Source organism: Actinomyces dentalis DSM 19115 (assembly GCF_000429225.1).
Taxonomy (GTDB): Bacteria; Actinomycetota; Actinomycetes; order Actinomycetales; family Actinomycetaceae; genus Actinomyces; species Actinomyces dentalis.
Genome location: NZ_AUBL01000010.1, coordinates 22279 through 77899, shown reverse-complemented (window position 1 = coordinate 77899; position 55621 = coordinate 22279). Strand labels below are relative to the sequence as shown.

Here is a 55621-nt window from a genome sequence, read left to right as displayed (position 1 = left end):
GTCGCAGTGCGAGAAGAACGGTGGGCTCCGGCCGCGATCTGAGGTAGAACCCAGTCACCGGGCCCGCCGACCCCTGCGCGGCCGGACGCCGAGACTGGGAGGAACGTTGACATGATGGGGCACTCGCACGTCGTCTCCGGGGTAGCAGCCGGAATGGCCCTCTTCGGCACCGCGGCGCTGAGCATCCCCCCGCTCAGCGCCGGGGGGACCGTGACCACCGTCCCGCTGGGCGCCGGGCTCGGGGACCTGCCCCTGACCCACGTCGTCGCGGCGTCGCTCATCATGGGCGTCACGGCCCTCCTGCCGGACATCGACTCGCCCTCCTCCTCGGCCGCCACCGCGCTGCCCGGCGTCACCAGGCCCGTCAGCCGCATCATCGCCAAGGGAGGGCACCGGACCTGGACCCACAGCCTCGTGGGCTTCGCCATCGCGGCCTTCCTCACCTACGACCTCACCTTCTGGACCGTCACGGTCAACGGCGTCGACGTGCGCCCCGGCAACGGCGTCGTCCTGGGCCTGCTCCTGGCCATCGCCGCCCGCGGGCTCGGCGTGCCCCGCAATCGGGAGGGGACGCTGTGGGCCCTGTTCCTCATCGGCTTCGTCGTGGGGACGTGGGCGCTGGGGGAGAGCGCCCTGTGGTTCATGCCCGCGCTCGTCGCCGCCGGCATGTGGGTGCACCGCATCGGCGACGACATGACCACCCAGTCGGTGCACGGCCTCCTCTACCCGCTGTTCAAGACCCACCTGGCCGACCTGCCGGCCCTGCTGGGCGACGCCGGCAGCGGCCGGGAGCGCGTCCTGAGAGGCGTGATGTACGTCTACTGCCTGTACTGCTTCATCTACATGGTCGTCACCGGGCGCTGAGCACCGGGGCGGACGGCGGCCGACGCCGGAGCCCCGGCCCGCCCGTATCCGCCGGGCGGAGCACCGGGGCGGGCGGTAGCGCCCGGGGCCCGGTGGGGGCCGACGACGCCGGAGCCCCGGCCCGCCGGGATCGGCCGGGCGACGGTGCGAGGGCCGGCCATTGCATGCCGCGCCGCCGCCACAACAGGGGAGCCGTGAACCCCGCGGAGCGGGAATGATCCCGCCGCCGGGGAGCCGGTACCATCCTCAGCGCCGGCAGACCCGGCTTCGCGACACAGCCACGACAGGACCGCCATGACCGTTCAGATCCGCACCACCCACGTCGGCTCCCTGCCGCGCACCGACGACCTCCTGAAGGCCAACGCCGCCCACGCCGAGGGCCGCCTGGACGACGCCGGCCTGGCCGCCGTCGTGAGGGCCCAGACCGACGCCGTCGTCGCCCGGCAGACGGACATCGGCCTGAGCATCGTCAACGACGGCGAGTACGGTCACGCCATGACCCAGAAGGTCGACTACGGCGCCTGGTGGTTCTACACCTTCGAGCGCTTCAGCGGCCTGGAGGTCATCGACCCCGAGCGGGCCGCCGCCAGGCGCCCCGCCCCCGAGGGCAGACTCGAGCTCGACGCCATGACATCCCGGCGCGACTGGGTCGCCTACGCCGACGCCTACTCCGACCCCACCAGCGGCATCCACCTGGCCGGCGCCCCGGCGCCCGTCATCCCGGCGGTCACCGGCGAGCTGGCCTACACGGGCCGGCGGATCGTCGAGCGCGACGTCGCCGCCCTCAAGGCGGCGCTGGAACGGGCCGGCCGGCCCGTCGAGGAGGGCTTCCTCGCCTCTATCAGCCCCGCGGCCGCCGCCCGCATCGGCAACTACCACTACGAGGACGACGAGGCCGCCGTGTGGGCGTGGGCCGAGGCCCTGCGCGAGGAGTACCTGGCGATCACCGGCGCCGGGCTCGCCGTCCAGATCGACGCCCCCGACCTGGCCGAGTCCTGGGACCAGTTCGAGGTCGCCCCCGACCTGGAGGACTACCGCCGCTTCTCCGCCGTGCGCATCGAGGCCCTCAACCACGCCCTGAGGGGCATCGACCCCGCCCGGGTGCGCTACCACGTGTGCTGGGGCTCGTGGCACGGCCCGCACTCCACCGACCTCGGCTTCGACAAGATCGTCGACCTGGCCCTGAGCGTGAACGCCGACGGGCTGAGCTTCGAGGCGGCTAACGTCCGCCACGAGCACGAGTGGAGGATCTGGAGGGACGTGGCCCTGCCCGAGGGCAAGTACCTCATCCCCGGCGTCGTCTCCCACGCCACCAACGTGCTGGAGCACCCCGAGCTCGTGGCCGACCGCATCGAACGCTTCGCGTCCCTGGTCGGCCCCGAGCGGGTCGTGGCCTCCACCGACTGCGGCCTGGGCGGGCGCGTCCACTCCCACATCGCCTGGTCCAAGCTGGAGTCCCTGGTCCAGGGCGCCCGCCTGGCCTCGCAGCGCTTCTGAGGCGCCCGGCCCCGCCGTCGTCAGGCGCCGATGGCGACCCGTTGCGGCCACCACTGGCCCGTCGGCGGCGGCGGTCCGGCCGGGTCCCAGATGCCGGGGACGTGGCGGCCGCACCGCGGGCAGGCGCCGTCGGGCGTGATCCGGTAGTCGGCGACCCGGTAGCCGACGCGGTCCACCAGGAGATCCCCGCAGCCGGCGCAGCGGGTGGTGGCGCCGTCGCGGGTGCGCACGTTGCCCAGGTAGACGTGGGCGATCCCGGCGTCGCGGGCGATGGCGCGGGCCCGCTCCAGGGTGGAGGCCGGCGTGCGCGGGGCATCCAGCATCCGGTGCGCCGGGTGGAAGGCCGAGAAGTGCACGGGCACCTCCTGCCCGAGCTCGGACACGATCCAGGCGCACTCGGCGGCGATCTCGTCGTCGGAGTCATTGCGCCCGGGGATGAGCAGGGTGGTGATCTCCAGCCAGGTGCCCAGCCCCCTCACCCTCACGAGGGTGTCGAGCACGTCGTTCAGGCGCCCGCCGGTCACGCGCCGGTAGAAGTCGTCGGTGAAGCCCTTGAGGTCGATATTGGCGGCGTCGACGGCGCCGAAGAGCTCGTCGCACGGTCCGGGGCTGATCCATCCCGCGGAGACGGCCACGGCCAGCAGCCCCGCCTCGTGGCAGGCGACGGCGGTGTCGATGGCGTACTCGGCGAAGACGATCGGGTCGTTGTAGGTGAAGGCCACGCCCGCCGCGCCCACGTCGGCCGCGGCGGCGGCCAGGGCCCGGGGCGCGGCCGGGGCGGCCAGGGTCTCGAACTGCCGGGAGGTGGAGATCTCCCAGTTCTGGCAGTACTTGCACGCCAGGTTGCAGCCCGCCGTCCCGAAGGACAGGATCGTCGAGCCGGGCAGCACGTGCGCCAGGGGCTTCTTCTCAATGGGGTCCAGGACGAAGCCGGAGGAGCGCCCGTAGGTGGTCAGCACAATGGCGTCCCCGACGCGGGCCCGCACGAAGCAGAACCCGCGCTGGCCGTCGCGCAGGGTGCACCGGCGCGGGCACAGCTCGCAGCGCAGCCGCCCGTCCGGCATGGCCCGCCACCACCGGGCCACGTGGCGGGGCCCGTCGGCGCGCTCGTCAGCGGGCGGCGCCCCGGCGGCGGGCGCCCTCATGGTCGTCGCCCCCGCGTCCCGTCCGGGACGACGCCGGGCGCGGCCTCCTGCCAGGCGGTCACCGTGTAGGTCTCGACGACGACGTCGCGCCCCCAGTAGTCGGCGGGCAGACCGGCCTTGCGGCGCAGGCGGGCCAGGAAGTCGGCCGGGTCGGGCAGCTGCTCCCACACCTGGGGCAGGAAGGTCGCGCGGCGGCCGCAGGCCGACAGGACGACGCCGTCGACGCCGGGGCGCAGGCGGGCCAGGAGCTCGGCCTCGTCGGCCGCCGGCAGGGCAGCCGGGACGGACAGGACGGAGACCTCCACGACGGTGTCGTCCAGCTCGCGCGCGGTCAGGGGCGCGAAGCGGGGGTCGTGCAGGGCGGCGGCGACGGCGTTGGCCTCCACGTCCGCGCGCAGCGGGCGGCGGGCCTCGAGGCTGCCGATGCAGCCGCGCAGGGCCCCGCCCGGGGCGCGCCCCGAGGTCAGGGTCACGAAGCTCGCCCCGGGCGCGTCCAGCCAGGCGGCGTGCGCGGCGACTCCCGGGGCGGCGTGCGCCGCGGCCCCCGGGGCGGTCCGCCGGGCGGCGGGGCCGGCCGGGTCGGGGCGGGCGGCGTCCGGGGTGGAGGGGCCGGTCGGGCCGGCCGGGTCGAGGCGGGCGGCGATGGCGCCGCGGGCCAGGGGCAGGAGGACCAGGCCGGCGTCGGCGGGCGGGACGGGGGCGGACGCGGCGTCGGCGGGCGGGGTCATGGCGGGCATCTCTACTCCTCGTAAAAGGCGACGGCGGCGTAGCCCACCACCCGGGCGGGGTCGCCGATGGTGTCGGCGGAGGTGGCCGCCCCGAGCAGGCGCGGGCGCAGGCCCCTCTGGCCGGCGGCCAGCAGGAGGGCGTTCACGCCGGTGGCGCCGCAGGCCTCCTCGTGGTCGATGTCGGCGCGCAGCGCCAGAATGCGCTCAATGGTCGCGTCGTCCACCCGCCGGGCCTCGGTCTGGGGCAGGTAGTGGGACAGGTCCGAGCTGACCACCACCAGGGTGTCCGGGCTCCCCAGGAAGGGGAGGATCGCCTCGGCGGCCCGGTCGGGGGCGACCCAGCCCACGGCCAGGGGCACCACGTCCGCCCCGGGCAGGACGGTGGCCAGGAAGGGGAGCTGGACCTCCAGGGAGTGCTCGGCGGCGTGGACGTCGGGGCGGGTGACCACCAGCCCGGTGACGGCCAGCGCCTCGATCTGCGGGGGAACCTCCACCGTCACGGGGCCCAGCGGGGTGTCCATGGCCCGGCAGCCGGGCAGGGCCAGGGCGCGCACGCCCACCCGGTGGGTGGGCCCCAGCATGACGACCCTGCGGACCCGCCCGCGCAGGGCCCCGGCCCGCGCCCAGGCCAGGGCGGCGGTGGGGCCGGAGTAGACGTAGCCGGCGTGGGGGACGATGAGCGCCGCGGGGGCGGGGGCGCCGTCGCCGGCCGCGGGGCGCGCCGCCTCCAGCATGGCCTCGACGTCGGCCCGCAGGCGGGCGGGCTCGGCGGGGTAGAACAGGCCCGCCACCGCCGGCGGACGCACCTGCTGGGACTGTGGTGGTTGACTCATGAGGATCGCGCTCCCTGGATCGCCCGGCGCCTCCAGGCTACCCGCACGGCCCGCCCCGCGGGGCCGATAGCGCGGGGCGGAGCGGCGCCGGCGGGCGCCGAGGAGCGCCCCGGGGCGCCCGCGACGGCGGCGACGGCGGGCGCGGGCGGGTCCCGAAATGGCATCGTTCACGGTTGAGCTGCACGGGCGGGTCCCGGCGGGCGGGGCGGGGCGCGGGAGGGGACCGTAGACTCCCGTGCGTGAGCACTCTTCCCCTGCGCCCCGGCCTCGAGGGCGAGGAGCCCTACGGGGCGCCCGAGCTCGACGTGCCCGTGCGGCTCAACGTCAATGAGAACCCCTACGCGCCCTCCCCGGCCGTCGTCGAGTCCATCGCCCGGGCCGCCGCCGGCGCCGCCGGCCGCCTCAACCGCTACCCCGACCGCGACTTCCCCGCCCTGCGCCGGGCCCTGGCCGACTACCTCGCCGTCGAGTCCGGGGTGAGGCCCGACTGGGAGGGCGTCTGGGCGGCCAACGGCTCCAACGAGGTCATGCTCCACGTGCTCCAGGCCTTCGGCGGCCCCGGCCGGGCCTGCCTGTCATTCACCCCCACGTACTCCATGTACCCCGAGTACGCGCGCGACACCCTCACCGACTACGTCACCGGGCCGCGCCGGGCGGACTTCACCCTCGATGCGGCCGCCGTCGCCGCCGCCATCGAGCGCGTGCGCCCCGCCGTCGTCCTGCTGGCCAGCCCCAATAACCCCACCGGCACCGTCCTGCCCCTGGACGACGTGCGCGCCGTCCTGGAGGCCGCCCGCGGCCGCGGGCCCGCGGGCGCGGACGGCGCCGCCGACGCCGTCGTCGTCATCGACGAGGCCTACGGCGAGTTCCGCCGCCCCGGCGTGCCCAGCGCCCTGGAGCTGCTCGCCGAGTCCGACGCCGCCGGGCCCCGCCACCCGCACCTGGCGGTGGCCCGCACCATGAGCAAGGCCTTCGGCATGGCCGGGCTGCGTCTGGGCTACCTCGCCGCGTCCCGCGAGCTGGTCGACGCCCTGCGCGTCGTGCGCCTGCCCTACCACCTGTCCGCCCTCACGCAGGCGGCGGCCCTGGCGGCCCTGGACCACCGCGAGGAGCTCATGGGCCAGGTCGCCTCGCTGCGCTCCGAGCGCGACGCCCTGGTGGCCTGGCTGCGCGGCCGGGGGTGCACCGCCCACGAGTCCGACGCCAACTTCGTGCTCTTCGGGCCCTTCGAGGACCGAGACGCCGTCTTCGCCGCCCTGCTCGAGCGCGGCGTCCTCATCCGCGTCGTCGGCCCGGAGGGGTACCTTCGGGTCAGTATCGGCACGCCCGACGAGATGGAGGCCTTCCGCTCCGCCCTCGACGGCGTCCTGGCGGGCACCCGCCCCCCGGGCGCCGCGCGCGGCCGCGGAACGGCCGTGAAAGAGCCGCGCAAGGGCACGAGGGAGAGGAACCCATGAGCCGCACCGCCCGCATCGAACGCACCACCAGCGAATCGTCCGTCCTCGTCGAGCTCGACCTGGACGGCACCGGCCGCACGGACGTGTCCACCACGGTCCCCTTCTGGGACCACATGCTCACGGCGCTGGGCAAGCACTCGCTGATCGACCTGAGGGTGCGCGCCACCGGCGACACCGACATCGACGTCCACCACACCGTGGAGGACACCGCCATCTGCATCGGCGAGGCGCTGCGCGTCGCCCTGGGCGACAAGCGCGGCATCACCCGCTTCGGCGACGCCCTCGTGCCGCTGGACGAGGCCCTGGCCCAGGCCGTCGTCGACGTGTCGGGACGGCCCTACCTCGTCCACGACGGCGAGTCCGAGGCCTTCGTCCACCACCTCATCGGCGGCCACTTCACCGGGTCGATGGTCCGCCACGTCCTGGAGGCCATCGCCCACCACGCCGGGATCTGCCTGCACGTGCGCGTCATCTGCGGGCGGGACCCCCACCACATCGCCGAGGCCGAGTTCAAGGCCCTCGCCCGCGCCCTGCGCGCCGCCGTCCAACCCGATCCCCGCGTGGACGGAATCCCCTCGACCAAGGGAGCCCTGTAATGCACGACGACAAGCACGACGACCGCGACCCGCTCGACGGCCCCCGCGACGGCGACGACATCGACGCCGCCTTCGCCGCCCTCGTCGAGGGCCTGGACTTATCCGCGGACGAGGGGGTCGGGCCCGCCGAGCCCGGTGTCGTCGAGCCCGACGCCCCCCGGCCCGGGCCCGCCGGCCCCGGCCCCTCCGGCGCCGGCGGGCGCAACGCCACGGGCGGCGTCGTCCACGCGCCCACCTCCGACGAGGTGCCCCACAACTCCTACTCGGCGCCCGGGCCCGCCGAGGCGGCGCCCGAGGCGCCCAAGGCGATCAAGATCGCCGTCGTCCTGACCCCCCTGGCCAGCGCCAGCGCGCTGGCGGCCCTGTGCGCCATGAGCGACCTCGACTGCACCATCGTGCCGGCCCGCTCGGGCGCGATCGCCGTCAAGGAGTTCGTCTCCGCCCACGCCGAGTGGGACGTGGCCGAGCTCCTCGGCGGCGTCGAGACCGAGCCCGCCGAGGCGGCCGAGCTCGCCAAGGCCCTGTCTCGCCTGTCCCGCGGCGGCGTCGTCCTCATGACGGCGGACCTGGCCACCGACGTCGGCATCGAGTCGGGCCTGTCGGGCACGATCACGGCGCGCCGCTACGAGGACGGCTCCGCCGGCGAGGAGGCCAGCTCGGGCCTGCTGCTGTCCGCCGTCGACCAGGTCGTCGAGGACATCCTGCTGGGCATCGTCAAGGCCGACGCCGTCGACGGCGCCCTGCGCGCCGGCGAGGTCACCCCCGGCCGGGCCATGCGCTGGTTCGGGCGGGGCCTGCGCGGCCGGCGCGACGGGAGGGACTGAGCCCCGCGCGGGCGGGCGCGCTCACGAGGCGGCCAGGGCGTCGGAGAGGGTGAGGAAGACAGTGCCCTCCGCCAGCATCGCCGGGACGGCCGCCCGGTAGCCGGCGCCCGTGCCGGCGTCGGGCTGATTCATGTGGGAGATGACCACGTCGCCCGGCCCGGCCCGGCCGACCTCCGCCTCGACGGTGTCGGCGGGGAAGGTGGCGCCGCCGTCGCCGTTGATGGAGAAGCCCGCGGCCCTCAGTCCCAGCCGGGCGGCGATGGCCAGGGCGACGTCGTCCCAGTGCGCGGTGCCGGGCCGGAAGAAGCGCGGCGCCCGGCCGGTGCGCTCGGTCAGGGCGGCCTGGTTGCCCATGATCTCGTCCCACACCTCTCCCGCGTCGGCCGTGCCCGGGATGCCGTAGGCGGACGCCCCGGTCACCGACAGCGGCAGGTGCGAGGTGCCGTGGTTGGCGATCTCCACCGTCGGGCAGGCGGCGAGCCGGTCGGTCAGGTCCGGGTTCGCCTCGACCCACCGGGAGTTGAGGAAGGCGGTGAAGGGGACCTGCCGGGAGATGAGCATGTCGACCAGGTCGATGTCGACCCCGGAGCCCCCGGGGCCTCCGCAGGCGTCCAGCGTCAGGCACACGCCCCCGGCCGCGGTGCCCGACACGATGCCCTCGCCGACCATGTCGAACCAGGCGGGCCGCCGGTCGGCGAACTCGGCGACGATCTCCTCGCGCGAGGGGACGCCCGGCGTCGGGGAGGCCGACGGCGTCGGAGCCGGGGAGTCCGCGGGTGCGACGGGGGAGGGGGAGTCCGCGGCCGTCGGGTCGGCGGGGGCGGCGGATGCGGGGGCCGTCGGGGCCGCGGCGCGGGAGGCGGCGGGGCCGGAGGCGCACGCGCCCAGTCCGGCCAGCGCCGCGGTGGTCAACAGGCCCCGGACGACGGTGCGGCGCCGGGGCGGTGGTGCGGGGAGCATGGGGCCGATCCTGCCACCTCCCGCCCGCCGGGGCGCACGGCGCCGGGGCCCGGCGCCCCGGGGGGCCCGCCCCGCCGGGCGCCGCGGGCCCCGCGCCCGGTAGGGTGGGCGCATGAGCCAGCCCCGGGTCGTCGTCCTGTCCTACGGCAGCGGTAATGTGCGATCCGCCGTGCGCGCCCTGGAGCGCGTGGGGGCGGACGTCGAACTGACCGCCGACCCGGACGACGTCGCCGGCGCCGACGGCCTCGTGGTCCCCGGCGTGGGCGCCTTCGCCTCCGTCATGGACCAGCTGCGCGCCGTCGGCGCCCCCCGGCTCATCGACCGCCGACTGGCGGGCGGACGCCCCGTGCTGGGGATCTGCGTGGGGATGCAGGTGATGTTCGACTCCTCGACCGAGCACGCCGGCCCCGGGCGGAGCTCGCAGGGCCTGGGGCAGTGGCCCGGCACCGTTGAACGGCTCCGGGCCGAGGTCGTCCCGCACATGGGATGGTCGCTCGTGCGCCCGCCCGCCGGAACCGTCCTGTTCGACGGCGTGGAGGACGAGCGCTTCTACTTCGTCCACTCCTACGCCGCCAAGACGGACCCCGCCGTCCTCCTGGGCCCGGGACCCTCCCGCCCGCCGCTGACCACCTGGGCCACCCACGGAGAGGACTTCGTGGCCGCCGTCGAGAACGGGGCCCTGACCGCCACCCAGTTCCACCCCGAGAAGTCCGGCGACGCCGGAGCCCGGCTCCTGCGCAACTGGCTCACCACTCTCTGACCCGTCGCGGGCGCGCAGGCGCCCGCCGCCGACCCGAAGGACTCGCCGCCATGCTCACGCTCCTGCCCGCCGTTGACGTCGCCAACGGCAAGGCCGTCAGACTGCTCAAGGGACAGGCCGGAACCGAGACCGACTACGGCGACCCCCTGGACGCGGCCCGCCACTGGGCCGAGGCCGGCGCCCGGTGGATCCACCTGGTCGACCTCGACGCGGCCTTCGGCCGCGGCTCCAACGCCGAGCTCCTCGCCCGCATCGTCGGCGAGGTCGGCGTCAAGGTCGAGCTGTCCGGCGGCATCCGCGACGACGCCTCCCTGACCCGGGCCTTGGAGGCCGGCGCCGCCCGCATCAACCTCGGCACCGCTGCCCTGGAGGACCCCGAGTGGACCGAGCGCGTCATCTCCGACCACGGCGGCCTCATCGCCGTGGGCCTGGACGTGCGCGGCTCGACGCTGGCCGCCCGCGGCTGGACCAAGGAGGGCGGCAACCTGTGGGAGACCCTGGAGCGCCTCAACGCCGCGGGCTGCTCGCGCTACGTCGTCACCGACGTCACACGCGACGGGACCCTGACGGGCCCCAACCTCGAGCTGCTGCGCGCCGTCGCCTCGTTCAGCCCCGCCCCCGTCGTCGCCTCCGGGGGTATCGCCGGCCTGGAGGACATCGCCGCCCTGGCCGCCCTGGTCCCCCAGGGCGTCGACTCCGCCATTATCGGCAAGGCCCTGTACAACGGCGACTTCACCCTCCAGCAGGCCCTGGCCGTCGCCGACGGCGCCCGGGTCGAGGACGTGCGCCCGTGAGCGGATCCGCCGCCGACCCCGCTCACCCGGCGCGGGATCGGGCCGGGGCCGGGGGCGGGGGCGCGCCCGGCGGTCGTGAGGCGGGCGCAGCCGGCGGCCGCGAGCCCCTGCCCCTGGCCGCCACCGACGCCCAGGTGCGGGCGGCCCTGGCGGCGCGGGCCAAGATGGAGCGGCTCCTGGCCGCCCCCACGCCCTTCGCCTCCGACGACGGCTCCGCCGACCCGGCGGTCACGGCCGCCCTGGAGGACACCGAGTCGGAGCGCCACCTCCGCCTCGACCGCCTCTGGGCGGCGCTAACGGCCGGCCGCCTCATCGTCCCCGTCGCCGCCCACGCCCGCCCGGGCCGCGGCGCAGCCGGCCGGGCCGACGATTCCGGCCGGGCGGGCGCGCCCGAGTCCGGGACCCGCGCCGAGGACCCCGCCCGGGACGCCGCCGCCCTCGCCGTCGACCTCCCCGACGGGCGCACCGCCCTGCCCGTGTTCACCAGCGCGGCCGCCATGACCGCCTGGCGCCCCGACGTGCGGCCGGTGCCGGTCGACCCGCGCCGCGCCGCCCGGCTGGCCGTCCTGGAGACCGACCGGCTGTGGATCCTCGACCCCGGCACCCGCGACCTGCGCCTGCCGCGCCCCGCCGTCGTCGCCCTGGCCGACGGGCGGGACTGGGCGCCGTCCTGGCGCAACGAGCCGGTCCAGCGGGAGATCGCCGCCCGGCTCGGCGCCGTGGAGGGCGTGGCCGGCGTCGCCTTCGAGCCCGGCGCCGCCGTCGAGCTGCGGATCTTCATCCGCGTCGAGGTCTCCGGCGGCGCGTCCGCCGTCGCCGCGACCATGGAGGCCTGCCGGCGCGCCATGGCCGACCCGGCCTGGGCCGATCTCGTCGACGCCGTCGAGCTGTGCCCGCTGCCCGGCTGAGGCGCCCCGCGGGCGTCCCGCGACGAGCCTGAGCCGCGCTCGCGGAACCGGGCGTGCTATGAGGCTCCCCGGGGTAGTCTGTGAGTGCCGTTACTCGTCTTCCGCACAGGGGCCGCCCGCCATGACATCCCGCTTCCCCAAGGCCCTGGCCGTCGTCGTGCTCGTGCTGGCGACGGCTCTGAGCGGCTGCGGCCCGTCCCCCGGCTCCGCCGAGTCCACATCCGCGCCCGGCGCGACTGCGGCGGCGGGCCTCGACCCGCGCTACGAGGAGGGGGCCTTCGGCGCCTGGAGCGCCTCCCTTCACACCGACGCGGGGGATGCGCGGGCGCTGTCGGAAAAAGATGTGTCCTCCGACGGGGGAGTCCGGGCGTGGGTCGATGATGACGGGGGGACGGCGGTCTTCGCCCTCTCGTACGGGTCCTACGTCTCGACCCTCACGGCCGTGGACATGCGGGACGGCTCGACCCGCTGGACCGTCGACCTCAAGGACCACCGCCGCGCCTCGGAGAGCGTCGAGGCTCCGCTGATACTGGGCGACTTCGGTTTCGGCGACGAGTACTGCCTGCCCATGACCGTGCAGAACCACGTCGTGTGCGACAACGTCGGCCTGATCGATATGCGCGACGGCGCGGTCGCCGAGATCCCCGAGACCACCGACTTCATGGGGATCGGATCGGGCGAGGCGCAGGACGTCGTCGTCGGCAACCTCGGCGGGAACGCCGTACCGGTGGGCGTGGCCGCGTGGAGCGTCGCGGGCGAGGAGCTGTGGCGCCGCGACGATCTGATCCTGGACCTCTCCTCGGTGGGGAGCACCTGGGCGGTGGCCCGGCGCTCCGGGAGCCGGACCTCCTACGAGGTCGTCTCGCTGACCGACGGCGCCACCCTGTCGAGCTTCGAGCTGCCCGACGGCGGATTCGGCGCCAACCTGGCGATGGCCACCACCGAGGGCGTGCTCACCTTCGGATTCCTCTTCAACAACGGCCCGCAGGCCCAGTACAAGGTCGAGCTGTTCGACGCCGGCGGCGGCTCCCTGCGGGTCCTCGCCCCGGCCGCGCAGATCGAGAACCGTCAGCTCTCCATCTCGGCGTGGCCGGAGGAGGTGCTCGAGCACATCCCGACGCCGGAGACGGCCCTGGCCGGGATCGAGGGCCCCGGCCGCATCCGGTCGCGCGACGACGACTGGTACCGGGGCGACTCGAACACCGAGACCGTGACCCGGGTGGACGCCCCCGACGTCCCCCTCCCGGGCATTGACGAGTTCGGCCCGGTCGGCGACGCCGTCCTCACCTTCGACACCGACAGCCTCAACGCCTACGCGGCCGCGGACGCCCGCCCCCTCTGGGAGCTGGACCTGGGCGCGCCGGACGCGATCAACTCGCACAGGCGCGTCAAAAGAGCCGGGCGCTTCGGGTTCCTCATCGGGCGGCAGACCGACGGCGGCGCGACGACGGCCACCCTGCTCGCCCCCGGCCGCCCGGGGAGCGCGGGGGCCGGCGGGTCGGGGGACCTCACCTGGGAGGCCTCGACCGCATCGGGCGCGCCGGGGATCAGCCGCAGCGCCTCGGACTCGGGCGCGGCGCCCGGATCTCCGTCCGCGCCGTCGACGGCGCCCGCACCCGCGCCGAGCGCCAGTATGCCCCCCATCACCGTGTCGCCGCCGTCGGGGGGCGGGGCGGTCAGCGGACTGCAGGCCTTCTCCGACGATCTGGCCGCCGCCAACTTCGACGGGATCCGCCAGGCCTGCTGGACGGTCGCGGACTCGACCATGGACCGGCAGTACTTCTCGGCGTCGTCGCGCGCGGGCATCCTCGACGCCATCGCGGGGCCGGGCGAGACGACCCCCGACGGGGCGCGCTGGAAGGGGACGGCGGGCACCGTCGTCGTCTCCTCCGAGGAACTGAGTTCGCCCTACGCGTGCCCCTCCTACCAGCCGGGCGGGACGGCCGAGGAGCTGACGGCCGACGACGCCCGCCTGCTCCTGACGAGGATCGTCGGGATCGCCGAGGGGAGCCCGGTGCGCAGCGGCGACAACGGGCACTACGACCTCTTCTGCCAGGACTGGCGCACCTTCACGACGCCCGCCATGACGGCGTCGCTGCACATGATGCTGGAGGGGGAGATCACCGTGACCCTCTCCTCCTCGGACGCCTCCTCCCGCCGTTACACGGTGACGAGCACCAGCAATCCCTCCTCCCCGACCCTGGTGCAGAACACGACGAACGCCTCCGTGTGCATGGACGGTTAGGACGTGCCCGGGCCGCGGCCGCGCGAGTCGGCCGGACGGCGCCGTCGTCGGCCTGTGAGAATCGGGACGGACCTGGTACAGTCTCCCTGACCGGCCGGAGTCCGTCTCCGGCACGCAAGCGGAGCAATCCCACCTGGGTCCCCCGCGGGGACCGGGTCATGCGAGGTGGATCCTCGCGGTCGCAGGCGCTTGGGCGCCAGTGCGGCCGTGCTCGCAGGGGCACATGAAGGGCCTTCGCTCGCGTTCCGCGGCGAGGGCCCTCTTCGTCGCGGTGATCGTCACCATCAGGAGTGAGGAACAACCATCAGCGAGCCCCGTATCAATGAACGGATCCGCGTCCCCGAGGTGCGCCTCGTCGGTCCCAGCGGCGAGCAGGTCGGCGTCGTCCGCGTCGAGGACGCGCTGCGACTGGCGGAGGAGGCCGATCTCGATCTGGTCGAGGTCGCGCCCGACGCACGTCCTCCCGTGTGCAAGCTCATGGACTACGGCAAGTTCAAGTACGAGTCGGCCATGAAGGCGCGTGACGCCCGGCGCAACCAGGCCAATACGCAACTCAAGGAGATCCAGTTCCGCCCCAAGATCGACGAGCACGACTACGCCACCAAGATGGGGCACGTCAAGCGCTTCCTCGAGGGCGGGGACAAGGTCAAGTGCATCGTCCGCTTCCGCGGGCGCGAGCAGTCCCGCCCCGAGCTGGGCATCCGCCTGCTCCAGCGCGTGGCCGAGGAGACCGAGGATCTGGGGAACATCGAGTCCCACCCCCGCCAGGACGGCCGGAACATGGTCATGGTCCTGGCTCCCACGCGCAAGAAGGCCGAGGTCAAGTCCGATCAGCGTCGTCGCCGCGAGGAGGCGCGCGCCCACCGCCGCGCCGAGAAGCACGCGGCCAAGGGGGCCCGGAGGGGCTCCCGGGGCTCCCGCCCCGCCGACGCCTCATAAGACCAGGGCCGCGCGGCGCGGCCATCACCGCCCCACCGGCAGACCGCGTGGGGTCCGCAGCCCCGGGCATCCGCCCGGCGGCCGAGAAGAGGAATCCAGAAATGCCGAAGAACAAGACGCACTCCGGTGCCAAGAAGCGCTTCCGGGTCACCGGCAGCGGCAAGCTCATGCGCGAGCAGGCGGGCAAGCGCCACCTGCTCGAGGTCAAGTCCTCGCGCCGCAAGCGCAAGCTGTCCAGGGACCAGCCGGTCGCGGGATCCGACCTGCGCCAGGTCAAGAAGCTGCTCGGTCGCTGACCGGTCCACCACCTCAAGGAGTCATCACATGGCACGTGTGAAGCGGGCTGTCAACGCCCACAAGAAGCGTCGTTCTGTTCTCGAGAAGGCCTCGGGCTACCGCGGCCAGCGCTCCCGCCTCTACCGCAAGGCCAAGGAGCAGGTCACCCACTCCGGCGTCTACGCCTTCCGCGACCGCCGCGCCCGCAAACGCGACTTCCGCCGCCTGTGGATCCAGCGCATCAACGCCGCCGTCCGCGCCGAGGGCATGACCTACAACCGGTTCATCCAGGGCCTGGGCCTGGCCGGCGTCGAGGTCGACCGGCGCATGCTCGCCGAGCTCGCCGTCAACGAGCCGACCGCCTTCACGGCCCTCGTCGAGGTCGCCAGGAAGGCCCTGCCCGCCGACGTCAACGCCCCCAGGGCCTGACGCGACTGACGGACGCGCGACGCGTCACTCGCCGGGTCGATGGCCCGGCGCCCGCCGTCCGACGGCGCCGCCTGCACGGGCGGCGCCGTCGCGTCCTCTAGGCTCGGGGCCGTGAGCAACCGACGCGATTCGACCACCTGGCGGCCCGGCGTGGCCCTTCCCCGACCCGAGGGCGCCCGCGCACCCCGCCCCGACATCCTGGACAACCCGGACTCGGCGAGGGTGGCGCGCGTGGCCGGGCTCGCCCGGCGCCATGCGCGCGACAAGTACGAGCGGTTCCTCGTCGAGGGCCCGCGGGGGGTGGGCGAGGCCGTCCGCCACGCCGCGGCGCACGTCCACGACCTCTACCTCACGCCCGAGGCCGCCGACCGCCACGCCGACATCCTCGCCCGCGCCCGCGCGGCCGGCCTGTACACGCACACGGTCACGCCGCGGGTCATGGCCGCCATGAGCGCGGACGCGCAGGGCGTCCTCGCCGTCGTGGCGACGACGGCGCTGGCTGCGGGCCCGCAGCCGCAGGAGGACGGCGCCGGGGCGGGGGAGGGCCTGGCGGAACGGCTCGCCGGGGCCCGACTCGTCGCCGTACTCGCCGAGGCCCAGGACCCCGGCAACGCCGGCACCATTATCCGGACCGCCGACGCCGCCGGGGCCGACGCCGTCGTCCTCGTGCGCGGCAGCGTCGACGCCACCAACCCCAAGGTGGTACGGTCCACAGCAGGCAGCCTCTTCCACCTGCCTGTGCTGACGGGGGCGGGTCTGGGGGAGGTCCTGGAGGCGCTCGACGGCGCCGGGCTCGCGGTCCTGGCCGCGGACGGGAGCGGGCCGGTCGGCCTGTTCGACGCCGATGAGCTCCTGGCCCGGCCCTGCGCCTGGCTGTTCGGCAACGAGGCCCGCGGACTGGCCCCCGAGGCCCTGGAGCGCGCGGAGGCCGTCGTCTCCGTCCCCGTGCTCGGGGCCGCTGAGTCCCTCAATGTCGCCGCTGCCGCGGCCGTGTGCCTGTACGCCTCGGTGCGGGCGCAGCGCTGAGCCGGGCGCTGGGCCGGGTGCCGGACCTCGCGGTGCGCTGGGGCGGTATTCGCGGTGCGCCGAGGCGGTCAGTTGTCCCGAGAGTCCCGATTTTGGCGCTCTGGGAGGATCGTTCGGGTCGGCACCTCAAAGAGGCTCAAAGATTTCCGCGTGATTCTGCGGTTCTCATGAAGCGATCATCGGGTGCGGGGCGGAACGATCCTCCCGGAGCGCCATTTCTCGCCCCGGGCGGGCTCCGCGGGGACGGGAATCTGAGACGAGGCGGTCATCCGGGAGGCGGAGGCGCTGCGCAGGCTCCGCGGATGCGGGGGTCTGAGTCTGGTGAGACGCGTGGGACGTGTGGGACTCGTGGCCGGAACGAACGGCGCCGGGGCGACGCCCGGGGCCGTGCACCGCTGCTCGCGAGATCGCCGGGTAACCCGCGAGCACGTCACTTAACCCGCGAGATCGTCACTTAACCCGCGAGCACGTACCTCTAGCAGACGTTCTCGCGGGTTAAGTGACGATCTCGTCACCGACGCTAAGGGACTCGCCCGTTCCACACGAACACGTCGCGACTCATTCGGGCGCACCGCTCGAGAGCACTCCGAGTGTCAGCTCCGAGGCGCGCCGGGGCGTCACCAGCCGCTCGTCCCTGGCCCGGGCGCAGGCCATGATCCATGCGCGGGGCAGGCCGGGGGCTCGGAGGTCCTCCTCCGGCCTGGCACCCACGACCCGGTAGAAGTCGTCGTCGACAGGATTCAGGTACACGTCCGCCCGTTTCAGATCGATGCCCGCTTGCTCGGCGGTGGCGATCAGGAGCGACCAGGAGACGCGATAGTTCGCCGCCATCGCGATGAGCTCGTCCCTGGAGGGATTGTGCAGCCGCTCCACGACGGCCCGGGGGAGAAGCAGCTCGGCGGCGAAGGCGTCGATCCTCCCCTCCGCCTCGCGCGGGGCCGCATAGTGGCCCGAGGCCTCGTAGGCGTCCCCGGCGACGTGATGCCCGATCTCATGGGCCGCGGCGGCGCGGCGCCGGCCCGGCTCCAGGGCCTCTCCGATCACGGCCACACCCAGCCCGGGCTGTGGGGTCAGGGACAGGCCGTCGATCCGGGCCGCCGTCGTACGGCACCACAGCCCGAGCCCGGCGGCCACATCCGCCATAGCCCCCAGGGGGTCGTCCCCGACGCCGAGGAATCCCCGGACCTCACGGGCCAGGGCCCGCGACTGCTCGGGGGAGCCGATGCCCTCGCCGCCCATGCCCAGGTCGACCGGTTCCAGCAGTCCGTCATCGCGGAGCCGGCACAGGTCCCGCCATGCGCGGTCGAGATCGAGGCCGGCCCTGAAGCTCTCGCGCTCCTCGGGCCTGGAGTTCTCGTCCACGGGGGGCCGGGCGGCGCGCACGTCCGCGAGCGGGAGCAGGACGAGATCGCTCAGGGTGACCTAGAGGACCTCGGCGATCCTCGCGAGCTCCAGGGCGGAGACCTTCCGCTCGCCCGACTCGATGCGCGAGAGCGCGGTCCGCTCCAGGCGGCAGCGCTGGGCCAGTCCGGTCTGGTCGAGCCCGGTTCCCAGCCGCACCTGTCGGATCCGCGCACCGAGCTCGCCAAAGTCCTTGACCGTATCCATGTGTGCGATTTTCGCACATGCTGTGGTGTCCGGAGACTCCTGCCGCCGTCCGTCGCGTGCGGCCGGGAGCGGGCGCCGGCGTCTCAGTACTCGGGCACCTCGTGGGCGCTGGCCGCGCCGCGATGCTAAGGTCCCATGGCAGCGGTGAGGATCGTCTCCCGCGCAGGATCGACTCAGGAGGAATGCAGTGCGCATGTGGATGTGTTGCTGTCGGTGCCGCTGAGACGCCGCCCTGCCCATCCCCCTTCACGACCGAGACGAGGTCCTCGTGTCCACTGCCGATTCCTCCCCCATCCCCGCCGACGCCGCCCCCGCCGACCGGCCGCTGGTGCGCGTGAGCCACGTGAGCAAGTTCTACGGCGACTTCCAGGCGCTCGACGACGTGTCCCTGGACATCCACCGCGGTGAGGTCGTCGCCGTCATCGGGGCCTCCGGGTCGGGCAAGTCCACGCTGTGCCGCACCATCAACCGCCTGGAGACCATCCAGGAGGGGACCATCGAGATCGACGGCGAGCTCCTGCCCGAGGAGGGCCGCGAGCTGACCCGCCTGCGGGCCGAGGTCGGCATGGTCTTCCAGTCCTTCAACCTCTTCCCGCACCGCACGGTCCTGGACAACATCACCCTGGCGCCCGTGCGCGTGCGCCACCGGCCGCGCGCCCAGGCGCAGGAGCGCGCCCGCGAGCTCCTGGAGCGCGTGGGCCTGGCCGACCAGGCCTTCAAGCGCCCGCCCCAGCTCTCCGGCGGCCAGCAGCAGCGGGTCGCCATCGCCCGGGCCCTGGCCATGGACCCCAAGATCATGCTCTTCGACGAGCCCACCTCCGCCCTGGACCCCGAGATGATCAACGAGGTCCTCGACGTCATGAAGAGCCTCGCCGCCGAGGGCATGACCATGCTCGTGGTCACCCATGAGATGGGCTTCGCCCGCTCGGTGGCGGACCGGGTCGTCTTCATGGACGCCGGCCAGATCGTCGAGGAGGCCCCACCCGCGCAGTTCTTCTCCGCCCCCGACTCCGAGCGCGCCCGCGACTTCCTGTCCAAGATCCTCAGCCACTGACCGCCCTTCCCCCGCGGCGCCGCCCGCCGGCGGCCCCGCCCCGCCACCACGAAAGGACACGCCCATGGCGACTCCCAACCGACGTCTGTTCCTCAGCGCCGCAGGTGCGGCCTCCCTCGCCGCCGTCCTGGCCGCCTGCGCCGACACGGGTGCCGACGGCCGGGCCGTCTCCTCCTCCTCTTCCTCCTCTGCCAGTGCGGGCGCCGTCGACTACAACACGGTCATCAACTCCGGCCCCGTGGCCGCCGACGACGTCGTCGCCTCCTCCGCCTGGGCCTCGGCCGTCAAGGAGGCGGGCGTGCTCAAGACCGGCGGGACGAAGACCGCGCCGGTCTTCTCCCTGGAGGACGCGACCACCGGCGAGGTCTCCGGCTTCGACACCGCCATCGGCCAGGTCCTGGCCCGCTACATCATCGGCGGCAACAATGACGCCCGCACCCTGCTGGACATCACCCAGGTCACCTCGGACACCCGCGAGGTCGTGCTCGGCAACGGCAGCGTGCAGGCCGTCATCGCCACCTACACGATCACCCCCGAGCGCGCCAAGAAGATCGACTTCGCCGGGCCCTACTACTCCTCCGGCCAGGCGGTGCTCGTGCGGGCCGACGAGAGCAAGATCACCGGCGTGAGCGACCTGGCGGGCGTCAAGGTCGCCGTCCAGTCCGGCTCCTCCTCCATCAAGGCGCTCCAGGAGGCGGCGCCCAAGGCCGAGCAGACCCCGTTCAACGACCACAACACCTGCCTGTCCGCCCTGGAGACCAGGCAGGTCGACGCCTACGTCGTCGACGAGTCGCTCCTGCTCAGCGCCATGCAGGGCAGCGACGCCTTCAAGATCGTGGGCGAGCCCTTCACGCAGGACCCCTACGGCATCGGCCTGCCCCAGGGTTCGGACGCCAAGGCCTTCGTCAACGCCTTCCTCAAGAAGATCTACGACGACGGCACCTGGGAGAAGATCTGGCAGGCGACCATCGGCGTCATCACGGGCGGCGAGGCGCCCAAGCCGCCGGCCATCGGCTCCGTGCCCGGTTCCGAGACCGACGGCGCCACCGCGTCCCCCGCCCCGAGCGCCACACCTTCCGCCGAGCCGAGCGGGGCCGCCTCGGCGCCCGCACACAACGCCCCGGCGCCCGGCGACAGCCCCTCGGCGCCCCCTGTCAATGACGCCCCGGAGCCCGGCAACGGCGGCGCCGAGACGGGCGAGACCCCCACGCCCGACGCCTGACGGGCCCGGTTCCGCGCCCCCGCGCCCCGGGCCCATCGGCACGACCACGCAAGGAGACGGCTATGAGGATGATCACCGACAATCTCGGCATGATCGGGGCCGGCCTGGCCATGACGCTGGGCATCGCCCTGCTCGCCTACGCCGGCGCGCTCGTCGTCGGCACGCTCATCGCCGTGTGCCGGGTGAGCCCGGTGCCCCCGCTGCGGGCGCTGGGCGCCGTGTGGGTGACGATCGCCTGCAATATCCCGACCCTGTGCCTCATGCTCCTGCTGGCCTTCGTCGCCCCGCGGGTGGGCGTGCCGATCTCCCTGTTCTCCGCGGCGGTGGGCGCGATCCTCTTCGCGGGCTCGGGGTACGTGTGCGAGGCGGTGCGCTCGGGCATCAACTCCGTCGCCAAGGGGCAGATCGAGGCCGCCCGCGCCCTGGGGATGCCCTTCGGGCTCATCATCCGCGAGGTCGTGCTGCCCCAGGCGCTGGCGCGCACCGTCCAGCCGCTGGTCAACGTCTTCATCTCCTGCCTCATCGGCTCCGCCCTGGCGGCGGCCATCGGGGTGCACGAGCTGACCTACGCGACCCAGCAGCTCAACCTGCACTACGCGGAGGCCGTCTTCACGTTCCTGCTGTCGGGCCTGACCTACCTCGCGCTCGCCTTCGGCGCCACGAGGCTCGGCGGGCTGCTCGAACGCCGTCTGACCGGGGGACGGGAGGTGCGGGCATGAGCTCCCCTCCCACGGCCCGGCGCCCCCGCCCCGCGGCGGACGCCGGCCTCCTCTTCGACGAGCCGGGCCCCAGGGGCAGGCGCCGGATCGCCGTCGTCTCCGTCGTGGTCACCGTCGTCGTGCTCGGCCTGCTGGCCGCGGCGCTCCACCAGCTCGCCGTCCAGGGCCAGCTCGCCTACCCCAAGTGGCGCTACTTCCTGGGCCAGTCGGTCGTCAGGTACCTGGGCGCCGCCCTGGACTCGACACTGCTGGTCACCGTCGTCTCGGCGGCCCTGTCCTTCCCCCTGGGCGTCGCCCTGGGCTGGGCGAGGCTGGGCGCCGGCCGCTGCGGGCGGGCGGTCGTGGGGGCGTGGATCGACGCCATGCGGGCCGTGCCCATGCTCCTGCTCATCTACTTCTTCCTGCTGGCCGTGCCCAACTTCGGGCCGACGCTGCCGCCCTTCTGGATGCTCGTCATCCCCATCGTCATGTGCACCTCGGCGACGACGGCGGAGGTCTTCCGCTCCGGGGTGCTGGCGCTGGACCGGGGGCAGTCCGAGGCGGCCACGGCCCTGGGGCTGAGCCGGGGCCAGACCATGCGGCTGATCCTCGCGCCGCAGGCCCTGCGGCTCATGCTGCCGACCCTCGTCACCCAGCTCGTGACGATCCTCAAGGACTCCTCGCTGGGCTACGTCGTGTCCTACGCCGAGCTCATGTACGCCGGGAACGTCCTGATCTCCAGCACCCGGCAGAACCAGCATCTGGACATCTACCTGCCCGCCTACGTCATCATCGCGGCGCTCTACGTCGTGATCAACTGGGGCCTGGGGGCGCTCGCGCGCGTCGTCGAGGCCCGCACCCGCTGAAAGCGCCCCGCGCCGTCGTCCCCGCCTCTGCTCCGGCCCTCGCCCTCACCCGGCGGCCGGCTCCGGGCGCAGGCAGTCCGAGGCCGCCCACAGGCCGAGCGCCGCGAGGGTCGTCCCCAGCGCCAGCAGGCTCACGCCCCAGAACGAGGGGAGGGCCGCCAGCAGCGGGCCGCCGATGACGCCCGCCAGGGTCGAGCCGGCGTACATGAGGACGCTGGCGAGCGCCGAGACCGTTCCGCGCGCCGACGTCGTCAGCGACTGGAGCAGGTTCATCATGACGGGGAAGAGCACGCCGCCGACCGTGAAGGCGACGGCGAGCAGCCCGACGCCCGCCCAGCGGGCCGGAGCGGCCGCGACCACCGCGTAGACGAGGACGTAGCAGACCGAGCCGGCGAGCAGCGTGCGCCCCTGGCCCGCCCGCCTCACGATCCGGGGCCCCACCAGGGCGCCGACGGTGTTGCCCGCACCGAGCACGATCATCGCCGCGGCGATGCCGGTCTGGTCGAGGTGGAAGTCCCGCGCGAACCAGCTCGCGGCGAAGGACAGGACGGCGAAATTGCCCACCTGGAACACGAAGTAGGCCCCGAAGCGCCCCGCGGCGCGCGGTGTGCGGGCCAGGTCCGCGTACTGGGAGCCCAGGCCCGGGCGGGCGCCGCCCGGGGAGCTCGGGGGCACCGCCGGGAACCACCGCCAGAGCGCGGCAGTGACCAGGGCGGCGCCGGTCCCGACGACGACGAACGGGTCGGAGGTCGAGCGCACCGCCAGCAGGCTCCCGGCCGGCACGCCCAGGAGTTGGGCGATCGTCAGGCCCGCCGTCGCCGTCGCCATGGCCGGCACGATGCGCCGCCCCGGCATGACCTGGGCGATCGCCGCCCAGATCTGCGGGGCGGCGACCGCCGCGGCGACGCCGGTCGCCAGGCGCAGCGCCAGCATGGAGGCGAAGGACCGCGCCAGCCCCGTCGCGGCGGTGGTCGCGCAGAACGCCGCCATTCCGGCGAGGAGGACGCGGCGCCGGTCGAGCCGGTCGGACAGCGGGCCCGCGACCAGGGCCGTCAGGCAGTACCCGATCGCGTACGCCGAGACCATCCAGCCGGCGCGCGCGGGCGGGACGCCGAAGCGCGCCGACAGGGCCGGCAGCAGCGGGGCCACCAGGAATGTGTCCGTCCCCACCAGGAGCATGACGGCGAAGGACAGTGCGGGAACGCGTCTCATAAGGGCCTTTCCGCCGGGCCGTTCGGCCCGTGCGCAAGGACGCTAAACTTTGACACCAGTGTCAAGGTCAAGGCCGGGGGAGGGGCGCCATGAGGATCGGCGACTTCGCGGCCCGCGCCGGTCTGACGGCGCGCCAGGTCCGCCACTACACCGACACCGGGCTCGTGCCCGCGATCCGGCTGAGCAACGGTTACCGCGACTACGACCCGGCCGACGTCGAGCGGGCCCGCCGCGTGCACGCCCTCATCGGGGTGGGGCTCAGCTGCGAGCAGGTGCGTCCGCTCGTCGGCTGCCTCGGCGGCGAGGAGACCGCCGTCTGCCCGGCGGCGAGGCGGGCCCTGGCCGCCAGGCTCGCCGTCGTCGAGGAGCGGATCGAGAGCCTCCGGGCCATCCGCCGGCTCCTGCGCGACAGGCTCGCCGCCACCGAGCCCCGCCGCCACTGATCCCGGTCCTGCGCCGCCACCACTGATCCCGGCGCCGCGGTGCGGCGAGGCGATGGGCCGACCCGGTGGTCAGGCCTTGGCCAGGGCCATGTCGCCCGGGCCGATCCAGCCCCGGCGGCGCATGAGCTCGCTGATGCCGAGGGTGAGCAGGGCCGGGGCGATGAAGTGGAGGCCGACGATGGCGGCGAGCGTCCGCCCGCCTCCCCACACCGGCTCCATGACCTGCCACGTCATGATCTGGCCGACGAGCCCGGAGGTGCCCATGCCGGAGCCGACGGCGTTGGACTCGATGTGCAGCACGACTGTGGCGATCGGGCCCAGGATCGCCGAGGCGAGCGTCGGCGGCACCCAGATGAGGGGGTGTCGCACGATATTGGGCACCTGGAGCATGGACGTGCCCACGCCCTGGGCGAGGAGGCCGGACCAGCGGTTCTCCCGGAACGAGGCGACGGCAAAGCCCACCATCTGCGTGGCGCAGCCGACCGTCGCGGCTCCGGCGGCGATGCCCGACAGGTCCAGGATGATGCCCAAGGCCGCCGAGGAGATCGGCAGCGTGAGGACCATGCCCATGATGACGGCGACGATGACGCCCATGAGCATGGGCTGGCGCTCGGTGCCCCAGTTGACGAGACCGCCCAGGGCCGCCATGGCCGAGGAGATGGGCGGTCCCAGGATGAGGCCGACGACGCCGCCGGTGACAATGGTGGTCAGGGGGGTGACGAGGATGTCGACGGGGGTGCGCCCGGAGACGCGTCGGCCCGCCTCGATGGCGGCGTAGGCGGCGAGGAAGGCGCCGAGGGGCTCGCCGGGACCGCGGAGCATGAGGCCGGTGCCGACCGTGTCGGTGACGATCGCCGTGCCGGACAGGAGCCCGCTCGCCTGGGCGCCGAGCTGGCCGGCCACGGCGGCGGAGATGACGACGAAGGTGTCCGCCTTGAGCCGGTGGGCCACGCCCAGTCCGATGCCTGCGCCCGTGATGGCCGCGGCGACGCGGCCCAGGATGACGGCGACGTCGCCGGCGGCGCCGGGCAGGAAGGCGCCCGCCTGGCTGAGGATCGTGCCGATGATGAGGGTGGCGAACAGGCCGTGGGCCATGCCGGTGAGGCCCTCGATGAAGAAGCGGTGGGACAGGTCGCGCAGCGCCGTCGCCGGGCGGGAAGCGCTGCGGGTGGCGGCGGACGGCGTGGGGACTTCAGATGGCATGGGGGACTCCAAGAGTGGAAAGGGCGGGGAGCGAGCGATGGGACCCGCCCCTGAGTGTCATGACACCTGGAGGGTAGCGTGCCGGGCGGCGGGCCAGGCATTGACCTTGGTCACGCCGGGGCGGACCGAGGTGTCGCGGGCCTCGGCGACCGCCCGGCCGCCGACAGCGGCCCCCGCCGGCGCAACCCGGGGCGTCGCCGGGTCCGCGCGGGGATGATCTCCGGCTGAGACGCCTCGCTGTCGCTGTCCCGGGGCGTCGCCGGGTCCGCGCGGGGATGATCTCCGGCTGAGACGCCTCGCCGTCGCTGTCCCGGGGCGTCGGCGATGCGGAAAAAGGTGGCTGGCGCATATCTTTCGGGGGTGCGACGGCTCCTGCGCTCATGGGGAATGGCGTCATTGCGCCACTTCGGGACGGAAGGGGTGAGGTGCGGAGGGTGAAAGATATGCGCCGGCCACCTTTTTGAGCCGCCGGGTCGCCCGTCCACCGGCTCGCCCGCGTCTGCGGCAGGACGGACTCGGCCCGCGTCGCGAGGTCGTCAGGGCGATCGGGCCCGCCCGCGCCCACGATGGGATGGGTGACCCTGGCCGCCGACGGCGACGACGTCGTCCGGTCCGCCCGCACCCACGATGGGACGGGTGGGACGAACGGGACAGATGTGGCGACAATCCCGTGCGCAGCGTCGTCCACGAGCCCGCTCGCGTCCACGGCGGAGGACTCGCACGGAAGTCGCCACCACGCTAAGAGACGCACCCTTCGAGCCGGCGCGGACCCGGCCGGCGGAACCCGGGCCGGGGCCGGCTTACGTAAATCCAGGTCCGCTCAACGAGATCCCGGGCCCGGAGCCGGTGCGGGCCGGGGCCGGCTTGCGCAATGCGAGCCCAGTGCGACGCGGTCCACCCCACCTCGCGCTGCGCGAGCTCAGCGCGACATAATCCGCCTGCGCTGGATACGCGCGAGCCCACCTCGCACAATGCGACCCGAGGTGACATCACCGAATCAACACCCCCGGGGGCGGGGACGCGTCTCCGGTGAGAGCGGGCAGGACGCTCTTGAGCGCCGACTCCCCTGGGGGCGGGGACGCGTCCCGCAGAAACTCAGTGGCGTGAAGGGGCTGGCCGACTCCCACCCCGGGGCGGGGGCGCGCAGGGCGGTGATCACATCGAATCGCGTGTCTTCTCCGCCGGTTTCGATCAAGCGAGGCGGGAGACGATGAGCCGCGCCGCGCGCACGGCCCCGGACGAGCCCCCGCGGGCGGCCAGGGCGGTCACGTTCGGCAGCTCGACGGCGACGCCCGCGGCCCGCACCTCGGCCAGCAGCTCCAGCACGGTCTCCAGGACGCCCGACGTCGCGGCGGGCAGCCTCTCGGCGCCGGCGAGCTCCTCGGCGATGGCCGTCAGCAGCGGCCAGACCAGGGCCAGTCCCCCGGCCCGGGCCACCATGTCCAGCGTGGCGACGGCCCCGGCGGTCGAGTGCGTCCGCGGCTTGAGCCCGTGGCCCCAGTCGGCGTCCCACCACGGGCTCCGCCACGCCGCCAGGAGGTCCGACGGCGTCAGGCGCTCCTCGTCCCAGGCCGTCAGAAGCATCTCGGCGACCGCCTCGCGGTGCTGGGCGGGCGCGCCGCAGGCCAGGACGAGCAGGCCGAAGGTGAGGGCCGGGCCCAGGGGGCGCGCCACGGCGGTCAGCTGCCCGGCGTGGGCGATCGCCTCGACGGTCTCGGCGTGGAGGAACTCCCCGAGGAAGACGGCGGCGGGGCGCGTGGGGTGCTCGGGCAGCAGGAGCCTGGTCGACTCCCACTCGGGGGCGACGATCAGGTCCCCGCCCCGGGGCGGCCAGAAGGCCCCGCTCAGATCGGCCAGCTCGTGCCGGGCGAAGACGCTGCGCACGTGGTAGGGCAGCGACCAGGCGTTGCGCAGCCCGAGAAGGTCGAAGACGACGGGCTCGTCCCCCTCGGCGATGAGCCGCTGATCGGCGGGCGGGGTCGACCACCCGGCCGCATTGCGCCTCGACGGCATGAGCTCCAGCTCGCCCCGCCGGGCCGGGTGGTTCCGCCAGTGCTCCAGAACCCGCTCCAGGGTGACCGCGCGGCCGTATATGGGCTGGGCGAAGTCGGTGAGGTCGGAGGGCGTGCGACGCCGGTCCAGGCGGGCCAGCGCAATGGCGACATCGGTCGGCATGAGCGCGACGCCCTCCCGCCGGTAGCGGCGGGCACGTTGGGCGAAGGCCTCCCAGGACACGGACCAGTCCGCGTGGCTCGGGGTGGACAGGAGGCACGGGATCGTGCCGAGCAGCCCGATCACGTCCCGGATCCGCTGGGCCGTGAGGAAGGACAGGGGGCCGGTGTCGGTGGTCGCGGGCCGGGGCTCCGTCCCCGGTTCGATGCGGCCCTCGACGAAGTCCCGCAGCGACCGGGCCAGGAGCTCGCGCGAGTGGCAGGGCCTCGTCCCGGCCAGGATCCGGCGCAGCTCCTGCGGGCCCTCCCTGCGCGCCACCGTCACCAGGGCCGCCAGGCACTGCTCCAGAACCATGGCGTTGACGCCCCAGCCCCGCCCGGCCCGCTCCAGCAGGCCGATGAGCCCCGGCTCGCCGCAGACCAGGGCCGCGTCGTCGAGCTCCGTGAGCGGTTCCGGGACAATGCCCTCGGGCTCGCGCCACAGGCCCGGGGCCCCGGTGCGCGGGCCCGCGGCCGGCGCGCCGGGGCCCCAGTGGATCAGGATCACCTGCGCCAGCGCCGCCGTCATCGTGTCCGTGCCCGCCGCCAGGACCCGGAGCACGTCCGTCAGTTCGGGGGAGGGGGGCGTGTCGGCCCGCCTCAGGGCCTCCAGGACGGCCCGCTTGGGCCCCCTCTCCTTGCGGGGGAGCACCTCCAGGGCCAGGGCGGTCAGCTCGGCGCCCGTCAGGGGCTCGCCGTCGGGCCCGCCCGCCAGGAGCGAGTCGACGGCGAGCTCGACGACGGATCCGCTCGCCCCGGGCAGTGCGGCGAACAGGCGGGCGCGTTCGGTCCACAGGTGCTTCGTCAGTCCCAGGAGCCTGAACCAGATGAGGGCCCCCCTCTGCGCGCCGGGGCGGTCGCCGCGCTCGAAGACGCGCAGGAGGGCCCGCAGGAGCGCGACGTCGTCCAGACCGCCCCGGGCGCGCACGCGCGCCAGGGCGCTGGAGGCGGTCTCGGCGTAGCAGCGCGCATCGGCGGTGGGGATCGCCGCGAACGCGCCGGGGGCGGCGCAGGCGGCCAGGAAGCTCTCGGTCCACCGCGGGGAGTCGACGTGCTGGGCCTCCAGCCTCACCCAGCCCGTCCAGTACTCGCAGTGCTCCGGCAGGGGCAGGTCGTGGGCCGCCAGCAGGGGGTGGAGCACGGGGGCGAGGGCCTCGATCCGCCGGTCGCGCCGGGACAGCAGGTGCGAGGCGAGCCGCTCGCACCACTGCGGCCCGCGGGCGATGAGCGAGGCCGTCACGGCGTCGAGGGCCTCGCGGTTGCGCGACAGCTCCGAGCAGGCGAACAGGTCCAGGACGGAGGCGACCTGGACGGGCGTGGTCTCCAGTGCGGCCACGAGCATCGTCAGGTGGACCTTGGGGGCGCCGACGCCGGCCCTCCGGCTGAGCGTGCTCAGGAAGTCCTTGAGGGCGTGCAGCATGCGGGCGCACTGCTCCGCCGTGCGGGTCGCCAGTTGGCGGGCCAGCTGCTCGGTGCTGGTGGAGTCCAGGACGAGGGAGAGAAGATCCTCCTGATCCGCCGTCGGCGCCGCGGCGGTCATGAGCTCCCCTCCGGCCGGGGCGCCGGGCCGGGGGCTGGTTCGGGGGGCGGACCGGCGTCGTCGAGTGGCGGCGCTCCGATGAAGGACCTCATGGAGCGATGCTAGAAGGATCGGCGGCGGCGCGCCGCGCGGTCCGCAGTTCGGGTCCGCCCTCCAAGACGCGCCCGGGCCGCCCCGCCCCGTGTGCCATGCTTCGTCGCGCCGGTGCGCGGGACGGGCCCGCCCCGACCGGGAACGACGAAGGGAGCGGGCATGCCGACCTCCACCATCCTCATCGTCTGCGATGTGATCGCCACCGCCATGATTGCGGGCTTCCTCACCATGTACTGCCTCACGATCGGCGGCTACTTCACATTCATGGCGCGCACCGGCCGGATCGGCGAGCTCCAGGGCTCCTACCCCCTTTTCCGACGCCGCACCCGCCTGAAGCGGGTCTACGCCCTGGCGATGCTCCTGCAATTCCTCATCGCCCTCGTCGCGCTGGCGGCCGGCTGGGGCTCCGGGCCCCTCGGCCTGGTCCCGGCCGCCTGCTCGCTGCCGTTCCTGCTCGTGGTGCACGCGCTCACGGGCTTCACCGGTCCCGAGGAGAAGCTGGTCAGCGGTCAGGACCTGACCGACGCGGAGCTCGCCCGCTACCTGCGCCTGAACCTGCCCCTGCACGTGATCTACGCCTGCGTGTACGCGGCGTCGGCCCTCGTCGCGCTGGTGGCGGCGCTCGCCTGAGGCCGGTGGGGGCGGGGGACGGGTCATGGGGCCCATGGACGACGGCGGGAGCGCCCCGGGGCCCGGGGGGACGGGCACGACGACGGCGCGTGCGCGCCGCCCCGGCCGGCACGGGCTCTCGGCGGCGCGGGTGCGGGAGGCCCTGACCGGCTACGCCCTGGTCGCCCCCGGCCTGATCGGCGTCCTGCTGTTCGTGATCGTCCCGGCGGGGGCCCTCGTCTGGCTGAGCGCCCGCAAGTGGGGACTGCTGTCCGACCCCGAGTTCGTCGGCCCGTCCCAGGCGGGCCGGGTGCTCGCCGACCCCGAGTTCCTCACCTCGCTCAGGGTCACGCTCCTGCTGGCCCTCCTCGTCGTCCCCGCCCAGATCGCGCTCGGCCTCCTCCTGGCCGTCCTGCTCGCCAAGGGGGTGCGGGGCGCCGGCCTCCTCCGCGCGCTCGTCATCATCCCCTGGGCCGCCTCCCCGCTCGCCCTGGGCGTGGTGTGGTCCTGGATGCTCGCGCCCGCCCACGGGTCGCCGGCCGGGCCGCCCGGTGCGTCCACCGGGGTCCTGGCCTCGCCGACCTGGGCGCTGCCGGCCGTGGCCCTCGTCGTCATCTGGACCGGCGCCGGCCACACCGCGCTGCTCCTCGCCGCGGGGTTGGCGTCGATCCCGCACGAGCTCGTCGAGGCCGCCCGTCTCGACGGCGCCACCGCCCGCCAGATCTTCTGGAGCATCAAGGCGCCCCTGCTGCGCCCGACCCTCCTCCTCGTCTCGACGGCCGCGCTCATCGCGGTCCTCAACACCTTCGACCAGGTCTACGCGCTGACCCGCGGCGGCCCGTCCAGGGCCACCGGGGTGCTCGCGTACACGATCTACGAACGGGCCTTCGTCAACTGGAATATGGGCGAGGCCGCCGTCATGGCGCTGGCCATGACGGCCATGCTGCTGCTCGTCACGGGGGTCCAGCGCCTCTGCCTGCGCGGGATGTCGGCCCATGACGGCTGAGGCGCCCGCGGGCCCGGGCGGCGGGCGGGCGCGGCGGCGCGTCCGGGCCCGCCGCTCCCCACTCGCCGCCCTCGGCATCCGCCTGGGGCTCGTCGCGGCGGCGGCGATCGCGCTGTTGCCCTTCGCATTCAGCCTCATGACCGCCCTCGCCCGGGACCCGGATCGCCGCTCCCCGCTCGTCCCGCCCGATCCCCGGCCCCCGGACCCCTTCGGCGCCGTGCCGGGGGACTCGGCCGACCTCGCGGGCGCGATCCGCGCCACGCTGGCCGCGGTGGCCGTCGTGACCTGCGCGCAGGTGGTCTCCTCGGTCCTGGCGGCCTACGCCTTCGCGCAGCTGAGGTTCCCCGGGCGCGAGCCGCTCTTCCGGCTCTTCCTGGTCGCCATGACGATCCCGACGGCGGCGCTCGTCGTCCCGCTCTACCTCATGGCCGCCGGGGCGGGGCTGAGGAACACGTTCTGGGGCGTCGTCGTCCCCTTCATGCTGGCCTCGCCCGGCGCCGTCCTCCTGCTGCGCGAGAGCTTCCGGTCCGTGCCCCGCGAGCTCATCGACGCGGCGAGGATCGACGGGGCGGGCCATATGCGCATCCTCACGCGGATCGTCCTCCCGGCCTCGAAACCGACCCTGGCCGCCCTGACCCTCATCACCGCCGTCAATCAGTGGAACTCCTTCATGTGGCCGCGCATTATCGCCAATCAGCGGCCCAGGGTCGTCACCGTGGCCGCCGCCGCCCTGCAATTCCACCACAATGCGGGTCGGACCCACATGATGGCGGCCGCCGCCGTCGTCCTGATCCCGGTCGTCGTCCTCCTCCTCGCCGCGCGCAGGCGGGTCGACGCCGTCGCCGCCCTGACCGGCGCCGGGAGGATCGGCGCCGCCCCGACCGGCGCCGACCGGGGAACCGGCGCCGGCCGGGGTCGGGCGGTCAGGCCCCCAGGTCCCGCCGCCGGTAGGCGAGCAGTCCGACGACGGCGCCCGCCAGACCCACCGCTCCCTGCACCGCCAGGGGCTTCCAGTCCACCGGGCCGGTCACGTCGAGGTAGTGGCCGATGACGCTCGTGTCCCGCGCCCAGTCGGGCAGCTCGACGAGCCCGCCGAGGAACTGGGCGAAGGCGCTCCAGGCCACCACCGCCCACACCAGCGGCCATCGCCGCGGCGCCAGGCCCACCAGGGCCAGGGCCAGGCCGATCGCCGCGAGCGCCCCGGGCAGCTGGCTGACCGTGTAGATCAGGGCGCGCGCCACCGCGTGGTCCTCGGTGGTCTGCCCCGCCGTCGCCGCCGCGAGCACGCCGCCCGAGACGAGCAGGAGGATCGCCGCCTCGATCACCGCGGCCCCGGCCTGCACGACGAACAGCCGGGTCCGGGAGACCCCCGCCGCGGCCTCGGCCTCCACCAGCCCCCGGCGCTCGTCGCCGGCCAGCGCCCCCGCCCGGCCGACCGCTGCCACCACGACGAGCAGGACGGTGAAGACGGTGAGCAGGCCCATGAATTGGGACACCGGGCTGCCGTCCGCCATCTTGTCCACCATCTGGGCCGTGGGCGACCCCGGCTCGAGCAGGTCCGTGATGCTGCCGGCCATCGTCCCGAACAGCGCCGAGACGCCCGCCGCCGCCACCGCCCAGACGGCCAGGGGCCGCCGGACCAGGCGCGCCAGCAGGTCGGCGTAACCGCGCACCCGCCAGCGCCGTCGGCTCGCCGAGCGGTCCGGGAGGTAGCCGTCCAGGTACTCCCGGTGCGCGTACAGCGCCCCGGCCGCCGCCGCCAGCGCCAGGCAGACGACGACGGCGACCACCAGGGGCGCGGGGCGGTCGGCGGTGTAGGGCTCGACCAGGTCGCGCCACGCAATGGGGCTGAGCCACCGCAGCCAGGAGGCGTCGGCGTCGTCGGCCGCGGCCCGCAGGGCGAAGGCGACCCCCAGCGCGCCCAGGGACGCGCCCCGCGCGCTCCCCGCGTCGCGGGCCAGCTGGCACGCCACCGCGGATACCCCCATCAGGGCCCAGCCGACCGCCGCCACGACGCCCGCCAGGGCCCAGGCGCCCGGGACCGTCAGCTCCTCCACACTCCTGGTCAGGGCCGTCATGATCACGCCGATCCCGGCCGCGTGCAGCGCCACGATCCCGGCCACGACGCCCAGGGGGGCGAGCAGGGGCGTCCACCGTCCGGCGCCCGCTCCGCGCAGCAGCTCCACCAGGCCCTCGTCCTCGTCGGCCCGCAGTGTCCGGCAGGTCAGGAGCACGGCCATGAGACCGGTGCACACCACCAGGTAGGTGCCGATCTCCCACTGGGCGAGCTGGCCGATAGTCCCGGGCAGCGGCAGGACGCCGTAGAGCAGGCGCGTGCCGGCGTTGGTGCGCATGGCCTCGATGAGCATGGTCCGCGCCTCCAGCGAGGGGTAGACGGACTCGTAGCTCGGCGTCGCCGCCGCCAGCGCCCACAGGGGCAGCACCCAGGCGGGGGCCTGGACGCGCAGCCGCCGCAGCGTCAGGCCCGCGGCCCGGCCCAGCCCGCCCGCGGCCCGGGACAGCGCCGCGCTCATCGGGCGTCCTCGTAGTGGCGCAGGAACAGGTCCTCCAGGCTCGCCGGCTCGCAGCGCACATCGACGATCCGCTGCTCGGCCACCGCCCCCAGGACCTCGGGCACCCGCTGCGAGCCGACCTGCAGGACCAGCCGGTCCCCGTCGCGCTCGGGAACGGCGCCCAGGGGCGCCAGCGCGGCTTCCAGCGCCGCCAGCCGTTCGGGGTCGGCGCGCAGCTCGATGCGGGTGGCCGCCAGGGACTGCAGGTGCTCCAGGCCGCCGTCCTCGACGACCCGCCCGTCCTTGATAATGGTCACGGCGCTGCACAGGCGCTGCACCTCGGCCAGGATGTGACTGGAGAGCAGGACGGTGCGCCCCGCGGCCGCGGCCGCGGCGACCTCCTCGGTGAACACCCGCTCCATGAGCGGGTCGAGCCCGCTGGTCGGCTCGTCGAGGATGAGCAGGCGGGTGGGCGCGGCCAGGGCGGCCACGAGCGCCACCTTCTGCCGGTTGCCCTTGGAGTAGGTGCGCACCTTCTTGCTCGGGTCCACGTCGAAGCGCTCGATGAGGTCGTTCTCCCGGGCGCGGTCGCGCGCCCCGCGCAGGCCGGCCAGGGCGTCGAGGACCTGACCGCCGGTCAGGTTCGGCCACAGGGCCACGTCGCCGGGCACGTAGGAGACCTGCCGGTTGATGGCCGAGGCCTCGCGGGCCGGGTCCCGGCCGAGCACGCGCACCTCGCCGTCGTCGGGCCGGTACAGGCCCAGCAGCACCCGGATGGTGGTGGACTTGCCGGCGCCGTTGGGGCCGAGGAAGCCGTGGACGCAGCCGGGCGCGACGGTCAGGTCGAGCCCGTCCAGGGCGGTCAGGCGCCCGAAGCGCTTGACCAGGCCGCGCACGCGGATGGGGGCGCCGGCGGCGCCGGGCGCCTTCGCGTCGGGCGCGGCGGCGCGCGGGGTCGGCGCGGGAGCGGCCGACGTGGTCGTGGCGGTCATAGCACAAGGTCCTTCCCCGCCGTGCGGCGGATCGTGGTGGCGAAATCGGGGTCGGCGAGCAGGAGCTCGAGCAGACGGGCGGCGAAGGCCCGTTGGGCCGGGTGCGGGTAGCCGGTGACGGACAGCACGTGGGTCAGGCGCCACATGGCGCGCCCCATCGCCCCGCCCGGCAGGTCGTCGAGGACCGTCAGGGCGAGTTCCTTGTGGCAGTCGGCCAGCTCGGCGGTGCGCTCGGCCAGGGCGCGCGCGGCCGCGACGCCCTCCTCGCCGCGCAGCCGCGTCAGGCGGGAGAAGCCGATGATCTGCTGCGCGCACATATCGATCTCGGCGTCGTCGAAGGCCTCGACGAAGGGCACGACGCTGGCGGGCATCATGCCCAGCGAGCCCAGGATCTGCATCATCTGACGCTCCGTGCGCAGGGTGCGCAGATCCCCGCCCAGCGCCCGGACCCGGGCCTCGATCGCGTCGTAGAAGCGGGTCAGGGCCGCCGGCACCGGGGCCAGGGCCTCCCCGGCCTCCACGCGGGCGATGAGCTCATCGACGCGCTGCACCTGCTCGTCCAGGCTGCGGCGCCGGGCCTCGATCGTGCCCCGGGCGGCGCGCAGGTCGCGCAGCACCTCCTGCCGGTGCGCGTCATTGGCCGAGCCTTCCGGGCCGGACGGGTTGGCCGAACCGGTTGAGCCGGACGGACCGGTCGAGTCGGGCAGGCCGCCGACCGAATCGGCGGGCTCGACCGGGGCGGGATCGGAGGCGAGGATCTCGGCGACCTGGCGCAGCGACAGGCCGCAGTCGGCCAGCCACCGGATGCGCAGGAGCCGGGCCAGGTGCTCCACACCGTACTCGCGCCTGCCGCGCACGGTCGGCGGAACCTCGAGCAGGCCCAGGCGGTGGTAGTGGCGCACGGCCCGCGGCGTGGTGCCGGCCAGGTCGGCGATCTGGGTGACTCGCATGGGCTCATCCCAGCAGGTGACGCAACGTCACCGTCAAGCCGGCATCCGCGCACGGCGAGTCGCCCGTCGGGCGGGCGCCGGGCGTGCCCGGCGGGTCCGCGCGCATCGCGGCCCTGCCCCGCGGGCGCCGGCCGGACACCGGGCCACCCGGGTTCATGACGGGAGGGGCGCACCCCGGGACGCCGAGCACCGGCGGGGCTGGTGGGAATCGTCCGACGCCGTTATAGTCGGTGACATGCAGGCCGCACTGGATCCGTATACCCCTGGCTCTGGAAAGCCTCCGCAGGCCCTCATCGGTCGTGATAATGATATCGACGCCCTCGATACCCTTATCGTTCGGGCCGCTCGCGGGCTCGGCCCCGCCCGTCCGCTTCTGCTCACCGGTCTGAGGGGGGTCGGGAAAACCGTCCTGCTCAATGCGATGATGGATAGGGTGACGGAGGCTGATTGGTTCGCAGTCAAGATCGAGGCTTCTTCGGGGAGGGCCGGGGCGGTTCGCGCCAGGCGCGCAATCGCCGCCGGACTCGTCCGGGCCTCCATGGCGTACAAGGCCCGAAGCGCGCTCGCGGCCGTGGGACGGATGCTGTCGACCGTGTCCTCCTTCTCCGTCTCGCTCGGAATCGACTCGTTCTCACTGGGGGTCGAGCGGGATCCGGTCCGAGCCTCGACGGGGAACCTGGATCTCGACTTTCAGGACGTGGTGGCCGATGTTTCCAGAGTCCTGGGGGAGGAGCGCGTCGCCTTCGCGATTCTCGTCGACGAAATGCAGGATCTCGATGGAGAGCTGCTGGCCGCGCTCATAACGACGCAGCACGAGGCGAGTCAGCGGAACTGGAATTTCTATGTGATCGGGGCGGGGCTTCCGAGTCTTCCGGGAAGACTCGCGACGGCGAAGTCGTACGCCGAGCGCATGTTCCTGGTCCGCCAAATCGGTCGTCTGAGCGACGCCGAGTCGAGACGGGTCCTGGTTGAGCCGGCGGAGCGCATGGGCGCCCGCTTCGAGGAGGAGGCGCTGACCCATCTGGTGAGGATCTCCGGCCGGTATCCGTATTTCCTGCAAGAATTCGGGTCGGCGATCTGGAGGACCTCGCCCCGATCCCCCTTCACCGGTGCGGACGCGCGCCGGGCCGAGGCCGTCGGGCTGGCGCAGCTCGATGCGATGTTCTTCTCTTCGCGGTGGGAGCGCATCACGCCTGCCGAACGCGAATATCTCGGCGCTATGGCGGAGGAGGCCGGCGAGTCGACGGCGAGCGCCGCCATAGCGGTCAGACTCAACAGGTCGGTCCAGTCCCTGGGACCCGCGCGCGCGAACCTCATCAGCAAGGGTCTGATCTACGTTCCGCAGCGGGGCAGAATCGCCTTCACGGTTCCCGGATTCGGCCAGTACATCGCCCGGGAGATGGCGCGGGAACGGGGCTGAAGCCCCCACCCGCCCGGCCCGTCGCCGGGGCCGGCCGCGGTCCGCCCGCCCGGCCCCGCGATTTCGGGCGCGGGCGGGCGCGGACTACCCTGGGCGCGGACACCGACCACCGCCCCGATCATCGGAAGGCCCCCGGATGACTGACACTGCCGACGCGCTGTCGCCGCTGGACGAAGCGGGCGTCAGCGCCCTCGTCGAGGAGGCGCTGGCCGCCATCGCCGGCGCCGCCGACCTGCCCGCCCTCAAGGAGGTGCGCCTGGCCTACACCGGGGACGCCTCCGCCCTGACCCGCGCCGGCCGCGGCATCGGGGCGCTCGACAAGGCGGACAGGCCCGCCGCCGGCAAGATCCTCGGCGCCGCCCGCGGCCGGCTCAATGCGGCCCTGGCCGAGCGCCGCGGCGTCCTGGAGGTCGAGGCCGAGGCCGCCATGCTGGCCACCGAGGCCGTCGACGTCACCATTCCCACGGCGCGCACGGCCGCCGGCGCCCGCCACCCCCTCGATGTGCTGATCGACGAGGTCACTGACCTGTTCGTCGCCATGGGCTGGTCCATCGCCGAGGGCCCCGAGCTCGAGCACGAGTGGTTCGACTTCGACGCCCTCAACTTCGACGCCGACCACCCGGCGCGGCAGATGCAGGACACCTTCTACGTCGACGGCGCCTCGGTGGGCGGCGAGCCGGGCGCGACGGTCAACCTCGTGCTGCGCACCCACACCTCCCCGGTGCAGGCCCGCGCCATGCTCGCCGCCCCCCCGCCGCTGTACGTCGCCTGCCCCGGCAAGGTCTTCCGCTCCGACGAGCTCGACCAGACCCACACGCCGGTCTTCCACCAGGTCGAGGGCCTGGCCGTGGACAAGGGCCTGACCATGGCCCACCTCAAGGGCACCCTGGACCACGTCGCCAAGGCGATGTTCGGCCCCGAGGCGCGCACCCGCCTGCGCCCCTCCTTCTTCCCCTTCACCGAGCCGAGCGCCGAGATGGACCTGTGGTTCCCTCAGAAGAAGGGCGGCCCGGGCTGGATCGAGTGGTGCGGCTGCGGCATGGTCAACCCCAATGTGCTCATCGCCTGCGGCATCGACCCGGAGGTCCACACCGGCTTCGCCTTCGGCATGGGTCTGGAGCGCACCCTCATGCTGCGCCACGGCATCGCCGACATGTACGACATCGTCGAGGGCGATATCCGCTTCTCCCAGCAGTTCGGCACCACCGGAAGGGGAATCTGACATGCCCTACGTCCCGATCGAGTGGCTCCGCGAGCACGTCGACGTCCCCGCCGGCACCACGGCCGCCCGGCTCGCCGCCGACCTGGTGCGGGTGGGCCTGGAGGAGGAGCGCGTCGTCCCGCCCCCCGTCACCGGCCCCCTCGTCGTCGGGCGGGTCCTGACCCGCCGGGCCAAGGAGCAGACCAACGGCAAGGTCATCAACTACTGCCGCGTCGACGTCGGCCCCGAGCACAACGACGTCCCCGGCACCGGCAAGGAGCCCTCCGAGCTGCCCAGCCGCGGCATCGTGTGCGGCGCCCACAATTTCGACGTCGGCGACAGCGTTGTCGTGAGCCTGCCCGGCGCCGTCCTGCCCGGCGGCTTCGCCATCTCCGCCCGCAAGACCTACGGGCACGTCTCGGACGGCATGATCTGCTCCGAGCGCGAACTGGGCATCGGCGAGGACCACTCGGGCATCATCGTGCTGGACCGCTGGCTGGCCGCCCACGGCCGGGGCGACGAGGAGCCGCCCGCCCCCGGCGCCAGCGCCATCGCGCTGCTCGGCCTGGGCGAGGAGGTCCTGGAGATCAACATCACCCCCGACCGGGGCTACTGCTTCTCCATGCGCGGCATCGCCCGCGAGTACTCCCACTCCACCGGGGCGCGCTTCACCGACCCGGCCGACGCCGCCAACGCGGACCTGTACCCCCGCGGCGTCGCGGAGGCCGGGGAGGGCGGCTTCGACGTCGTCGTCCCCGAGGACCCCCGCCCCATCCACGGGCGCCCCGGATGCGACCGCTACGTCGCCCGCATCGTGCGGGGCGTCGACCCGGCGGCGCCGTCGCCCGCCTGGATGCGCGAGCGGCTCACGGCCGCCGGCATGCGGCCCATCTCCCTGGCCGTGGACGTGACCAACTACGTCATGCTCGACCTGGGCCAGCCGCTGCACGCCTTCGACCTGGCCAAGCTGCACGGGCCGATCGTGGTGCGCCGCGCGCGGGCGGGGGAGTCCCTCGCCTTCCTCGACGGCGTCACGCGCGCCCTGGACGTGGAGGACCTGGTCATCTCCGACTCGCCCGGCTCCGAGGGCTCGCGCGCCCTGGTGCTGGCCGGCGTCTTCGGCGGGGCCGACACCGAGGTCGACGAGCGCACCACCGACGTCCTCATCGAGGCCGCCCACTTCGACCCCGTCTCCATCGCCCGCTCCTCCCGGCGCCACAGGCTGCCCACCGAGTCCTCCCGGCGCAACGAGCGCGGTGTGGACACGGCGCTCGCCCCGGTCGCCGCGCAGCGGGCCGTCGACCTGCTCGTGCAGTACGGCGGCGGCACCGCGGACCCCGTCGCCACCGACGTGGACCGCACGCGCCCGCCCGAGCCGATCGTCATCCGCGCCGACGCCGCCCAGCGCCTGACGGGCGTGGCCTACGGCGCCGACCGGGTGCGCGAGCTGCTGGAGGCCATCGGCTGCGCCGTGGAGCCCGCCGGCGTCGATGAGGCCGACGGCGGCGAGCTGCTCGCCGTCACCCCGCCCACCTGGCGGCCCGACCTGGTCGGCGCCGCCCACTTCGTCGAGGAGATCGCCCGCCTCGACGGCTATGACGCGATCCCCGCGGTCGTGCCCGCCGCGCCGGCCGGGAGGGGGCTGACGCCGCGCCAGCGCGCCCGCCGCGACGTGGTGCGCGCTCTGGCCGACGCCGGCCTCACCCAGGTGCTGTCCTACCCCTTCATCGGCGACGTGCACGACGTGTTCGAGATCCCCGCCGGCGACCCGCGCCGCGACGCGGTGCGCCTGGCCAACCCCCTGGCGGAGGACGCGCCGTACCTGCGCACGTCCGTGCTCGACTCCCTCGTGGAGGCCGCCCGCCGCAATGTCTCGCGCGGTCTGGACGACGTCGCCGTCTACGAGATCGGCGCCGTGACCCTCCCGGCGGGCACCGTCCCCGCCGCCATCCCCGGCGTCGACCGCCGGCCCAGTGAGGAGGAGATCGCCGCCCTCGAGGCGGGCATCCCCGCCCAGCCGACCCACGTGGGCGCCGTCCTGGCCGGGGAGCGCGAGCGCGCCGGGGTGCTCGGCCCGGCGCGGCCGTGGACCTGGTCGGACGCCGTCGAGGTCGTGCGGATCGCGGCCCGCGCCCTGGGCGTGGCCGTCGAGGTGGCGGCCCCCGCCGAGCCCCGTGCGCCCTGGCACCCCGGGCGCACCGCCGAGGTGCGCCTGCCGGGCGCGCGCCGGGGCCGGGACGTCGTCCCCGGGGCCGTCGTCGGCCACGCGGGCGAGCTCCACCCGCGCGTCGTCCGCGCGCTCGGGCTGCCCGAGCGCGCCTGCGCGCTCGAGATCGACCTGGAGCCGCTGCTGGAGGCCGTCGAGGCCGCGGGCGTGCTCCAGGTGCGGGCGGTGTCGACCTTCCCCGCGGGCAAGGAGGACATCGCGCTCGTCGTCGACGAGGCCGTGGCCGCCGCCGCCGTCGAGGCGGTCATCCGCGAGGCCGCGGGGGACCTCCTCGAGGAGGTGCGCCTGTTCGACGTCTTCCGCGGGCCCCAGCTGGGCGAGGGCCGCAAGTCGCTGGCCTTCTCCCTGCGCCTGCGCGCGCCCGACCGGACCCTGACGGCCGGGGAGCTGGCGGGCGTGCGCAAGCGCGTGGTCAAGCGCGCCGCCAAGCGCCTGGGGGCCGAGCTGCGCGCCTGAGTCGCCGAAACCTGCGCGCTCGCGGAAGGCGGACCCGGCGGGAAGGCCGTGTGGTGATGCTCACTGTTGGATCCGCGATCCTCGTCTCGACCCGTGCGGGCCCGCGCTTGGCGATACTGGGTCCATGAAGATCCTCCTCACCTCCTCCTCCCGTCACGGCGCGACCGATGAGGTCGCCGGAGCCATCGCCGAGCGGCTGCGCGCCTCCGGGATCGACGTCGACCGGGCGCGCCCCGAGGACGTGACGAGCGTCGAGGGCTACGACGCCTTCGTCATCGGCAGCGCCATCTACATGACGCGCTGGACCGACGAGGCCGTCGACTTCACCGAGCGCTTCCACAGGGCGCTGATCGCCCACCCGGTCTGGGCCTTCTCCGTCGGCCTGTCCGGCCTTCCGAAGGGGAGGGTCGCCGATCCCCGCCGCATCGGCCCCGTCCTGCTGTCCATGGACCCGAAGGACCACATCACCTTCCCCGGCCGCTTCGACCCGTCCGAGCTGTCGTGGCGCGAGCGCTCCATCGCCAGGATGGGCGGAGCCTCGGAGGGCGACTTCATCGACCTCGACGCCGTGCGCGGGTGGGCGGACGCCATTGCCACGACGCTGACGTCCCAGGCCTGACCGCCCGGGTCCGACGCCGGCGCCCCGGCGCGGCGCGCCGGGGCGGGGCGGGGGCGGCGTGTGAGCAAGCCGACGGCCCGGGCCCCGCCCTCCTATTTCGTATTTCTATGCACCCGCACGTATGCTTCCCGCATGACGTGGACAGCAGCGGTCGCCGGTGCGACCGGATACGCGGGGGGCGAGGTCCTCCGCCTCCTGGCGGCCCACCCCGGCATCGAGATCGGCGCCCTCACCGCCGGGTCCTCGGCCGGAACGGTCCTGGGCCGCCACCACCCGCACCTCATCGCCCTGGCGGACCGCCCCATCGAGCCCACCGACGTCGAGCGCCTGGCCGATCACGACATCGTCGTCCTGGCCCTGCCGCACGGCGCCTCCGGCGAGATCACGGCCGCCCTGGAGGCCCGCGCGGCGAGCGCCGGCCGCACCCCCCTCCTCATCGACTGCGGGGCCGACCACCGCCTGACCGACCCCGCCGCCTGGCGCGCCTTCTACGGCACCGAGCACGTCGGCGCCTGGACCTACGGCATGCCCGAGCTCCTGCACGACGGCGAGCGCGAGGCCCGCGCGCAGCGCGACCTGCTGGCCGCCACCGGGCGGATCGCCGTGCCCGGATGCAATGTCACCGCCGTGACCCTGGCCGCCCAGCCCGGCGTCGCCGCCGAACTCATCGACGCCGGCCAGGTCACCGCCGTCCTCGCCGTCGGCTACTCCGGGGCGGGCAAGGCCCTCAAGCCCCACCTGACGGCCGCCGAGGCCCTGGGCTCCGCCCAGCCCTACGCCGTCGGGGGCTCGCACCGCCACATCCCCGAGATCGTCCAGAACCTCGAGGTCGCCGGCGCCCGGCCCGGCGCCGTCCGCCTGTCCTTCACCCCCGTCCTGGTCCCCATGAGCCGCGGCATCCTCGCCACCGTCACGGCGCCGGTCACCGAGGCCGTGCTGAGCACCGAGCACCCCGGCGAGGTCCTGCGCAGCGCCTGGGAGCGCGCCTACGGCGGGCCCGGTGAGGGCGAGGCCCTGATCCACCTGCTGCCGGAGGGCGTCTGGCCGACCACCGGCGCCGTCGCGGGCTCCGGCCTGGCCACTGTGCAGGTCGCCTACGACCGGGCCGCCGGCGTCGCCGTCATGATGTGCGCCATCGACAACCTCGGCAAGGGCACGGCCTCGGCCGCCGTCCAGTGCCTCAACCTCGCCCTCGGCCTGGGCGAGACCACCGGCGTCGTCACCGAAGGAGTCGCCCCGTGAGCGTCACCGCCCCCGCAGGATTCCGGGCCGCCGGCGTGCGCGCGGGCCTCAAGGCCTCGGGCAGGCCCGACCTCGCCCTGGTCGTCAACGACGGCCCGCTCGACGTCGCCGCCGGGGTCTTCACCGCCAACCGCGTGGTCGCCGCCCCCGTCGTGTGGTCCCGCGCCGCCGTCGCCGACGGCGGAGCGCGCGCGGTCATCCTCAACTCCGGCTCCGCCAACGCCTGCACCGGCGCCCGGGGGGCCGACGACGCCGCCGCCACCGCCGCCCGCGTCGCCGAGCTGCTCACCGACTCCGACCCGCACCGCCCGGTCCGCCCCGACGACGTCCTCGTGTGCTCCACCGGCGTCATCGGCGTTCCCCTCGACATGCCCGCCCTCCTGTCCGGCGCCGGGCGGGCCGCCGGGGCGCTGGCCCCCACGCCCGAGGCCGGCCACGACGCCGCCCGCGCCATCATGACCACCGACACGGTCCCCAAGGAGGACGCCGTCTCGCGCACCGCCGACGGCGTCGCCTGGAGCGCGGGCGGCATGATCAAGGGCGTGGGCATGCTCGCCCCCGGCCTGGCCACCATGCTGTGCGTCATCACCACCGACGCCGTCGTCGACGCCGCCGCGGCGCGGGCGGCCCTGGGCGGGGCCGTGGCCCGGACCGTCAACCGGATCAACTCCGACGGCTGCATGTCCACCAATGACACGGTCCTGCTGCTGGCCTCCGGGGCCTCGGGCGCGCGCCCCTCGCCCGCCGAGCTGGGCGGGGCCCTCACCGAGCTCCTGGCCCGCCTGGGCCGGCGCCTGGTCGCCGACGCCGAGGGCGCCACCCACGACATCGCCATCACCGTCTCCGGCGCCGTCAGCGAGGCGGCGGCCGAGGCCGCGGCCCGCGCCGTGTCCGCCTCCAACCTCCTCAAGTGCGCGGTGGCCGGGGGGGACCCGAACTGGGGCAGAGTCCTGGCCCAGCTCGGCACGGTCCCCGCCGAGGCCTGCCCCTTCGACCCCGACGAGGTCGACGTGGCCATCAACGGGGTCGTCGTCTTCCGGCACGGGGCCCCGGGCCAGGACCGGGACGCGGTCGACATGACCCCGCGCGAGACCCGCATCGACATCGACCTGTCCGCCGGCGGCGCCGGGGCGACGGTGTGGACCAACGACCTCACCCACGGATACATCACCATCAACGCCGACTACACCACATGAGCGCCATGAACTCCGCCGATCACGCACACATCGCCGTCCCCGCCCACCTGACCCCCACGCAGAAGGCCTCCGTCCTGCTGGAGGCCATGCCCTGGCTGCGCGCCTACAAGGGGGCGACCATCGTCATCAAGTACGGCGGCAACGCCATGATCGACGGCTCCCTCAAGCGGGCCTTCGCCGCCGACGTCCTCTTCCTCCACCAGGTGGGCCTGCGCCCCGTCGTCGTCCACGGCGGCGGCCCCCAGATCAACGCCATGCTCGAGCGCCTGGGCATCGAGTCGGAGTTCCGCGGCGGCCTGCGCGTGACCACGCCCGAGGTCATGGACGTGGTCCGCATGGTCCTGACCGGGTCGGTCCAGCGCGAGCTCGTCTCCCTGCTCAATGAGACGGGCTCGGCCGCCGTGGGCATCTCCGGGGAGGACGGCGGCCTGCTGCGGGCGCGCCAGCGCCTGGCCACGGTCGACGGCGAGAGCGTCGACGTCGGGCTCGTGGGCGACGTCGTCGAGGTCGACCCCCGCTCGGTGACCGAGCTGCTGGAGCAGGGGCGCATCCCCGTCATCTCCTCCGTCGCCCCGCTCCTCGCCGACCCGACCACGGTCCTCAACGTCAACGCCGACACCGCGGCCGCCGCCATCGCCGTCGCCCTGGACGCGCAGAAGCTCATCATGCTCACCGACGTCGAGGGGCTCTACTCCGACTGGCCCGACAGGAGCTCGCTCATCTCGCGCATCGGCGTCGACGCCCTCGAGGCCCTCATCCCCGAGCTCGACTCCGGCATGATCCCCAAGATGGAGGCCTGCCTGCGGGCGGTGCGCGGGGGAGTGGGGCAGGCCCACGTCGTCGACGGGTGCCAGCCCCACGCCATGCTCCTGGAGATCGTCACCGACGACGGCGTGGGCACGGTCATCTACCCCGAGCACACCAAGTGCTCGCGCACGAGGGGCGGGCAGTCGCTGTGAGCGCCGTCGACGCCGGGAGCGGGAGCACCGCGGCCGGGGCCGCCCCCGCGCAGGCGACCCCGGCCGCCGGAACCGGGCGGGCCTGGGCGCAGCGCTACGGGCGGGCCGTCATGAACACCTTCGGCGCCCCGCAGCGCGTCCTCGTGCGCGGGCGCGGCGCCCGCGTGTGGGACGCCGACGGCGCCCAGTACACCGACCTGCTCGCCGGGATCGCGGTCAATTGCCTGGGCCACGCCCACCCGGCCGTGGTGGGGGCCGTCACCGCGCAGCTGAGCACCCTCGGGCACGTGTCGAACTTCTTCACCACCCCGGCGCAGATCACCCTCGCCGAGGAGCTCATCGGACTCGTCTTCCCCGGCGCCGACCCGGCCGACTCCAGGGTCTTCCTGGCCAACTCCGGCACGGAGGCCAACGAGGGGGCCTTCAAGATCGCGCGGCGCCACGGGGGGGCGCAGCGCCCGCGCGTCCTCGCCCTGACCGACGCCTTCCACGGGCGCACCATGGGCTCCCTGGCCCTGACCCACAAGGCCGCCTACCGCGAGCCCTTCGAGCCGCTGCCCGGCGGGGTGGAGTTCGTCCCCGCCGGGGACGAGGCCGCGCTGGCCGCCGCCATGGGGCCCGACGTCGCCGCCCTCATCGTCGAGCCCATCCAGGGCGAGGCGGGCGTGCGCGAACTGCCCCCCGGCTACCTGGAGGCGGCCCGCGAGCTGACCGGGCGCGCCGGCGCCCTGCTCATCATCGACGAGGTCCAGACCGGCATGGGCCGCACGGGCGCCTGGATGGCCCACCACCTGCTCGCCCCGTCCGTCACGCCCGACGTCGTCACCCTGGCCAAGGGCCTAGGCGGCGGCGTGCCGATCGGGGCGGTCGTCGCCACGGGGCCCGCGGCCGGCCTGCTCGGCCCCGGCCAGCACGGGACGACCTTCGGGGGCAACCCGGTGGCCTGCGCGGCGGCCCTGGCCGTCATCGCCACGATCCGCGACGAGGGCCTGCTGGAGCGGGCGGGCGCGCTCGGGGCGCGCTGGTCGGCCGAGCTGGCCGCCGTGCCCGGGGTGACGGGCGTGCGGGGGCGCGGGCTGCTGCGCGGGGTCGGGCTGGCCGACGCCGTCGGCCCGGCCGCGGCCGTCGCCGCCGAGCTCATGGAGCGGGGCTTCATCGTCAACGCGCCGCGCCCGGACACGCTCCGCCTGGCGCCGCCCCTCATCCTCCCCGACGCCGACGCGGACCGCTTCACCGCGGTCCTGCGCCGGGTGCTCGCCGACCGATTGACCCAGGCAGGCCCCGCATGACCGACCACGACTCCACCTACGCGGCCCCGCAGACCAAGGCGGCCCGCCACGCGCTCATCACGCGGATCCTGGCCAAGGAGCGCATCCGCTCCCAGGCCGAGCTGCGCGAGGCGCTCGCCGCGCGGGGCATGAGCACGACGCAGGCGACCCTGTCGCGGGACCTCGTCGAACTGCGGGCCACCAAGATCCGCTCCGCCGGGGGGGCCCAGGTCTACGCCATCCCCGAGGCGGGCGCCCCCGGCCAGGTCCACGTCGGCTCGCCCCCCGGCGGCTCCCTGGCCGAGCACACCACGACGCGCCTGGCGCGCTGGTGCGCGGACCTGCTCGTCACGGCCGAGTGGGCCGGGCAGCAGCTCGTGCTGCGCACCCCCGCCGGCGCGGCCCAGCTGCTGGCCAGCGCCGTCGACGACGCCATGCTGCCCGGGGTCCTGGGCTGCATCGCCGGGGACGACACCGTGCTCGTCATCACCCGGACGCAGGATGTCACCGCCGACGTCGCGGCGCACCTGCTCGCCCTGGCGGACCCGGCCGCGCGCCACTGAATCCTCCGGGCGGGGCCCCACTCCGCTCGTCTCCCATCCGCATCCCCCACGCCGTCGGCCCCGGACGATCCGTCCCGGGCACGGGCGCCATGACAAGAAAAGAGAACACATGAGCGAGCACAAGGACCGCGTCGTCCTCGCCTACTCCGGGGGCCTCGACACCTCCGTGGCCATCGGCTGGATCGGGGAGGCCACCGGCCGGGAGGTCATCACCGTGGCCGTCGACGTCGGCCAGGGCGGGGAGGACCTGGAGGTCATCCGCCGACGGGCCCTGGACTGCGGCGCCGTCGAGGCCTACGTGGCCGACGCCCGCGAGGAGTTCGCCGCCGAGTACTGCATGCCGGCGCTCAAGGCCAACGCCCTGTACGAGGGCGTGTACCCGCTCGTGTCCGCCCTGTCCCGCCCGCTCATCGCCAAGCACCTGGTGCGGGCGGCGCGCGAGTTCGGCGCCTCCACGGTGGCCCACGGCTGCACCGGCAAGGGCAACGACCAGGTCCGCTTCGAGGTGGCCATCACCTCCATGGCCCCGGACATGGACTGCATCTCGCCGGTGCGCGACCTGGCGCTGACCCGCGACGTGGCCATCGACTACGCCGAGAAGCACCACCTGCCCATCGAGACCACCAAGCACAACCCCTTCTCCATCGACCAGAACGTGTGGGGCCGGGCCGTTGAGACCGGGTTCCTGGAGGACCTGTGGAACGCCCCCACCAAGGACGTCTACGTCTACACCGACGACCCCACCTACCCGCCGCTGCCCGACGAGGTGATCATCACCTTCGCCAAGGGGATCCCGGTGGCCATCGACGGGCGGGACGTCACCCCGCTGGAGGCCGTTCAGGAGCTCAACCGGCGCGCCGGCGCCCAGGGCGTGGGGCGCATCGATATGGTCGAGGACCGCCTCGTGGGCATTAAGTCGCGCGAGATCTACGAGGCCCCCGGCGCCGTGACCCTCATCGAGGCCCACCGGGCCCTGGAGGCGGTGACCCTGGAGCGCCTCCAGCGCCGCTACAAGAGGCAGATGGAGCAGGCCTGGAGCGATCTCGTCTACGAGGCCCAGTGGTACTCCCCGCTCAAGCGCTCCATGGACGCCTTCATCGAGGACACCCAGAAGTACGTCTCCGGCGATATCCGCATGGTTCTGCACGGCGGGCGGGCCACCGTCGACGGGCGCCGCACCGGCACCGGCCTGTACGACTTCAACCTGGCGACCTACGAGACCGGCGACACCTTCGATCAGTCCTCCTCGCGCGGCTTCATCGAGATCTACGGCATGCAGTCCAAGCTCGCGGCCGCCCGCGACGTGCGCGAGGGCAATGGAGTCGGCTTCTGAGCCGGCCCGCCGCCTCCGGCCGGGTCGAACCCGGCCGACGTCATCAGCCCCCGTGGACACGGCGCCACGGGGGCTGATCCATTGCCGGGCCGTATATCCTCGGGCGCGGGTCGCGCACTCATTGCCGGTTGCGTTGCGGCAACTGACGTGAGGGGCGCGGGCAGATGCTAAGTTTTCATTATGCGTGGATCGTTTCGGTTGACACCCGTGCCTCCCGCCGTGGTCGAACCCGCTCGCGGGAGGAAGGCCGTGGCGAATCGTCCCCGTCCGCAGGAGGTGGTATGAGAGACCCGATTACGGCCGATCGGGCGCGCAGAAGGACCGTCGGCGGATCCAGGCGCCGGCTTCTGCCCGCCCTGGGGACGTGGGCGTTCTTCCTCACCTTCGCCGGTCAGGGCGTGCGCAATGCGGTCGGCTGGTGGGCCTTCGGGCTCATCGCCGCCATCAGCGAAGTCATCCTGCTCCTCGTCTTCCTCCACGAGGGGCACCGCGTGCCCCGGCGGGCGCTGCCGCCCCTCACCGGCGCCTACACGGCGCTGTGCCTGGCCAGCGTCCTGTGGTCCCAGTACCCGGCTGCGACGGCCCTCGCCGGCGCCCTCATGCTGGCCACCACCGCGGTCGGCGTCCTACTGGCCTGCGGCCTGTCCCTGCGGGAGATGACGGACGCCCTCAGCCGGGCCCTGGAGGCGATCCTCGTGCTGAGTATCCTGCTGGAGCTCTACGTCGGCCTCGTCCTGCGCCGTCCCCTGATCCCCGTGTACATGCAGGACTGGAAGGCGGTGCCCATCTCCTACTACTGGGTCAACGGCGAGATCCTGCACGGCGGACCGATCCAGGGCATTGTCGGCAACCGCAACCCGCTCGCCTTCATCGCCCTGCTCACCCTCCTGTGCACGGCGGTCAGGTGGGCGGACCGGCGCGTGCGCCCCTTCGGCCTCGTCGTGTGGTCGGGCCTGTCGGCCCTCGTCCTGGCCCTGACCGCCTCCGCCACGGTCCTGGTCGCCGTCGTCGTCTGCGTCGTCATCACCGCCGTCCTGTGGCTCATGCGCCACGTCCCCGTCGCCCGCAGACGGCTCGTCAGCGGCGTCGCCCTGTCACTGGGCGTCGCCCTGGCCGCCGCCGGTCTCGGCCTGCACTCGCAGGTGACGGACCTGCTGGGCCGCAGCTCGGACCTGAGCGGCCGGTGGGAGATCTGGACGAGGGTGATGGACCTGTGGGAGCAGCACACCATTCTCGGCTGGGGCTGGATCATGTACTGGCCCCCGTGGATGCCCCTGTTCCGCACGCTCGTCGTCCGCCCCGACGGGACGCCCACGATGAGCGCCCACAACGCCTATGTCGAGGCGCTCTTCCAGACGGGGGTCGTCGGCGGCGCGCTCATCGCCGTCCTCGTGGTGACGCTCGTCTACCGGTCCTTCCGCCTCGCCACGGACCATCTCGACTTCGACGCCTCCGTGCTCCTGCCGGCGCTGCTCATGACGGCGCTGGTCGTGCAGTCCTTCACCGAGTCGCGGCTGCTGAGCGAGGGCAACTGGGTGGTGGTGTGCGCCCTGGAGACCTGGTTCGGGCTGCACCGCATGATCGAGCTCGAGCGCAGTGAGCCCTGGGCGAGTCCGCTCACCCCGCGGGGGCGGTGACCGGCGCGCCGGGCCCGATGCCCGCCCGGCGCGCCGATCCTCAGGGCGGCGCCGGTACGGGCGGCGTGAAGCTACTCGGCGGCCCCGGCCGACTCCGTCTTCAGGTCCGGGCTCCGGTCCCTGCGGTTCGTCCAGTGGGAGTCGTCGTTGGCGTAGGCGTAGTAGGCGCCGATGAGCAGGCCCCCGCCCACGAAATTGCCCAGCAGGGCGACTACCACGTTGCCCAGTGCGGGCAGGACGTCGATGCCGTGGGTCAGGCCGACGACGGTGAACAGGACCGTATTGGCCACCGAGTGCTTGAATCCGAGGAAGGCGAAGACGAAGACCGCGATGATCATTGAGAAGATCTTGGACCAGTCCTCGTGGATGAAGCCGTTGTAGATCAGGAGCATCGCCAGGTTGATCATGAAATTGCACAGGATCGCGCGCATGAAGAGGTCGGCCACCCCCGAGGCCGACGACAGGTAGGCGAGTTTGGCCTCCACCGAGTGCGCGGCCTGTTCGCCGGTGGCCCCCTCGATGAGCGTGGAGAAGCGGTACACGACGGCGAAGACCAGGCCGCCCATGAAGTTGCCTGTCAGGCACATGAGCAGGACGCGCAGACCCCTCCACGCCGAGATGCGCTTGTAGTAGTAGCCGATGACCACCACCATCATATTGCTGGTGAGCAGCTCGGACTTCGTGTAGTAGATGAACACGAGCGCGGGGCCGAAGGAGAGCGCTCCGAGCATCTTGCCGACGCCCGCCATCGAGGTCCCCCCGAGGCGCAGGCCGTCGAGGACTCCCACGATCGCGTAGTTGACGACGTAGAAGACGGCCACGATCATGCCGGCCATGGCGGCGCGCATGAGGTAGCGCTGGGCGAGGGCGCCGGTCATGCGGGTCTTGGTGTCCAGTGCCTCGAGCACGGTGGAGATGAAGTGCTTGCCGGGGAAGAGGGCGTCCGATGCAGTGGTCATGCCCCATGATGGCATGGAATACGGCGGAAAACGTGACGAATGGAACATGGCCTCTTCCCCGTGCGGGCGGCGCGGCGGGTCCGCCGCCGCTCCGCCCGCTCGCGCGCGCCGACGGGCCCATGGGCCATCATGGGGCCATGAGCCAGTCCAGCAGCCAGTCCGGCACTCGCCGCGCCCAGCCCGTCCGGCCCGACGCCCCCGCGGGGGTCAGCCTGTGGGGCGGACGCTTCACCGGCGGTCCCGCCGACGCGCTGGCCGCGCTGAGCGCGTCCACCCACTTCGACTGGCGCCTGGCCCGCTACGACATCGCCGGATCGCGGGCCCACGCCCGGGCGCTGGCCGCCGCGGGCCTGCTCGACGACGCCCAGCTGGCTGGCATGCTCGACGCCCTGAACCGGCTCGAGGACGACGTCGTGTCGGGGGCCTTCGCCCCGGCCCCCGCCGACGAGGACGTGCACACCGCCCTGGAGCGCGGCCTCCTGGAGCGCGCCGGGGCCGACCTGGGCGGGCGCCTGCGCGCCGGCCGCTCCCGCAACGACCAGATCGCCACCCTCATCCGCATGTACCTGCGCGACCGGGCGCGTCATATCGCCGGCCTCGTCCTCGACGTCGTCGACGCCCTGACGGGGCAGGCGGCCCGCGCCGGCGGGGCGATCATGCCGGGGCGCACCCACATGCAGCACGCCCAGCCGGTGCTCGTGGCCCACCACCTGCTCGCCCACGCCTGGCCGCTCATGCGCGACGTCGAGCGCCTGGAGGACTGGGACGCGCGCGCCGCCGTGTCCCCCTACGGCTCCGGGGCGCTGGCCGGCAACACGCTCGGCATGGACCCCGACGCCGTCGCCGCCGACCTCGGGTTCGACTCCGCCGCGGAGAACTCCATCGACGCCACCTCGGCCCGGGACGTGGTGGCCGAGTTCTCCTTCGTCCTGGCCATGACCGCGGTGGACGTCTCGCGCCTGAGCGAGGAGATCATCATCTGGAACACGCAGGAATTCGGCTTCGTCACCCTCGACGACTCCTTCTCGACCGGCTCGTCGATCATGCCGCAGAAGAAGAACCCCGACGTCGCCGAGCTCGCCCGCGGCAAGGCGGGCCGCCTCATCGGCGACCTCACGGGCCTGCTCGCCGTCCTCAAGGGCCTGCCGCTGGCCTACGACCGCGACCTGCAGGAGGACAAGGAGCCCGTCTTCGACGCCGTGGACACCCTGGCCGTCCTGCTCCCGGCGGTGGCGGGCATGATCGGGACCATGACCCTGCACCTGGAGCGCATGGCGGAGCTGGCCCCCCGGGGCTTCTCCCTGGCCACCGACGTCGCCGAGTGGCTGGTCAAGCGGGGCGTGCCCTTCCGCAGCGCCCACGAGATCTCCGGCGCCTGCGTGAGGCGGTGCGAGGAGCGGGGCGTCGAGCTGTGGGACCTCACCGACGACGACTTCGCCGCCATCGACCCCCGCCTGACCCCGGGCGTGCGCGAGGTCCTGTCCGCGCAGGGCTCCGTGGCCGCGCGCCGCGGCCGCGGCGGCACCGCGCCTGCCCGGGTGGCCGAGCAGCTGGCCCGCGCCGCGGCGCGCGCCGCCGAGCTGCGCGCCTTCTGCCGGGAGGGCTCCGTGCTCGACCGCCCCGCGGCGCCGGGCGGCCCCTCGCACTCCCGATCCTCCGGCGACGACGCCTCCGGACCCTCGACCGGGGCCTGACGTGACAGCGCCCCGGGGCGCCGGACCCGCCCCCGCCGGTGCGCCGAACGCCCTGGGGGAGGTCCTCGACCTCCTCGCTGGCGACCCGCTGGAGGTGTGCCCCCGCCTGCTGGGGGCGGTCCTGCGGGCGCAGGACTCCGAGGGCGCGGTCGCCGTGCGGCTCACCGAGGTGGAGGCGTACCGCGGGGAGGAGGACCCCGGCTCTCACGCCTTCCGCGGCCGCACCGCCCGTAATGCGACGATGTTCGAGGCGGCCGGGGCGGTCTACGTCTACTTCACCTACGGCATGCATCACTGCGCCAATATCGTGTGCGGGCCCGAGGGGCTGTCGCGGGCCGTGCTCCTGCGCGCGGGCGAGGTGACCGCGGGGGCGGACCTGGCCCGGCGCCGTCGGCCCGCCGCCAGGGCCGACCGTGACCTGGCCCGCGGACCGGCCCGCCTGTGCCGGGCCCTGGGCCTGACCCGGGACGACGACGGGGTCCGCCTGGGGGAGCGGGGCGCCCGCCTGAGCCTCGCGCTGCCCGATGCGCCCGTGGCCGACTCGCTCATCCGCACCGGCCCGCGCACGGGCGTGGCCGGGCCCGGCGGCGGCGCGGCCTTCCCCTGGCGCTTCTGGATCGACGGCGAGCCGACCGTCTCCCCCTACAGGGCCGCCGCGCCCCGGCGCAGGAGGGCCCGGTGAGCGGGACGAGCGCGACCTACTGGAACCACAACTCGGCCTTCCACGACGAGTTCGTGGCCGACGCCGCGCGGCGCGGCGGGCGGGCCCTCGACGTCGGCTGCGGGGAGGGACTGCTGGTTCAGCGGCTCGCGGCGGTGTGCGAGGAGGCGGTCGGCATCGAGGCGGATCCCGCGACCGTCGAGCGCGCCCGGGCGCGCCTGGCGGGTGTCCGGGGCGCCGTCGTGCGCCGGGCCGATGCCCTCGACCCGGCGCTGCGCGGCGAAGTCGGCGTCTTCCGGACCGTCACCTGCGTGGCGGTGCTCCACCACCTGCCGCTGGAGGAGGGGCTCAGGGCGCTGTCCGGATTCGTGGCGCCGGGCGGACGGCTGTGCGTCGTCGGGCTCGCCGCGGACGAGGGCCTGGGGGACCGGGCGCTGAGCGCCCTGAGCGTCCTCCCCAACTGGGTCGCGAGCCGGTGGCACCGGGAGGTGCGGGACATCGGGGTGCCCGTCGCGCCGCCGCGCGAGTCGCTGCGCGAGATCCGCGCCGTCGCGGCGCGCGTCCTGCCCGGCTGCCGCTTGCGGCGGCGCATGTACTGGCGCTACCGCCTGACCTGGGACCGGCCCGGGGCGGCCTGACGCGAACGGGCGGCGCCCCTCCGTTCTCTCACCACGAGGGGCCGGGAGGCGACGCCCGGCCCGCGCGGATGAGCGGGATCGCGCCGGGAACGGCGGGGGAGATCGGGGTCCGAAAGTGTTCTCGGCCACCGCCCTCGACCATGGATGCTACGCCACGCTACACTTGGTGCATGACTATTGCACAGATCAGTCAGCGGGAGATGAGGAACGACAGCGGGGCCGTGCTGCGCCGCGTCGAGGCGGGCGAGGTGCTCGAGGTGACCCGTCGGGGGGTTCCCGTGGCGCGCCTGGTGCCCCTGTCGGATGATTCGGACCTGAGGTGCATCAGGCCCGCCACCCGGTCGATCTGGGAACTGGACCTTCCGTGGATCACGTCCGGTGAGCCCAGTGAGGTCACCATGGCCGCGATCCGGGACGACCGATGAAGAGGTGGTACCTCGACACCTCGGCCGCGATGAAGCTCATCAAGCGGGAGTCCGAGTCCACGGCGCTTACCGAGCGTCTGCGAGCCGATCGGCCGGACCTCATCAGCGCACTCCTGCTCGAGACCGAGTTGCGTCGGGCGGTCCACCGCCACGAGCTGCTCACGCAGGAGGCGGTCAGCACATTCCTCGCGACCCTGACGATCTACGACATGCCGCCCTCCCTCTACAGCGAGGCCGGGCTCATCGGCGGACCGGACCTGCGGTCCCTGGACGCGCTGCACGTGTGCGCGGCCCTGCGCTGCGGCGCGACGGCGATCGTCACCTACGACAAGCGCATGGGGCGGGCGGCCGCCGTCGTCGGCCTGCCGGTGATCTCGCCCGGGGCGCCGAGCTCCTGAACAGCTTCCGCTCCCGCCCGCGTCGGCGGTCCTTCGCCGGCGGGCCCCGGCCGCGACCCGCTTGCCCGACTCGCATCGATGCTGCGGACACGGCCGGAGCCGCGCCGTCGGACGTGGCACACTAACCGCGCCGGAGCGGCACGCCCGGCCCCGAGCTCAGCGGGAGGCACTGAGCCCGACCCATGGAAGGCGACAGGACCGTGACCGATATCCTGGACGAGCTGCAGTGGCGGGGCCTCATCGCCCAGCACACCGATATCGACGAGCTCCGCGCGGCGCTCACCGGGGGGCGGCTCACCTTCTATTGCGGCTTCGACCCCACGGCGCCCAGTCTGCACCACGGCCACCTCGTCGCCATCAAGGTCATGCGCCACCTCCAGATGGCGGGCCACCATCCCCTGGCCCTGGTCGGCGGCGCCACCGGCCTCATCGGCGACCCGAGGGCCAGGGGCGAGCGCCCACTCAACTCCAAGGACGTGGTCGCCGGATGGGCCAGGAGCCTGCAGGCCCAGCTGGAGAACCTCCTGGACTTCGAGGGCGACAACCCGGCGCGCATCGTCAACAACCTGGACTGGACCGGCGACCTGGGCGCCATCGACCTGCTGCGCGACATCGGCAAGCACTTCCGCATGGGCACGATGCTCGCCAAGGACGTCGTGGCCCGCCGGCTGGCCGGCGACGAGGGCATCTCCTACACGGAGTTCAGCTACCAGATCCTCCAGGCCAACGACTACCTCGAGCTCTTCCGCCGCTACGGCTGCACCCTCGAGATCGGCGGCAATGACCAGTGGGGCAATCTCGTGGGGGGTGTGGACCTCATCCACAAGGTGGAGGGCGCCTCCGTCCACCTCATGACCAACCCCCTGATCACCAAGGCCGACGGCACCAAGTTCGGCAAGTCCGAGGGCGGGGCGGTCTGGCTCGACCCGGATATGCTCAGCCCCTACGCCTTCTACCAGTTCTGGCTTCGGGTCGAGGACGTCGACGTCGTGCGCTTCCTGAAGATCTTCACCTTCCTGGACCGGGACGAGATCGAGCGCCTCGAGGCGGCCACGGCCCAGAACCCCAGGGCCCGCGAGGCCCAGCGGGTTCTGGCCCGCGAGGTCACCACCTGGGTCCACGGGGCCGAGGCGACGGCGCGGGCGCAGGCCGCCACCGCCGCCCTGTGGGGGCGCGGCGACCTCGGCGAGCTCGACGAGGCGACGCTCCTGGCCGCGGTCGCCGACCTGCCGACGGCGGAGCTGATGGTGGGCAGATCCACGATCGTCGACCTGCTCGTGAGCGCGGGTCTGGAGAGGGGCCGCGGCGCGGCCCGCAAGACGGTCGCCGCCGGAGGCGCCTACCTCAACAACGTCAAGGTGCTCGACGAGGACGCCCCGATCGCCCAGGAGCAGCTGCTGGCGGGCGGCGTGGTACTGGTCCGCAAGGGCCGGCGCACCCTGGCCGTGGCGCGACGGCCCTGACGGGGCGCCGGGGCGAAGAATCGCCCCGGACAGGACGGACAGGACGGTGGGCCCGCATTGTGCGCGGGCTCACCGTCTCTCGGTTTGACCGCCTCCCCACCGGTGCGTAATGTTCTCTCCGGCCCGAGCGGGGATGGAGAGATCCAATGACCCGACGGAGGCCGAGGACTGGAAAGTCGTAGGAGACCGGTTACCGCCGGCTCCGGTCCGGAATCTGCTTCGGACGTGCGGCTGACCGATGCTCCTCGAGCGCTTCCGGGAGGAGGCGGTCCGCGGATGCGGATCGTGGAGTCCCGGTGGGTGTGTTGTTTGAGATCTCGATAGTGTGTCATGTTTTGTGTTCGTGGTTTTGGCGGGGGGTTGGGGTTTCTCTCTTTTTTGGGGGGTTGTTCTGGCTTTTCGTTGTTTTTTTTTGGGGTTTTTGGGTTTTTTTTTTTTTTTGTTTTTTTTGTTCTTGTTGTTGGGGTTGGTGGGGGGTTTGGGGGGGTTCCGGGGTTCGGGGTTTGGCGCGCCCGGGTGTCTTGCTTCCTTCTTGTTGGGGGGCGGGTCTGGGGTGCGCCTGCGCGCGCCTGAGTGTCTTGCTTCCTTGCTTGTTGGGGGGCGGGCGGGGGGTGCGCGTGTTGCCCGGTTCCCGTGGTGGGGGTCGGGTTGTGCCCGGTTTCTTCTGCTGCTTGTTGTGGTGGGGGTTTTCGGGTGTTGTTTTTTCCGTCCGGTGCTTCTCGTGTCTTCTGGTTCTGCGGTGCTTGGTCCTTTGTTGGGTTG

50 protein-coding genes and 1 pseudogene are annotated in these 55621 nt (G+C 74.0%); 38 read left to right on the top strand and 13 right to left on the bottom strand.

What is annotated here, in order from left to right; genetic code table 11:
- Positions 1-111: 111 nt before the first annotated feature.
- Positions 112-864: a metal-dependent hydrolase gene (locus tag G446_RS0103510; RefSeq protein WP_084778943.1), complete on the top strand. Its 753-nt coding sequence runs from the start codon at positions 112-114 to the stop codon at positions 862-864.
- 294 nt (positions 865-1158) lie between these two features.
- Positions 1159-2361 (top strand): cobalamin-independent methionine synthase II family protein, encoded by a 1203-nt coding sequence (locus G446_RS0103505; protein WP_026409105.1) that lies wholly within the window; start codon positions 1159-1161, stop codon positions 2359-2361.
- 20 nt (positions 2362-2381) lie between these two features.
- Here the strand turns inward: G446_RS0103505 and amrS are convergent, their stop codons facing one another.
- The 3 genes from amrS to amrB are packed head-to-tail and all read right to left on the bottom strand — an operon-like array spanning position 2382 to position 5067.
- The gene (gene amrS, locus G446_RS0103500) at positions 2382-3506 is read right to left on the bottom strand and encodes an AmmeMemoRadiSam system radical SAM enzyme (protein WP_026409104.1); all 1125 of its coding nucleotides are present in this window, start codon (positions 3504-3506) and stop codon (positions 2382-2384) included.
- Complete coding sequence (gene amrA, locus G446_RS15685; RefSeq protein ID WP_245574569.1) at positions 3503-4243, bottom strand: AmmeMemoRadiSam system protein A; 741 nt, start codon at positions 4241-4243, stop codon at positions 3503-3505. The genes amrS and amrA overlap by 4 nt, the downstream gene beginning before the upstream one ends.
- A gap of 2 nt (positions 4244-4245) precedes the next feature.
- Complete coding sequence (gene amrB, locus G446_RS0103490; RefSeq protein WP_026409103.1) at positions 4246-5067, bottom strand: AmmeMemoRadiSam system protein B; 822 nt, start codon at positions 5065-5067, stop codon at positions 4246-4248.
- 239 nt (positions 5068-5306) lie between these two features.
- On the opposite strand from amrB, the gene G446_RS15680 reads away from it, so the two are divergent.
- From G446_RS15680 to G446_RS0103475, 3 genes are read left to right on the top strand one after another with little or no spacing between them, the layout of a single operon-like run.
- A complete protein-coding gene (locus G446_RS15680) occupies positions 5307-6524 on the top strand; it encodes a histidinol-phosphate transaminase (protein ID WP_084778942.1) in 1218 nt (405 codons plus the stop codon).
- Positions 6521-7120 carry an imidazoleglycerol-phosphate dehydratase HisB gene (hisB, locus tag G446_RS0103480; protein ID WP_026409102.1) on the top strand — a complete coding sequence of 200 codons (600 nt, stop codon included), beginning with the start codon at positions 6521-6523 and terminating at the stop codon, positions 7118-7120. Before G446_RS15680 ends, hisB begins: the two co-directional genes overlap by 4 nt.
- Positions 7120-7944: a hypothetical protein gene (locus tag G446_RS0103475; protein ID WP_026409101.1), complete on the top strand. Its 825-nt coding sequence runs from the start codon at positions 7120-7122 to the stop codon at positions 7942-7944. The genes hisB and G446_RS0103475 overlap by 1 nt, the downstream gene beginning before the upstream one ends.
- Positions 7945-7965: 21 nt before the next feature.
- Here G446_RS0103475 and G446_RS0103470 read toward each other — a convergent pair whose 3' ends face one another.
- Positions 7966-8904, bottom strand: a complete 939-nt coding sequence (locus G446_RS0103470) for a polysaccharide deacetylase family protein (protein WP_026409100.1) — start codon at positions 8902-8904, stop codon at positions 7966-7968.
- A gap of 112 nt (positions 8905-9016) precedes the next feature.
- Here G446_RS0103470 and hisH point away from each other — a divergent pair, with 112 nt between their 5' ends.
- The 8 genes from hisH to G446_RS0103430 all read left to right on the top strand — a co-directional run bounded on the left by hisH (position 9017) and on the right by G446_RS0103430 (position 16281).
- Positions 9017-9664: an imidazole glycerol phosphate synthase subunit HisH gene (gene hisH / locus G446_RS0103465; protein ID WP_026409099.1), complete on the top strand. Its 648-nt coding sequence runs from the start codon at positions 9017-9019 to the stop codon at positions 9662-9664.
- A 50-nt stretch (positions 9665-9714) separates the two neighbouring features.
- Positions 9715-10458 (top strand): bifunctional 1-(5-phosphoribosyl)-5-((5-phosphoribosylamino)methylideneamino)imidazole-4-carboxamide isomerase/phosphoribosylanthranilate isomerase PriA, encoded by a 744-nt coding sequence (gene priA, locus G446_RS0103460; protein ID WP_026409098.1) that lies wholly within the window; start codon positions 9715-9717, stop codon positions 10456-10458.
- A 164-nt stretch (positions 10459-10622) separates the two neighbouring features.
- A complete protein-coding gene (locus tag G446_RS0103455; protein WP_211228231.1) occupies positions 10623-11366 on the top strand; it encodes an SseB family protein in 744 nt (247 codons plus the stop codon).
- A 121-nt stretch (positions 11367-11487) separates the two neighbouring features.
- Positions 11488-13611, top strand: coding sequence for a hypothetical protein (locus G446_RS0103450; protein WP_026409096.1), 2124 nt, complete (start codon positions 11488-11490; stop codon positions 13609-13611).
- Between the two features lie 303 nt (positions 13612-13914).
- Positions 13915-14550: a translation initiation factor IF-3 gene (infC, locus tag G446_RS0103445; RefSeq protein ID WP_084778941.1), complete on the top strand. Its 636-nt coding sequence runs from the start codon at positions 13915-13917 to the stop codon at positions 14548-14550.
- Between the two features lie 101 nt (positions 14551-14651).
- Entirely contained in the window at positions 14652-14846 is a 195-nt protein-coding gene (gene rpmI, locus G446_RS0103440) for a 50S ribosomal protein L35 (RefSeq protein ID WP_026409094.1), read from the top strand.
- A 28-nt stretch (positions 14847-14874) separates the two neighbouring features.
- A complete protein-coding gene (gene rplT / locus G446_RS0103435; protein WP_026409093.1) occupies positions 14875-15255 on the top strand; it encodes a 50S ribosomal protein L20 in 381 nt (126 codons plus the stop codon).
- Between the two features lie 111 nt (positions 15256-15366).
- Positions 15367-16281 (top strand): TrmH family RNA methyltransferase, encoded by a 915-nt coding sequence (locus tag G446_RS0103430; RefSeq protein WP_425393868.1) that lies wholly within the window; start codon positions 15367-15369, stop codon positions 16279-16281.
- A gap of 558 nt (positions 16282-16839) precedes the next feature.
- Here the strand turns inward: G446_RS0103430 and G446_RS15675 are convergent.
- Positions 16840-17664 carry an ImmA/IrrE family metallo-endopeptidase gene (locus tag G446_RS15675; RefSeq protein WP_026409091.1) on the bottom strand — a complete coding sequence of 275 codons (825 nt, stop codon included), beginning with the start codon at positions 17662-17664 and terminating at the stop codon, positions 16840-16842.
- 39 nt (positions 17665-17703) lie between these two features.
- On the bottom strand, positions 17704-17889 hold the full coding sequence (locus G446_RS20265; protein ID WP_026409090.1) for a helix-turn-helix domain-containing protein: 186 nt from the start codon (positions 17887-17889) through the stop codon (positions 17704-17706).
- 268 nt (positions 17890-18157) lie between these two features.
- Here G446_RS20265 and G446_RS0103415 point away from each other — a divergent pair, with 268 nt between their 5' ends.
- The 4 genes from G446_RS0103415 to G446_RS0103400 all read left to right on the top strand — a co-directional run bounded on the left by G446_RS0103415 (position 18158) and on the right by G446_RS0103400 (position 21729).
- A complete protein-coding gene (locus tag G446_RS0103415; RefSeq protein WP_281170204.1) occupies positions 18158-18943 on the top strand; it encodes an amino acid ABC transporter ATP-binding protein in 786 nt (261 codons plus the stop codon).
- 64 nt (positions 18944-19007) lie between these two features.
- On the top strand, positions 19008-20165 hold the full coding sequence (locus G446_RS0103410; protein ID WP_026409088.1) for a glutamate ABC transporter substrate-binding protein: 1158 nt from the start codon (positions 19008-19010) through the stop codon (positions 20163-20165).
- A gap of 62 nt (positions 20166-20227) precedes the next feature.
- Positions 20228-20884 carry an amino acid ABC transporter permease gene (locus G446_RS0103405; RefSeq protein WP_026409087.1) on the top strand — a complete coding sequence of 219 codons (657 nt, stop codon included), beginning with the start codon at positions 20228-20230 and terminating at the stop codon, positions 20882-20884.
- Positions 20881-21729 (top strand): amino acid ABC transporter permease, encoded by an 849-nt coding sequence (locus G446_RS0103400; protein ID WP_026409086.1) that lies wholly within the window; start codon positions 20881-20883, stop codon positions 21727-21729. The genes G446_RS0103405 and G446_RS0103400 overlap by 4 nt, the downstream gene beginning before the upstream one ends.
- A 45-nt stretch (positions 21730-21774) precedes the next feature.
- Here G446_RS0103400 and G446_RS0103395 read toward each other — a convergent pair whose 3' ends face one another.
- Positions 21775-22941: an MFS transporter gene (locus G446_RS0103395; protein WP_026409085.1), complete on the bottom strand. Its 1167-nt coding sequence runs from the start codon at positions 22939-22941 to the stop codon at positions 21775-21777.
- Between the two features lie 89 nt (positions 22942-23030).
- Here G446_RS0103395 and G446_RS15670 point away from each other — a divergent pair, with 89 nt between their 5' ends.
- Positions 23031-23384, top strand: coding sequence for a MerR family transcriptional regulator (locus G446_RS15670; RefSeq protein WP_034468920.1), 354 nt, complete (start codon positions 23031-23033; stop codon positions 23382-23384).
- A gap of 69 nt (positions 23385-23453) precedes the next feature.
- Here the strand turns inward: G446_RS15670 and G446_RS0103385 are convergent, their stop codons facing one another.
- The gene (locus G446_RS0103385; RefSeq protein ID WP_084778938.1) at positions 23454-24587 is read right to left on the bottom strand and encodes a PTS sugar transporter subunit IIC; all 1134 of its coding nucleotides are present in this window, start codon (positions 24585-24587) and stop codon (positions 23454-23456) included.
- 1191 nt (positions 24588-25778) lie between these two features.
- Positions 25779-28337, bottom strand: coding sequence for a hypothetical protein (locus G446_RS0103380; RefSeq protein ID WP_026409083.1), 2559 nt, complete (start codon positions 28335-28337; stop codon positions 25779-25781).
- A gap of 252 nt (positions 28338-28589) precedes the next feature.
- Between G446_RS0103380 and G446_RS0103375 the strand changes: the two genes are divergently transcribed.
- The 3 genes and pseudogenes from G446_RS0103375 to G446_RS15665 form a co-directional block, all read left to right on the top strand.
- On the top strand, positions 28590-29060 hold the full coding sequence (locus G446_RS0103375; RefSeq protein ID WP_026409082.1) for a hypothetical protein: 471 nt from the start codon (positions 28590-28592) through the stop codon (positions 29058-29060).
- A 25-nt stretch (positions 29061-29085) separates the two neighbouring features.
- Positions 29086-30045 (top strand): carbohydrate ABC transporter permease, encoded by a 960-nt coding sequence (locus tag G446_RS0103370; protein WP_245574568.1) that lies wholly within the window; start codon positions 29086-29088, stop codon positions 30043-30045.
- Positions 30035-30868 (top strand): annotated as a pseudogene (locus G446_RS15665) (carbohydrate ABC transporter permease); the annotation flags it as partial. The gene G446_RS0103370 and the pseudogene G446_RS15665, both read left to right, overlap by 11 nt.
- 100 nt (positions 30869-30968) lie before the next feature.
- Here G446_RS15665 and G446_RS20525 read toward each other — a convergent pair.
- From G446_RS20525 to G446_RS0103350, 3 genes are read right to left on the bottom strand one after another with little or no spacing between them, the layout of a single operon-like run.
- Positions 30969-32579, bottom strand: coding sequence for an efflux permease Rv1217c-related protein (locus G446_RS20525; RefSeq protein WP_026409080.1), 1611 nt, complete (start codon positions 32577-32579; stop codon positions 30969-30971).
- Positions 32576-33550 carry an ABC transporter ATP-binding protein gene (locus tag G446_RS0103355; protein ID WP_026409079.1) on the bottom strand — a complete coding sequence of 325 codons (975 nt, stop codon included), beginning with the start codon at positions 33548-33550 and terminating at the stop codon, positions 32576-32578. The genes G446_RS20525 and G446_RS0103355 overlap by 4 nt, the downstream gene beginning before the upstream one ends.
- Positions 33547-34500, bottom strand: a complete 954-nt coding sequence (locus G446_RS0103350) for a MerR family transcriptional regulator (protein WP_026409078.1) — start codon at positions 34498-34500, stop codon at positions 33547-33549. Before G446_RS0103350 ends, G446_RS0103355 begins: the two co-directional genes overlap by 4 nt.
- A gap of 235 nt (positions 34501-34735) precedes the next feature.
- On the opposite strand from G446_RS0103350, the gene G446_RS0103345 reads away from it, so the two are divergent.
- The 11 genes from G446_RS0103345 to G446_RS0103295 all read left to right on the top strand — a co-directional run bounded on the left by G446_RS0103345 (position 34736) and on the right by G446_RS0103295 (position 48621).
- Positions 34736-35920 carry an ATP-binding protein gene (locus tag G446_RS0103345; RefSeq protein WP_026409077.1) on the top strand — a complete coding sequence of 395 codons (1185 nt, stop codon included), beginning with the start codon at positions 34736-34738 and terminating at the stop codon, positions 35918-35920.
- Between the two features lie 136 nt (positions 35921-36056).
- Positions 36057-37142, top strand: a complete 1086-nt coding sequence (gene pheS / locus G446_RS0103340) for a phenylalanine--tRNA ligase subunit alpha (RefSeq protein ID WP_026409076.1) — start codon at positions 36057-36059, stop codon at positions 37140-37142.
- A gap of 1 nt (position 37143) precedes the next feature.
- Positions 37144-39804 (top strand): phenylalanine--tRNA ligase subunit beta, encoded by a 2661-nt coding sequence (pheT, locus tag G446_RS0103335; protein WP_026409075.1) that lies wholly within the window; start codon positions 37144-37146, stop codon positions 39802-39804.
- 124 nt (positions 39805-39928) lie between these two features.
- A complete protein-coding gene (locus G446_RS0103330; RefSeq protein WP_026409074.1) occupies positions 39929-40423 on the top strand; it encodes a flavodoxin domain-containing protein in 495 nt (164 codons plus the stop codon).
- A 132-nt stretch (positions 40424-40555) separates the two neighbouring features.
- Complete coding sequence (gene argC / locus G446_RS0103325) at positions 40556-41665, top strand: N-acetyl-gamma-glutamyl-phosphate reductase (protein WP_026409073.1); 1110 nt, start codon at positions 40556-40558, stop codon at positions 41663-41665.
- The gene (argJ, locus tag G446_RS0103320; protein ID WP_026409072.1) at positions 41662-42861 is read left to right on the top strand and encodes a bifunctional glutamate N-acetyltransferase/amino-acid acetyltransferase ArgJ; all 1200 of its coding nucleotides are present in this window, start codon (positions 41662-41664) and stop codon (positions 42859-42861) included. Before argC ends, argJ begins: the two co-directional genes overlap by 4 nt.
- A gap of 5 nt (positions 42862-42866) precedes the next feature.
- On the top strand, positions 42867-43820 hold the full coding sequence (argB, locus tag G446_RS0103315) for an acetylglutamate kinase (RefSeq protein ID WP_051285611.1): 954 nt from the start codon (positions 42867-42869) through the stop codon (positions 43818-43820).
- On the top strand, positions 43817-45109 hold the full coding sequence (locus G446_RS15660; protein ID WP_051285610.1) for an acetylornithine transaminase: 1293 nt from the start codon (positions 43817-43819) through the stop codon (positions 45107-45109). The genes argB and G446_RS15660 overlap by 4 nt, the downstream gene beginning before the upstream one ends.
- Positions 45106-45651 (top strand): arginine repressor, encoded by a 546-nt coding sequence (locus G446_RS0103305; RefSeq protein WP_026409070.1) that lies wholly within the window; start codon positions 45106-45108, stop codon positions 45649-45651. Before G446_RS15660 ends, G446_RS0103305 begins: the two co-directional genes overlap by 4 nt.
- A gap of 109 nt (positions 45652-45760) precedes the next feature.
- Entirely contained in the window at positions 45761-46984 is a 1224-nt protein-coding gene (locus tag G446_RS0103300; protein WP_026409069.1) for an argininosuccinate synthase, read from the top strand.
- A 281-nt stretch (positions 46985-47265) separates the two neighbouring features.
- A complete protein-coding gene (locus G446_RS0103295; protein WP_051285609.1) occupies positions 47266-48621 on the top strand; it encodes an O-antigen ligase family protein in 1356 nt (451 codons plus the stop codon).
- A gap of 71 nt (positions 48622-48692) precedes the next feature.
- Here G446_RS0103295 and G446_RS0103290 read toward each other — a convergent pair whose 3' ends face one another.
- On the bottom strand, positions 48693-49580 hold the full coding sequence (locus G446_RS0103290; protein WP_026409067.1) for a formate/nitrite transporter family protein: 888 nt from the start codon (positions 49578-49580) through the stop codon (positions 48693-48695).
- A gap of 137 nt (positions 49581-49717) precedes the next feature.
- Here G446_RS0103290 and argH point away from each other — a divergent pair, with 137 nt between their 5' ends.
- The 6 genes from argH to tyrS all read left to right on the top strand — a co-directional run bounded on the left by argH (position 49718) and on the right by tyrS (position 54859).
- Positions 49718-51274 (top strand): argininosuccinate lyase, encoded by a 1557-nt coding sequence (gene argH / locus G446_RS15655; RefSeq protein WP_425393867.1) that lies wholly within the window; start codon positions 49718-49720, stop codon positions 51272-51274.
- A 1-nt stretch (position 51275) separates the two neighbouring features.
- A complete protein-coding gene (locus tag G446_RS15650) occupies positions 51276-51956 on the top strand; it encodes a DNA-3-methyladenine glycosylase (protein ID WP_390884302.1) in 681 nt (226 codons plus the stop codon).
- Positions 51953-52573, top strand: coding sequence for a class I SAM-dependent methyltransferase (locus G446_RS0103275; RefSeq protein WP_026409066.1), 621 nt, complete (start codon positions 51953-51955; stop codon positions 52571-52573). Before G446_RS15650 ends, G446_RS0103275 begins: the two co-directional genes overlap by 4 nt.
- A gap of 170 nt (positions 52574-52743) precedes the next feature.
- The gene (locus G446_RS15645; RefSeq protein ID WP_034468918.1) at positions 52744-52998 is read left to right on the top strand and encodes a type II toxin-antitoxin system Phd/YefM family antitoxin; all 255 of its coding nucleotides are present in this window, start codon (positions 52744-52746) and stop codon (positions 52996-52998) included.
- Positions 52995-53396: a type II toxin-antitoxin system VapC family toxin gene (locus G446_RS0103265; protein ID WP_026409065.1), complete on the top strand. Its 402-nt coding sequence runs from the start codon at positions 52995-52997 to the stop codon at positions 53394-53396. The genes G446_RS15645 and G446_RS0103265 overlap by 4 nt, the downstream gene beginning before the upstream one ends.
- A 200-nt stretch (positions 53397-53596) precedes the next feature.
- The gene (gene tyrS / locus G446_RS0103260; RefSeq protein WP_026409064.1) at positions 53597-54859 is read left to right on the top strand and encodes a tyrosine--tRNA ligase; all 1263 of its coding nucleotides are present in this window, start codon (positions 53597-53599) and stop codon (positions 54857-54859) included.
- Positions 54860-55621 lie beyond the last annotated feature (762 nt).

What these genes read in the sequence shown, in the direction of transcription:
- amrB (WP_026409103.1), bottom strand. Translation starts at nt 5,067, where the DNA reads ATGAGTCAACCACCACAGTCCCAGCAGGTGCGTCCGCCGGCGGTGGCG.
- G446_RS0103410 (WP_026409088.1), top strand. Translation starts at nt 19,008, where the DNA reads ATGGCGACTCCCAACCGACGTCTGTTCCTCAGCGCCGCAGGTGCGGCC.
- G446_RS0103295 (WP_051285609.1), top strand. Translation starts at nt 47,266, where the DNA reads ATGAGAGACCCGATTACGGCCGATCGGGCGCGCAGAAGGACCGTCGGC.
- G446_RS0103355 (WP_026409079.1), bottom strand. Translation starts at nt 33,550, where the DNA reads ATGACCGCCACGACCACGTCGGCCGCTCCCGCGCCGACCCCGCGCGCC.
- G446_RS0103265 (WP_026409065.1), top strand. Translation starts at nt 52,995, where the DNA reads ATGAAGAGGTGGTACCTCGACACCTCGGCCGCGATGAAGCTCATCAAG.
- G446_RS0103350 (WP_026409078.1), bottom strand. Translation starts at nt 34,500, where the DNA reads ATGCGAGTCACCCAGATCGCCGACCTGGCCGGCACCACGCCGCGGGCC.
- G446_RS0103380 (WP_026409083.1), bottom strand. Translation starts at nt 28,337, where the DNA reads ATGACCGCCGCGGCGCCGACGGCGGATCAGGAGGATCTTCTCTCCCTC.
- hisH (WP_026409099.1), top strand. Translation starts at nt 9,017, where the DNA reads ATGAGCCAGCCCCGGGTCGTCGTCCTGTCCTACGGCAGCGGTAATGTG.
- rplT (WP_026409093.1), top strand. Translation starts at nt 14,875, where the DNA reads ATGGCACGTGTGAAGCGGGCTGTCAACGCCCACAAGAAGCGTCGTTCT.
- G446_RS15645 (WP_034468918.1), top strand. Translation starts at nt 52,744, where the DNA reads ATGACTATTGCACAGATCAGTCAGCGGGAGATGAGGAACGACAGCGGG.
- G446_RS0103455 (WP_211228231.1), top strand. Translation starts at nt 10,623, where the DNA reads ATGGAGCGGCTCCTGGCCGCCCCCACGCCCTTCGCCTCCGACGACGGC.
- G446_RS0103370 (WP_245574568.1), top strand. Translation starts at nt 29,086, where the DNA reads ATGGGGCCCATGGACGACGGCGGGAGCGCCCCGGGGCCCGGGGGGACG.
- G446_RS15670 (WP_034468920.1), top strand. Translation starts at nt 23,031, where the DNA reads ATGAGGATCGGCGACTTCGCGGCCCGCGCCGGTCTGACGGCGCGCCAG.
- argH (WP_425393867.1), top strand. Translation starts at nt 49,718, where the DNA reads ATGAGCCAGTCCAGCAGCCAGTCCGGCACTCGCCGCGCCCAGCCCGTC.
- amrA (WP_245574569.1), bottom strand. Translation starts at nt 4,243, where the DNA reads ATGCCCGCCATGACCCCGCCCGCCGACGCCGCGTCCGCCCCCGTCCCG.
- G446_RS0103400 (WP_026409086.1), top strand. Translation starts at nt 20,881, where the DNA reads ATGAGCTCCCCTCCCACGGCCCGGCGCCCCCGCCCCGCGGCGGACGCC.
- G446_RS0103405 (WP_026409087.1), top strand. Translation starts at nt 20,228, where the DNA reads ATGAGGATGATCACCGACAATCTCGGCATGATCGGGGCCGGCCTGGCC.
- G446_RS0103330 (WP_026409074.1), top strand. Translation starts at nt 39,929, where the DNA reads ATGAAGATCCTCCTCACCTCCTCCTCCCGTCACGGCGCGACCGATGAG.
- priA (WP_026409098.1), top strand. Translation starts at nt 9,715, where the DNA reads ATGCTCACGCTCCTGCCCGCCGTTGACGTCGCCAACGGCAAGGCCGTC.
- G446_RS0103375 (WP_026409082.1), top strand. Translation starts at nt 28,590, where the DNA reads ATGCCGACCTCCACCATCCTCATCGTCTGCGATGTGATCGCCACCGCC.
- G446_RS20525 (WP_026409080.1), bottom strand. Translation starts at nt 32,579, where the DNA reads ATGAGCGCGGCGCTGTCCCGGGCCGCGGGCGGGCTGGGCCGGGCCGCG.
- G446_RS0103385 (WP_084778938.1), bottom strand. Translation starts at nt 24,587, where the DNA reads ATGCCATCTGAAGTCCCCACGCCGTCCGCCGCCACCCGCAGCGCTTCC.
- G446_RS0103395 (WP_026409085.1), bottom strand. Translation starts at nt 22,941, where the DNA reads ATGAGACGCGTTCCCGCACTGTCCTTCGCCGTCATGCTCCTGGTGGGG.
- rpmI (WP_026409094.1), top strand. Translation starts at nt 14,652, where the DNA reads ATGCCGAAGAACAAGACGCACTCCGGTGCCAAGAAGCGCTTCCGGGTC.
- argC (WP_026409073.1), top strand. Translation starts at nt 40,556, where the DNA reads ATGACGTGGACAGCAGCGGTCGCCGGTGCGACCGGATACGCGGGGGGC.
- argB (WP_051285611.1), top strand. Translation starts at nt 42,867, where the DNA reads ATGAACTCCGCCGATCACGCACACATCGCCGTCCCCGCCCACCTGACC.
- amrS (WP_026409104.1), bottom strand. Translation starts at nt 3,506, where the DNA reads ATGAGGGCGCCCGCCGCCGGGGCGCCGCCCGCTGACGAGCGCGCCGAC.
- G446_RS0103450 (WP_026409096.1), top strand. Translation starts at nt 11,488, where the DNA reads ATGACATCCCGCTTCCCCAAGGCCCTGGCCGTCGTCGTGCTCGTGCTG.
- hisB (WP_026409102.1), top strand. Translation starts at nt 6,521, where the DNA reads ATGAGCCGCACCGCCCGCATCGAACGCACCACCAGCGAATCGTCCGTC.
- G446_RS0103475 (WP_026409101.1), top strand. Translation starts at nt 7,120, where the DNA reads ATGCACGACGACAAGCACGACGACCGCGACCCGCTCGACGGCCCCCGC.
- G446_RS0103300 (WP_026409069.1), top strand. Translation starts at nt 45,761, where the DNA reads ATGAGCGAGCACAAGGACCGCGTCGTCCTCGCCTACTCCGGGGGCCTC.
- pheT (WP_026409075.1), top strand. Translation starts at nt 37,144, where the DNA reads ATGCCCTACGTCCCGATCGAGTGGCTCCGCGAGCACGTCGACGTCCCC.
- pheS (WP_026409076.1), top strand. Translation starts at nt 36,057, where the DNA reads ATGACTGACACTGCCGACGCGCTGTCGCCGCTGGACGAAGCGGGCGTC.
- G446_RS0103505 (WP_026409105.1), top strand. Translation starts at nt 1,159, where the DNA reads ATGACCGTTCAGATCCGCACCACCCACGTCGGCTCCCTGCCGCGCACC.
- G446_RS0103470 (WP_026409100.1), bottom strand. Translation starts at nt 8,904, where the DNA reads ATGCTCCCCGCACCACCGCCCCGGCGCCGCACCGTCGTCCGGGGCCTG.
- G446_RS20265 (WP_026409090.1), bottom strand. Translation starts at nt 17,889, where the DNA reads ATGGATACGGTCAAGGACTTTGGCGAGCTCGGTGCGCGGATCCGACAG.
- G446_RS0103290 (WP_026409067.1), bottom strand. Translation starts at nt 49,580, where the DNA reads ATGACCACTGCATCGGACGCCCTCTTCCCCGGCAAGCACTTCATCTCC.
- G446_RS0103305 (WP_026409070.1), top strand. Translation starts at nt 45,106, where the DNA reads ATGACCGACCACGACTCCACCTACGCGGCCCCGCAGACCAAGGCGGCC.
- G446_RS0103510 (WP_084778943.1), top strand. Translation starts at nt 112, where the DNA reads ATGATGGGGCACTCGCACGTCGTCTCCGGGGTAGCAGCCGGAATGGCC.
- G446_RS0103345 (WP_026409077.1), top strand. Translation starts at nt 34,736, where the DNA reads ATGCAGGCCGCACTGGATCCGTATACCCCTGGCTCTGGAAAGCCTCCG.